Below are 55,994 nucleotides of genomic sequence, written 5' to 3'. Positions count from 1 at the left end.
CACACGACGCGCGAGGTCGGTCTGGAGGCTCTTCGTCGCCGAAGCGATCCACTCGTCGACGTTCCGTACGCCGACATCGCGGTACTCGACGGCCTGAAGCAGCATTTCGAGCTTGTCCGCGTCGCGTGCGTACAGCGCTTCGGGGCTTTCTGCGGCTTCGTACTCGTCGACGGCGTCGCGTACCGAGTCACGCGCGGAGCCGGGGAGCGCCGACGTCTGCGCGGCGGTGATCGCCCGCGGATCCGGCTTCTCGACGAAACCCTTGATCGTGTGCGGAAGATCGCCGGTCCGCGTCTCCTGTGTGTCGTGCCAGAGCGCGAGATACGCCGCCCGGGCCGGGTCGGCGCCGCCCTCGGCCGCCAGGAGTCCGGCCAGCTGCGCGACCCGGGTGGTGTGCTCGGCCACCGATTCGGGATCGCGGACCCCGGCCTGCCACCACCCGGCCCGCCGGATCCGCTTGAGCACACCCAGTTCGAACCCGAATCTGGCCAGGGCTTCCACAGTTCTCCTACACGTTGACGACGGTGAGATATCCGGCCAGTGTCCCGCGCCGCTGCCGGAGCGTGTCGATGCGGTCGTCCATTTCGGCCAGTTCGCGCCGGATCTCCGCCACGACCGTGGGGCACAGGTCGAGTTCCGGCAGTTCGCCGTTCGCGCACGGCAGCACCTTCGCGATGACCTGCGTGCTCAGCCCCGCCGAGAGCAACGCGCGGATCTGCCGCACCGTGGTGACCGCGTCGTCGTCGAAGGTGCGGTAGCCGTTGAAGTCGCGTCGCGAGACCAGCAGCCCCTGCTCCTCGTAGTAGCGCAGCAGCCGGTGACTGACGCCGGTCCGCCGGGACAGCTCGCCGATCAGCATGTGACCCCCGTCATCCGTGGTTGACCTTCACATCGATGTCAGTACCTAACGTCGCCGGCATGACGAATCATTTCGCGCATATCGTCCGCGGTTCCGGCCCCGGTCTCCTGCTCGCCCACGGCGGTGGCGGCAGCGTCGAGGGCAACTTCGGCGGCATCATCGACGACCTCGCCCGCACCCACACCGTCGTCGGCCCCGACTACCCCGGCTCCGGGCTCACTCCACGCAGCACCGAACCTCTGGACCTCGACACCGTCGCGGACGAACTGGTCTCCATCGCCGTCGACGCCGGGCTCGACCGCTTCACGATCCTCGGCTACTCCCTCGGCACCGGAGTCGCCGTCCGTGCCGCGACCCGGCACCCCGATCGGGTCACCGGTCTGATCCTGACCGCCGGGTTCACGAAACCGGACAACCGGCTCCTGCTGGCCCTCGACATCTGGCGCGAACTGCTGGACGGCGACCGGAAGCTGCTGGCGAAGTTCCTCACCTTCGCCGCCACCGGCGAGAAGCACTTGAACGCGCTGTCGCCGTCGGAGCTCGAAGCCACCATCGAGGGACTCGCCGGCTTCATCCCGGAAGGCAGCCCCGAGCACGTCGGCCTGGTCGCCGGCGTCGACACCCGGGCCGAACTCGCCGGGATCTCGGTCCCCACCCTCGTCATCGCCACGACACTGGATGGCCTGGCCCCGCCGGCCCATTCCCGCGAACTCGCGGCCGGGATCCCCGGCGCCGAACTGGTCGAGATCGAGGCCGGGCACGTGATCGGCGTGGAAGCCCGCGACGAATGGCTCGGCGTGATCCAGAAGTTCCTCTCCGCGGGTTTCAGCGAGGGTACGAGCTGATTACCCTGCGAAATCTTCTAAGGTGACGCGGGTGAAGATCCGGGAAATCCGACTGACCCTTGGCGTGTTCTTCGCGGCGCTCGGGGTGCTGCTCGTCCGTTTCCTGGTTCCTCGTCCGATCGGCATGGCGGACAACGGCGACGGCTGGCGCATCCTGTGCCAGCTCGGCGCCCGCGAGCTCGACAGGCCTTCGGAATACTTCGTCCGCTTCTCCTACGGCACCGCCCCGGCCTGCAAAAGCGAGTACATCTCCAGCCAGAGCTGGATCGACAAGATCGCCAGCGAGATCGGGCAGCTGCTCGGCTCGTCCGCGATCCTGAACCTGCTGGTACTGGGCGTGCTGGGCTGTCTGCTGGTCGCGGGCGGGATCGCCGCGATCGTCGTCGGCCTGCGCCTCTCGGTCCGGAACAGCGTCATCGCCACGGCCGCGCTGCTGCTGGTCGCGGCGGACTCGGCCTTCTTCGGGTACTTCGCCTCGGTGCTGAGCGAGGGCGCCGCCTTCGTCGGGATGCTCCTGCTCGCCGGCGGGCTGCTGCTCATGCACCGCACCGGACCGTGGCGCTACACCGGCGCCGCGGTCACCGTGCTCGGCGCGATGATCGGCATCAACGCGAAGTCGCAGACGCTGCTGCTGATCCCGCTGTTCGCGCTCGCGCTGCTGTTCGTCCGCCCGGCGGGCAGCCGCGGCCTCGCCCGGTGGGCGCTGCCGCTGGCCGTGCTCGCCGTCGTCGGCACGGGGACCGCGCTGGTGCAGGGCGCGGGCGACACGGCCAACGCGGAGTACCGCGAAGCCAACATGTACCACGTCGTGTTCAACGGGATCGTGGACGGAAAGCACGACACCACCGCAGACCTCGCCGCACTGGGCCTCCCGCCCGAGTTCGCGAAGTACATCGGCACGGGCTGGTGGAGCGCGAACGCGGCCTGGCGCGACCCCGAGTACGCCCAGTACCGCGACAAGATCAGCCGCCGCAACGTCGCCCAGTACTACCTCGATCACCCGGGGCGCGTGGTCCAGATGCTGCACCGGTCCGCTCAGGAGACGCTCACCGCGCGAGTGCCGAACCTCGGCAGCTTCGGCGAACACGCCGGGCAGCCGCCGCTCGCCAAGGAGTACCGCGTCCCGGTGCTGTCCGGGATCACCGGCTGGCTCGCCCCGCTGGGGCTGTTCGCTCTCCTGCCGATCTGGCTGCTCATCGGCTGGGCGGGGCTCCGCGCCTTCCGCAACCGCACCGGACGCCGCGACGTCGGCATCGTCGTGCTCATGTTCCTGCTCTTCGCGATGGGCCAGATCCTGGTCTCCGGCTTGGCGGAAGGCATCGAGAACGTCAAGCATCAGCAGCTGACGATCTACCCGACCCTGCTCGCCGCCGCCTTCGCCGCGCTTTCGTTCCTGCCGCGGCGCAAGGAAGAGACGCCGGTCGTCGAAGAACGCGAACCGGAGAAGGCGTCCATCTCCGGCTGATCTTCAGCCGCAGGTTTGTGCCTTCTCGGGGTTCCGGTTGTAGCGCAGTCCACTTGATGGAGCACGACGCCTATGAGGCGAGGCTCAAACAACTGCGCGGAGGGAGCTGCCCCGGAGTCCGTTGACACCCGAACAGACACGATCTGCTTCGGAGGCGTTGGATCACCTATTCCAAGCCTTTGTTGAAGAGATCGGCGAAGAACCGACGCTCGGAGAATCCCTCGAAATACTGGGACTGTCGTTCCAGCCGGACGAGGACCTTCTGCCGGGCGCCCCGTTCCCACTTCTCTTCAAAGCCAAGAAGAAAGGGAATCGCTGGCACAAGGCCGAGTCGTCCGAGAGGGTCGCCTCGTTCAATGACAACACCTTCAACGAGGCCGGCGACTTCCTGGATCTTCTCGTCGCCGGAAGCGGTGCCGATCCGACCCACCCGTCGTCAGTCGCGGATCTCGCGGACCATGTCCTCGATGTCCTTCAGTTCGGTGATCGCGCTTTCAGCGACATCGCCGCGCAGGACCTACAGGCCCTGGTCGCCCCGTCGGCCACGAAAACCGCCCGGGTGACGGTCGGCGATGTGGTGGCGATTCCGGCGGCGCCCCGTGGCCACCACCTGGCCATCGTGCTCTGCGAAGACCAAATGGGCACAGCAGTCGGGTTGCTGGAAGGCGCCTTCTCTCCGCCTCGAGTCGGTGACATCGGAAGTCATCGAGCCCGGCACGTCCCGGTCTACACGGGCCCCAGATTGATCAAGAACAGGACGTGGCGGATCGTGGGGCACTATCCCGAACTGCTGGAGCTGTTCCCTGATCCGCCCGAAGTCTACTGGCAGGCGAAAACGTCCTGGGAGAACAATACGGCGAGTACTGCGGCGCGGGCGAACCCGATGGCGAAGTTCGACTGCTCGATAAAGCGGAGGCTGAGGCGGTCGGCCTCTTGGACCGCACCTATCGGCAGACATACCTGGAGGAACACTTCCAAGAAATGCTCAACGAAGGCCGGTTCGACAATGGACCGGCTCCGCGTTCCTGGCTCTGATCGGCTCGGTTCCCCTCCGCGAGGACATGCGGCGCCCGCCCCGCGTAGGCTGAGCGCCACCTGTACGCGCCGAAGGGCTCACGAAATAGTCATGGATCTCCGGGAAACGGAAGTCGTCACGCGGATATCCGCGAATATCGAGACCGACGATTTCGCCGCTGCCGCCGCGCTGGGCGAGCGTCTCATCAGCGAGTTCGAGGCCACCGAGCTGGAGATCTGCCGTGCGGACCCCGAAGGCGACTGGAAGGGCTACTCGGTCTCCGTCGGTTATCGCACGCCTCCGGCGGACGGCGAGGAACTCGCCGAGACGCTGCACCGGGCCGCGGTACCGGCGCTTTTCCACTTCGGCCTGAACGCGGAATTCTTCGAAATTCACGGCACGCCGGAGACCGGCCAATACGGAAGCTACGACGCCTACGACGCCCAAGCCGACGGATACACGCTTTATTCACTGATGGCGGCCGTCGGCGGCACTGATCCGCGTGAGCCCGCGTACGTCCCCCGGCACGATTTCTCCCCGCGCGCGGAAACCGATGTCATTTCGCGGGTGCATCTCTACGTCCCTACCGGTGACCTGCGCATAGCCGTGGATCTGTGCGGCCGTCCCGCGACCGACCTGTCGGCCTCGCTGGTCCGGATCAGCACGGACGCGGGCCCTTGCGAGGCGGTGCTGCTGTCGGCTTTCCCGGCTCAAGCCGGAGAAAGCGGCGAAGAGGCGCTCAGCCGGGTCGAGAGCGAGGTGGCCGACAGGCTCTCGCGGGTGAGCATGTCCGTCCGGGCCATCCATACCGGGCTTGAGGACGACCCGTTCTACACCGAACCCGGCTAGCGGTTCTCCAGAAGGACAGCTCGGCCGGAGCGTGCCCGTCGGATCAGCCGGCGTGTTCGGCCAGTCGCTCTTCGCGGTCCGCGGTGATGAGCGCGTCGAGCACGCCGTCGAGGTCGCCGTCGAGGACCTGGTCCAGGTTGTACGCCTTGTAGTTCACCCGGTGGTCGGCGATACGGTTCTCGGCGAAGTTGTAGGTGCGGACCCGCTCGGAGCGGTCGACGGTGCGGATCTGCGAGCGGCGCGCGTCCGACGCCTTCGCGGCGGCCTCCTCCTCGGCGATCGCCTGGAGGCGGGCCTGCAGCACCTGCAGGGCGCGGGCGCGGTTCTGGATCTGCGACTTCTCGTTCTGGCACGAGACGACCACGCCGGTCGGGAGGTGCGTGATGCGCACGGCCGAGTCGGTCGTGTTCACGCTCTGGCCGCCGGGGCCGGACGAGCGGTAGACGTCGATGCGCAGGTCGTTCGGGTCGATCTCGACCTCGACGTCCTCGGGTTCGGGGTAGATGAGCACGCCGGACGCGGAGGTGTGGATACGGCCCTGCGATTCGGTGGCGGGCACGCGCTGCACGCGGTGCACCCCGCCTTCGAACTTCAGCCGCGCCCAGACACCGTCGACGGTGGCCGAGCGGCTCTTGATGGACACGGTGACGTCCTTGAAGCCGCCGAGATCCGAGTCGACCGAGTCGAGCACCTCGGCCTTCCAGCCGTGACGCTCGGCGTAGCGCAGGTACATGCGCAGCAGGTCGCCGGCGAACAGCGCCGACTCCTCGCCGCCTTCACCCGATTTGATCTCCATGACCACGTCGGAGCCGTCGTACGGGTCGCGCGGCAGGAGCAGTTCGGTGAGTTTGGCCTCGAGCACGGGGATCTTCGCGGAGATCTCCTCGGCCTCGGCCGCGAAGGTCGAGTCTTCCGACACCAGTTCCTTCGCCGTCTCGAGATCATCACGGGCGGAGTCGAGCTCGCGGACCGTCTTGACGACGGGGCTCAGCTCGGCGTACCGGCGGCCGAGTTTGCGGGCGCGCGCCTGGTCGGCGTGCACGGACGGATCGGCCAGCTGCTCTTCCAGCTGGGCGTGCTCTTCGAGCAGACCCCTCAGCGAACTCGAATCCACCACTCCACCTCTCAACGACCTGGACAGAACCATGAAAAACGGCGCCTACCCGGACATGCGGGTAGGCGCCGTCGTTCAAGCTACTTGGCGTCTTCGGCCTTCTTGCGCTTGCCGTAGCGAGCCTCGAAGCGCGCGACGCGGCCGCCGGTGTCCATGAGCTTCTGCTTGCCGGTGTAGAACGGGTGGCAGTTCGAGCAGATCTCGACGTGGAGGTTGCCGGAGGTCTTGGTGCTGCGGGTGGTGAATTCGTTGCCGCAGTCACAGTTGACGTGCGTGACAACGTACTCGGGGTGAATACCGCTCTTCATGGTGTCCTCTCTCGTTGGCCCCGGGTCCCCGTGGCGGGGTGAACCGGTGCCGGACTTCAGCGGATGATTTTGCCAGATGCGCTGGCAGTGGACTCAACGCACCCCTCCTCCGGACTATTCCAACACGTTGAGTTATCAACTATCACGCCCGGTTGTACGAAATTTGTACTTGATCACGAGATTCTCCTCACTGTTGGTAATTCCTCAACAGGAGGTACTGATCATGCGCAGCATCCTCGCCAAGGTGGCGAAGCCGGCGTCCGTCGCCGCCCTGGCCATCGCGGCCCTCGCCCTGGCTCCGGTCGCCGGGGCCGCTCCGGCCGCCCCCGAAGCGGGCGCCACCATCACCGCCGCCGACATCAACCCGGCCGCGGGAACGTTCACCACGGTGTCCGACGGTGACCTCGCCATCCAGGGCGCCGGCGACGGCACTCCCGCCGGCGCCGTCCAGTGGTTCAAGAACCGCATCGGCTCCACCGCGTACCAGGGCCTCTGCGAGAAGGCCGTCGAGAACGCGTACGGGACCACGGGCGTCTGGGCCTCGGCCAACGCGCACTGGAACGGCGCGAGCCCGAAGCACACGACCGGGACGCCGCCGAAGGGCTCCTTCGTGTACTGGAACATCAGCCAGTGGGGTCACGTCGGCATCGCCGACGGCTCCGGCGGGATCTACGCCTCCAGCATCGGCGGCAAGATCGGCCACGCGTCGAGCGTGCACTACTTCAACAACTACCGCGGCTGGACCCCCGCGGCGGTTCCGCACCGCTGAGCACTCCGGTGGGTCGTGAGTTGACGATTCGGGTCGGAACCCGAATCGCCACTCACGACCACCCCGGCCCAAGTCGCCCCAGCCAGCGCTCCGTCGCGCGTGGCGAGGTCAACCGCACCACCCGCACAGCGGGGTCCGCGACCCAAGCGCGGATCGTGCGCCGTTTGCGGGCGAAAGACCGGAAGTGCCAGACGATGATCGAATCGCCGGAGAGCATGCTCCGCAGCGTTTCGACGTTGCCGTTGCAGATCCGGCGCCGGGTGACGCAGCGCACCACCGTCCGGCGCACCAGACGGCTCAGCGAAACCCGGCGCGGATAGTCCAGCGCCACGATCAATTCGGCGCGGGGCAACGCGATATCACGCCATTTGGCGAACATCCCGTCGATGATCCAGCGGTCCCCCGCGACCAGCGCGCTGATCCGGCGTCGCTGCTCGTCGTCGGGGACGGGGACCCAGCCCGGCTGCCAGGCGAGGTCGTCGTCGACCGAATGGCACGGCAGCCCGGTCCGCTCGGCCAGCTTTCGTGCCAGCGTCGACTTACCCGAACCGGTGACTCCGTAGACGACGATCCGTCCTGGCACCGAACCCACAACGGCCTCCCCCTGGATGCAATGAAGGGGCCTTTCATAGCAAATTTAGCTATGAAAGGCCCCTTCATTGCAGTGCCGAAGGCGACCGAAGGATCAGTCGTCGTCGTTCGAGCCGAGGGCCGTCTTCGAGACCTGCATGAGGAACTCGATGTTGGTCTTCGTCTTGCGCAGTCGCGAGATCAGCAGGTCGATGGCCTGCTGCGAGTCCAGCGCGTGCAGCACCCGGTGCAGCTTGTGGGTGACCGCGAGCTCGTCCGGCGAAAGCAGCAGATCTTCCTTGCGGGTACCGGACGGGTTGATGTCCACCGCGGGGAAGACGCGCCGCTCGGCGATCTTCCGGTCGAGCTTGAGGTCCGCGTTCGCGGTGCCCTTGAACTCTTCGAAGATGACCGTGTCACCGGTGGATCCGGTTTCGACCATCGTCGTGGCGAAGATCGTCAGCGAACCGCCGTTCTCGATGTTGCGCGCCGCGCCGAGGAACCGCTTCGGCGGGAACAGCGCCGTCGAGTCGACACCACCGGAGAGGATCCGGCCGGACGCGGGGGCCGCCAGGTTGTAGGCACGGCCCAGACGCGTGATCGAGTCGAGCAGCACGACGACGTCGTGGCCCATCTCGACCAGCCGCTTCGCCCGCTCGATGGCGAGCTCCGCGACCGAGGTGTGGTCGGACGGCGGGCGGTCGAAGGTGGAGGCGATGACCTCGCCCTTCACCGACCGCTGCATGTCCGTGACCTCTTCCGGACGTTCGTCCACGAGCACGACCATCAGGTGGCACTCGGGGTTGTTCGTCGAGATCGCGTTCGCGATGTCCTGCATGATCGTCGTCTTACCGGCCTTCGGCGGCGAGACGATCAGGGCACGCTGTCCCTTGCCGACCGGCATCACCAGGTCGATGACGCGGGTGGTGAGCTTGTGCGGCTCGGTTTCGAGGCGCAGTCGCTCGTTCGGGTACAGCGGGGTCAGCTTGGTGAACTCGGGACGGCGCTTGGCCTCGTCCGGCTCCAGGCCGTTGATCGAGTCGACGCGCACCAGCGGGTTGAACTTCTGCCGCTGCTGTTCGCCGTCACGCGGCTGGCGCACGACACCGGTGATGGCGTCACCGCGCCGCAGGCCGTACTTGCGGACCAGCGAAAGCGAGACGTACACGTCGTTCGGCCCGGCGAGGTAGCCCGAGGTACGCACGAACGCGTAGTTGTCGAGCACGTCCAGGATGCCCGCGACGGGCAGCAGGACGTCGTCCTCGCGGATCTCGGTGTCGGGCGAACCGCCCTGTTCACGGCCACCGCCGGAACCCCGGCGGCGACGGTCGCGGAAGCGACGGCCGCGACGGCCGCCTTCCTCGTCGTCGTCGCCCTGCGGGCCCTGGCCCTGACGCTGGCTGTTGTCCTGGCCGCCGCTCTGCTGGTTGCGCTGGCGGTCCTGGCCGCGGTTGTCGCGGTCCTGGCCGCGGTTGCCCTGACGGTTGCCGCCCTGCTCACCACGGTCGCCACGCTCGTTGCGGTCACCCCGGTCACCCCGGTCGCCGCGATCGCGCTGCTCACCGCGATCACGCTGCTGGCCACCCTCACGCTGCTCACCGCGGTCACGCTGCTGGCCACCCTGCTCGGGCGATCCCGCGGCGCGGTTGGAGCCGCGACGACGACGGCTGCGGCCGCCCTCTTCCTGCGGCGACTGGCCGTCCTGCTGGCCGTTCTCCTGCTGTGCCGTCCGCTCGGTGGCGGGCACGGAGCCGTTCTCCGCGACCTTTTCGGCACGCGGGGCTTCGGCCGGGGCGGTTTCCGCCTTCGGCGCTTCGGCCTTCGGGGCCTCCTGCTTCGGGGCCTCCGTCTTGGGCGCTTCGGCCTTGGGAGCCTTGCGCGGTGCATCGATCCCCTCGAGCGGAAGCGTTTCGCTCGCCGCGGCGGGGGTCTTGCGCTTGGTCTTGCCCTGGCGCTCGCGGATGGCCGCGATCAGATCGCCCTTGCGCATACCCGTCGTCTCGCCGATGCCGAGGTCCCCAGCGATCGAGCGCAGTTCGGCGACGGTCTTGCCGGTCAATCCGCCGACCGTGCGCTTGGGAGCGACGGCGCCGTTCGACTCGGCGGCGCCACCTTCGACGTCGCTCAAAAGATCGGTGTTGCTCACAAATGTCCTTCCTGACCGATCCACGCCTCCAGGTGGATCAGCGGACCGCCGTTCGCGTCCGATTGCGAAACGGCGTAATTGGCCCCCGATACGGGCGATCAACTCCTCAGCCGTGTCGAACACAGCGGAGCTGCTCCAACAGGACCAAGAAAAGGCCTCCAGCACAGGGATTTGCGTCCTCCAAACGGAGGAAGCGGAATTCGGCACCGCCGAAACCGGGAACCCGCCTGCGTCCATCCGCCACTCCCGCTTGCCAAACGGTGTGCGGTACTGGCGGATCAACGAAGGATGCGGGCCAAGGATGACACTGGTCACCTGGACCGGCACCGGGTGCGGAAACGCACGGTGATCGAACGCCCCCGAGGGTAGACCGCGCCACGGCCCGGTGCAACAACCACCCCCCGCGTGGCGGGGCGAGGCGCCTGCCTGTGACCGAGGCTTTACTGGGCCGCAACCTGGACGCCGCCCGGATCGATCGGCAGCTCGGTGACTTCGAAAGACGTAACGTCGACGCCTGCCGGGAGTATTCCGCCGGTGGTCAGCGCGAGCACGGTCGGACCGGCTCCGGAGATGGCCGCGGCCACCCCTTCGGCTCGCAGGGCGCGCACCAATTCGCTGCTCGCCGGGTACGCCGGCGCCCGGTAATGCTGGTGGAGCCGGTCTTCGGTCGCGGAGAGCAACAGGTCGGGCCGCGCGGTGAGCGCGTGGACCGCGAGCGCCGCACGGCCCGCCGTGAACGCCGCGTCGGCGTGCGGGACCTGCGCGGGAAGCAGTCCTCGCGTCGCGTCCGTCGAGGAGCGCAGCGCCGGGATGGCGACCACGGGCCGGATGTCGTGATGCGGCTGGAGCCGCTCGGCACGGAACCGCTCGCCCTCGTTCCAGGCGACCACGAAGCCGCCCAGCAAGCTCGCGGCGGCGTTGTCCGCGTGTCCCTCGAACCCGGCTGCCAGTTGCAGCGCGTCGTCGTCCAAAGCCTTCTCCGCCAGCGCGTACGCCGCTGCGACGCCGGTCACCACGGCGGCGGCGGACGAGCCGAGGCCCCTGGCGTGCGGAATGGCGTTGAAACACCGCAGTGCCACGCCAGGGGGCTTGAGACCCAGGTGCTCGCAAGCACGCCGGAAAGCGCGGACGACCAGGTGAGACTCGTCGGTCGGGACGTCCTCCACGCCGCCCGCGCCGACGTCGGTCACCTCGATCTTGAGCCCCGCGTCGGTGATCCGGAGCTCGACCCGGTCGTACAACGCCAACGCCAGGCCGAGGGTGTCGAAGCCAGGGCCCAGGTTCGCGGAAGACGCCGGGACCTTGACCTCGATCAACGTCATCGCAGGTCCAGCGCGGCGGCGACGGCGGTCGGGTCGACGGCGAGCGGCTCGACCTCGACGTTGCCCTCCAACGCGGTGGCGGGGTCCTTCAAACCGTGTCCGGTGACGGTGCACACAACCGTCGAACCCTTCGGCAGGCGCCCGTCCGCGGCCGTGGCGAGCAGGCCCGCGACGCTGGTCGCCGAAGCGGGCTCGACGAACACGCCTTCCTTGCGGGCCAGCAGCCGGTACGCCTCGAGGATCTTCTCGTCGGTGATCGCCTCGAACAGCCCGGCGGAAGCGTTCTTCGCCTTCATCGCGCCGTCCCAGGACGCGGGGCTGCCGATGCGGATCGCGGTCGCGATGGTGTCCGGATCGGCCACCGGCTCACCGTGCACCAGCGGCGCGGCACCGGCCGCCTGGAAACCGAACATCCGCGGGGTGTTCTTCACCACACCGTCGCCCGCGTACTCGGAATATCCGGCCCAGTACGCGGTGATGTTGCCCGCGTTCCCGACCGGGAGGCAGTGGATGTCCGGCGCCCGGCCGAGCACGTCGCAGATCTCGAACGCGGCCGACTTCTGGCCGGCGATGCGCACCGGGTTGACCGAGTTGACCAAGGTCACCGGGTAGTCGATCGCGGTCTTCTGCGCGAGTTCGAGGCAGTCGTCGAAGTTGCCGTCCACCTGCAGGATCCGCGCGCCGTGCTGCACGGCCTGCGCCAGTTTGCCCATCGCGATCTTGCCCTGCGGGACGAGGACCGCGCAGGTGAGCCCGGCGCGGGCCGCGTACGCCGCGGCCGACGCCGAGGTGTTGCCGGTGGAGGCGCAGATGACCGCCTGGAGCCCGCTGGCGAGCGCGTGCGTGATGGCCACGGTCATCCCGCGGTCCTTGAACGAACCGGTCGGGTTCACGCCCTCGACCTTGAGGTAGACCTCGCATCCGGTGAGTCCGGAAAGGTGCGGGGCGGGCAGCAACGGGGTGTTGCCCTCGCCGAGCGTGATCACCTTCGCGCCGGAGGGGACCGGGATCCGGTCGGGATAAGCCTGGATGATTCCTGGCCATGGTTGGGGAATCACTGGTCTTCGCCTTCCACACGCATCACACTGACGACCTGGTTCACCACATCGAGCTCGGCAATGTCGTCCACAGTGGACCGCAGTGCCGCGTCCGGCGCCAGGTGGGTGACCACGACCAGGCTGGCCGTGTCGTTGGCGTCGCGCTGCCGCACCGCGGCGATGCTGACGCCGTGCCCGGCGAACGCCTGGGCCACCTGGGCGAGGACGCCCGCTCGATCGGCCACGTCGAGACTGACGTGGTACCGCGTCGGCGTCTGGCCCATCGGCCTGACCGGGAGCGCGGCGTGCGCGGATTCGCGCGGGCCACGGCCGCCGACGACCCGGTTTCGAGCCACCGCGACGAGGTCGCCGAGCACGGCACTCGCGGTCGGCGCGCCACCGGCGCCCTGACCGTAGAACATGAGCTCACCGGCGGCGTCGGCCTCGACGTAGACGGCGTTGTACGCGCCGCCGACCCCGGCGAGCTGGTGGTTGCGCGGAATCATCACCGGATGCACGCGCGCCGAAACGGATTCGGTGCCGTCGTCGGCGGTGACGCGCTCGCAGATGGCGAGCAGTTTCACCGTGCGGCCGAGCACGTTCGCCGCGGCGAGGTCGGACGCGGTGACGTCTGCGATGCCCTCACGATGCACGTCGGACGCCGTCACCCGGGTGTGGAACGCGAGCGAGGCGAGGATCGCGGCCTTGGACGCCGCGTCGTAGCCGTCGACGTCGGCCGTCGGATCCGCCTCGGCGTATCCGAGCCTGCTGGCCTCTTCCAGCGTTTCCGCGTAACCGGCGCCGGTGGAGTCCATCGCGGACAGGATGTAGTTGGTGGTGCCGTTGACGATGCCCATCACCCGGGTGATGCGGTCGCCCGCCATCGATTCGCGCAGCGGGCGCAGCAGCGGGATCGCCCCGGCCACGGCCGCCTCGAAGTACAGGTCCACGCCTGCCGCGTCGGCGGCCTCGAACAGCTCCGCGGAATGCTCGGCCATCAGCGCTTTGTTCGCCGTGACAACGGATTTCCCGGCTTTGAGCGCGTCGAGCAGCCACTCGCGCACCGGCTCGATCCCGCCGACCAGTTCGACGACCACGTCGACGTCGTCGGAGGTGACGAGCTTCGTCACGTCGGAGGTCACCAGTTCCGGCGGCAGCTCGGGGTGCTTGTCGGGGCGCCGCACCGCGATCCCGGCCAGCTCCACCCGGGCGCCCGCCCTGGCGGCGAGCTCCTCTGCCTGCTCGGTGAGCAGCCGGACCACCTCACCACCGACCGTGCCGCAGCCGAGCAGGGCGACCCTGATCACGCGTCCGTCCACAGTAGACACTTGCTAGACCTCCAGGCGCAGCATGTCGTCCGTCGTCTCCCGCCGCAGCAGCACGCGGGCGCTGCCGTTGCGCACGGCCACCACCGCGGGCCGCGGCTGCCGGTTGTAGCCGCTGGCCATCGAGTAGCAATACGCCCCGGTGGCCGCCACGGCGAGCAGGTCGCCGGGAGCAAGAGTGTCGGGGAGCCAGCAGTCCCGGACGACGATGTCGCCGGACTCACAGTGTTTTCCCACGACCCGGGACAACGCGGCGGCGGCCTGGCCGTCGCCGTCGTCGTCCGCGGAGCGGGAAACGAGACGGCAGTCGTACACCGCGTCGTAGAGCGCGGTACGGATGTTGTCGCTCATCCCGCCGTCGACGCTGACGTACCGCCGGGCGGCCTTGTCGCCGAGCGAGACGTCCTTGATGGTGCCGACCTCGTACAGCGTGATCGTGCCGGGACCGGCGATGGCGCGGCCAGGCTCGCCGGCGATCTTCGGCACCGGAAGGCCCGCGTACTCGCATTCCTTGCGGACGATCTCGCGGATCTGCGTGATCATCTGCGCGGGCGGGGGCGGGTTGTCCTTGTCGGTGTAGGCGATACCGAAACCGCCGCCGAGGTCGACGATCGCCAGCTGGTCGAGCAAATCGGTGCCGTGCTCCTTGGCGAGTTCGGCCAGCAGGCCGACCACGCGGCGGGCGGCGACCTCGAAACCGTCGGCGTCGAAGATCTGCGAACCGATGTGGCTGTGCAGGCCGATCAGCTTGAGCGACGGCGCGTTGAGCACCCGGCGCACGGCCTCGGCCGCGTCACCGGAGGCCAGCGAGAAACCGAACTTCTGGTCCTCGTGCGCGGTCGCGATGAATTCGTGGGTGTGCGCCTCGACGCCGACGGTGACCCGGATCAGCACGTTCTGCACGACGTCGTTCCGCGCGGCGACATCGGCCAGCCGCGCGATCTCGTAGTAGGAGTCCACCACGACCGTGCCGACGCCTGCTTCGACAGCGGCTTCCAGTTCGGGCAGCGACTTGTTGTTGCCGTGGAAGGTGATCCGCTCCGCCGGGAAGTTCGCGCGCTGCGCGACGGCGAGTTCGCCGCCGCTGCAGACGTCCAGGCTCAGCCCTTGCTCCGCCACCCAGCGGGCGATCTCGATGGAGAGGAACGCCTTGGACGCGTAGTGCACGAGCGCCGGGTCGTCGAACGCCTCCGCGTAGTCGGCGCAGCGGGATTTGAAGTCGGCCTCGTCGACCACGAACAGCGGCGTGCCGTACTTCTCGGCGAGTTCGCGGACGTCGACGCCCGCGATGCGCACGACGCCGTCTCCACCCCGGAAGGTGTTACGGGGCCAGACTTTCGGGTACAGCCTGTCGAGTTCTTCCGGGCTCGACGGCGGGAAACCGGAGGCGTCTGCGTGGGGGTAGACGTCGGCGTGGCGGGGGCCGGCGGGGTGAGCCATTCTGGGTTACATCCGTTCCGGAGCAGAGACACCGAGCACAGTGAGGCCGTTCGCCAGCACCTGGCGGGTCGCTTCACAGAGCGCGAGCCGGGAAAACGTGAGGGGGGTGGTCTCCTCGTCGCCCTTCGGGAGAACCCGGCCGACGGCGTTCCACTTGTGATAGGCGCCGGCGAGTTCTTCGAGGTACCGGGCGACGCGGTGCGGTTCGCGCAGCAGTGCGGCCCGGCGGAGGACGGTCGGGAATTCGCCGATCGTGCGGATCAGATCGCCCTCGGCCGGCAGCGTAAGCAGGCCGAAGTCGACGTCGCCATCGGTTTTCAGGCCCAGGTCGGCGGCGTTGCGCTGCAACGAGGCCAGCCGCGCGTGGGCGTACTGGACGTAGTAGACCGGGTTGTCGTTGGAGTGCTTGCGCAGCAGATCGAGGTCGATGTCCAAAGTGGAATCGACCGAGTAGCGGATCAGCTCGTAGCGGGCCGCGTCGACGCCGACGGTGCCGACCAGGTCCTCCATCGTGATCACGGTGCCGGCCCGCTTGCTCATCCGCACCGGCTTGCCATCGGAGACCAGGTTGACCATCTGGCCGATCAGCACCTCGACCACGGCCGGGTCGTCACCGAAGGCGGCCGCGGCGGCCTTGAGGCGGGCGATGTAGCCGTGGTGGTCCGCGCCGAGCATGTAGATGCAGAGGTCGAAACCGCGTTTGCGCTTGTCCTGGAAGTAGGCGAGGTCACCGGCGATGTAGGCCGGGTTGCCGTCCTTCTTGATGACGACGCGATCCTTGTCGTCGCCGTGTTCCTTGGACTTGAGCCACCAGGCGCCGTCCTCGAAGTACAGGTTGCCGGAGTCCTTCAGCTGCTGGACCGACGAGGAGACCGCGCCGGATTCGTGCAGCGAGTTCTCGTGGAAGTAGACGTCGAAATCGGTGCCGAAATCGTGCAGGCTCTGCTTGATCTCGGTGAACATCAGCTCGATGCCGACCCGGCGGAAGGTCTCGGCCCGCTCGTCGTCCGGCAGCGAAAGCGCGCTCGGCTCCTGGCGGATGACCTCGGCGGCGATGTCGTTGATGTAGCCGCCCGCGTAGCCGTCCTCGGGGGCGGGCTCGCCCTTGGCCGCGGCGACCAGTGACCGGACGAAGCGGTCGATCTGCGCGCCGTGGTCGTTGAAGTAGTACTCCCGGGTGACCAGGCCGCCCTGCGCGGACAGCACGCGGCCCAGCGCGTCGCCGACCGCGGCCCAGCGCGTGCCGCCGAGGTGGATCGGGCCGGTCGGGTTCGCCGACACGAACTCGAGGTTGATCTTGAGGCCCGCCAGCGTGTCGCCGAGGCCGTACTTCTCACCGGCGTCGAGCACCTGCTGGACGATCTGGCCCTGCGCGTCCGCGGCGAGCCGCAGGTTGAGGAAGCCCGGCCCGGCGACCTCGGCCGAGTCGATCCCGTCGGTCGCGGCGAGGGCTTCGGCCAGCGCCTCGGCGAAGTCACGGGGCTTCATCCCCGCCTTCTTGGCCACCTGCAGCGCCAGGTTGGTCGCGTAATCGCCGTGCTCGGGGTTGCGGGGACGTTCGATCGTCACCTTCTCCGGCAGCACGGAATCGTCGAGGCCGCGTGCGGTGAGAACCTGCACGGCGGAGTTGCGGACCAGGTCGGCGAGAGCTGCGGGAGTCACTCGCGGAATTCTAGGTGTGACCTGGTCCGGGGTTCGCAGCGACCGCCGGAAGGTGTGAGCCAAGCCGGTGATCTTCGCACTGTTCACGGTGATCAGACGCGGGGTCTCTACACTGGCCCGCGCAGGGACCACCCCCTTTGGAGAACGCAGGAGCCATGGCTAACGGGACAACCAGAAAAAAGGGCGCGTCGTCGAAGAACGCCATGAAGGCCGCCCGTAGTTCCGTCGTGTCCAAGAAGGGCACGCCTTGGGGCACGATCATCGCCGTCGTCGCGATCGTCGCCCTGGCTGCCTCGGTGGTCACCTATTACATGGTCGCCTCGGCCCCGAAGCGCGAGCAGAAGACCCGCGAAGAGACCGCTGCCGCCTTCGCGCCCTCGCAGCAGGACCCGGACCCCTCCAAGCGGATCGCCGGCGTGACCACGGCGACCTACGAGGGATCCGTGCACGTCACGGCCGCCGAGCGCGTCGCCTACGACAAGACCCCGCCCTTCGGCGGCCCGCACGACCAGGCCTGGGCCGCGTGCAACGGCGTCGTCTACGAGAAGGCCGTCCGCAACGAGAACATGGTCCACGGTCTCGAGCACGGCGCGGTCTGGATCGCCTACAACCCGGCCCAGATCTCCGGCGACGCGCTGGAGCTGCTGCGGGTCCGCGTCGAGGGCAAGCCGTACACGGTGATGTCGCCGTACCCGAACCTGGACAAGCCGATCTCGTTGCAGTCCTGGGGCCACCAGCTGAAGCTCGACTCCGCCTCCGACGAGCGGATCGACCAGTTCATCGCCGCGCTGCGCACCAACCCGTACGGCGCGTACCCCGAGCGTGACGCCACCTGCGACGCGCAGATCGAGCCGGGCGACTTCGACCCGGCCCCGCCGGGGCCGGACGCGAAGCCGATGGACTACAAGGGCACCGCCGGAACGCAGCAGGACCAGCCCGGCGCCGGTCAGCCGTCCGCGCCCGCCACCCAGCCCTCGGCGCCCGCGAGCAAGTAGTGAGCCAAGTGGACCCCGATCTCCAGTACGTCGACGAACCGGACGACACCTCGCGGTCGACCAAGAGCCGATGGCTGGTGATCGGGGCCGCCCTGGTCGTCATGCTGATCCTCGGCTTCGGCCTCGGCGCCCTCACGACCAGGCTGATCGACTCCGACGCGGAGCCCGCGACCCCCGCCGCGGGCTCGGTCGAGGTCGGCTTCGCACAGGACATGTCAGTGCACCACCTCCAGGCCGTCACCATGGCGGGCTGGGCGCGGGACCACACGACCGATCCGGCGATCAAAACCCTCGCGTTCGACATCGAGCGCACGCAGACCGGCCAGGTCGGCCGGATGAAGGGCTGGCTCGGCCTGTGGGGCCAGCCCGAACAGGCGACCGGCGCCTACATGACCTGGATGACCGAACCGATGGCAGGCCACGGCGCGCACGGCGACGCCGGCATGAAGCCGTCGAACGGCGCCCCGATGCCCGGCATGGCGACGACGGCCGAACTGACCAAACTGCGGTCGCTGACCGGCAAGGAGATGGACGTCTTCTTCCTCCAGCTGATGCTGCGGCACCACGAGGGCGGGACGGCGATGGCGCAGTACGGCCACGACCACACGGCGATCGCGGACGTGAAGTCGCTGACGCAGAGCATGCTGGTGTCGCAGGGTGCGGAGATCACCCTGATGAAGGGGCTGTTGCAGGAGCGCGGTGCCGCTCCGCTTCCTGCTTGAGGCGTTTCTGTTGTTCCGTGAAGGCCCCCTTCCCTCGGCTGAGCTGAGGGAAGGGGGGCCTTCACGCGCATCGGGGGCTGACGATGGAGGATTTGGGACGTTGAGCGTCCCGAATCTTCCCCACTCACCTGCTGAAAACCACCGCAGGCGGCGCTACCAGGAAAGCTCCCGGCAGCGCTGCGCGCATTGGGGCACTTCTATCTGCAACGTCGCGTGCTCGATCGAGTAGCGGTCCGCCAGGAGGTTCTGCGCTTCGGTCAGCACCGCCGCCTGCTCGACGGTCGGCGCGATGGTGAGGTGCGCCGAAGCGACCTCCATCCCCGAAGTCAGCGTCCAGACGTGCAGGTCGTGGACGTCTTCGACGCCCTTCAGCTCGCCGAGTTCGGCCTGGATCCCGGCGACGTCGACCCCCTTCGGCGCGTGCTGGAACAGGATCCGCAGCGCGCGCCGGGCGAGGGCGTAGGTCCGGGGCAGGACGAACAGGCCGATCGCGACACCGATGATCGGGTCGGCGTAGCGCCAGCCGAACACCAGCGTGATCGCGCCGCTCAGCAGCACGCCGACGGAGCCGATCAGGTCGGCGAGGACTTCGAGGTACGCGCCACGGACGTTGATGCTCTCCTCCGCGCCCTTGCGCAGGACCAGGAAGGAGACGATGTTCGCGACGAGACCCGCCGCGGCGGCCAGCAGGACGGGCAGGCCGGGTACGACGGGAGGGTTGCTGATGCGGCCGATGGCCTCGATCAGGACGTAGCCCGCGACGCCGAACAGCAGGATGGCGTTGCCCAGCGCCGCGAGCACCTCGGCCCGGTAGAACCCGAAGGTCCGGGTGAGGGTCGGGCCGCTTCGCCGGGCGAGCATGATGGCCGCCAGCGCCATACCGACCCCGAGGACGTCGGTGAACATGTGCGCGGCGTCGGAGATCAGCGCGAGCGAGCCCGTGGCGAACCCGACGATGAACTCCATGACCATGAAGCCGGCGCCGATGACCAGGGCGATCGTCAAGCTCTTGAGGTAGCGGCCTGACGCGCTCGACGGCGAGGCCGTCCCATGCCCGTGCCCGTGACCCATTGCTCCGCCTCTCGTGAAGTCGACAGGCTGAATATATTGTCACATGCGCATATGTGCAATACAGGTGAGCCTAAGTTCACCATGTCCTAAGCCACACAGGGAAACCATCCCCCATGAGGGCCTTCCCGAAACCTGGAACCGACACGCACCGCTACCGAAGCGACCGGAAGAACCCCCGCAGCTGGCCGACGAAGACCTCGGGCTGCTCGAACGCGGCGAAGTGCCCGCCCTTGGACAGCACCTCGTACCAGCGAAGATCGGTGTAGCGCAGCTCCGCCCAGCGCCGGGACGGCCGGATGATCTCCCTCGGGAAGATCGAGATACCCGAAGGAACCTCAACAGCGGAGAGGTCCCGCTCCTTGCTCTCCCAGTAGATCCGCGCCGACGAGGCCGCCGTCCCGGTGAACCAGTAGACGGAGATCGCGTCGAGCATCTGCCGCCAGGACAGCGCGGTCTCCGGTGAGCCGTCGTTGTCGGTCCACTCCCAGAACTTTTCGGCGATCCACGCCGCCTGCGCCGCCGGCGAGTCGGTGAGGCCGTAGCCGACCGTCTGCGGGCGCGTGGCCTGTTGTTGCGAGTACGCGGACCCGACCGCGCGGAACCGGGCGAGATCGGTGATCGCCGCCTTCTCCTCCGCCGTCGGCTCGCCGAGCCGGGTCTCGTCGTACGGGACACCCGCCATGTTCACGTGCACACCGATCAGCCGCTCCGGCGCGACCTTGGCGAGCATGTTCGTCACCCCGGCACCCCAGTCGCCACCCTGCGCGGCATAACGCCCGTAGCCGAGCCGCCCCATCAGCTCGTCCCAGGCCCGGGCGATCCGCTCGACGTTCCACCCCGCCGACGACGGCTTGTCGCTCCAGCCGAACCCCGGCAGCGACGGCGCCACGACATGGAAGGCGTCCGCCGGATCGCCTCCGTGCGCGGCGGGATCGGTCAGCGGGCCGAGCACGTCGAGGAACTCGACCACCGAACCCGGCCAGCCGTGCGTGAACACGAGCGGCGTCGCGTCCGGCTCCGGCGAGCGAACGTGGAGGAAATGGATCCCGAGACCGTCCACAGTGGTCTTGAAACCCGGGAAAGCGTTGACACGGCGAGCCAAACCGAAGTCGTAGTCCTCCACCCAGAACCGGCACAGCTCGCGCGCGAACTCCAGCGGAACCCCTTGTTCCCAACCGTCCACAGTGGCCGGTTCGGGCCAGCGCGTGGCGCGCAGCCGGGTCCGCAGATCTGCGATGGCGGATTCGGGGATCGCCACCTCGAACGGTTCGATCATGCGCCCTCCAGTTCGTTGGTGACACCAACGCTACGCTGTTCCGATGACCACCGCACCCGTCCGGCTCCGCACCAAGGCCAGCTGGCTGGTCAACCAGGCCGCCACCGTGGCCCACCGGCTCGCCATGGACGAGTTCGCGAAAAGCGGCTCCCGCCGGTACCACTACGGGATCCTGGCGGCCATCGACGAGAACGGTCCGTCGAGCCAGGCCACCTTGAGCCGCTGCACCGGCATCGACCGCAGCGACGTCGTCGCCGTCATCAACGAACTCGCCGCCGCGGGCCACGTCGACCGCTCCCCCGACCCGGCCGACGCCCGGCGCAACCTGATCAGCCTCACCGACCCCGGCATGCAGCGCCTGGACCAGCTGGAAGACCTGGTCAGAGACACACAGGACACACTCCTCGCACCACTGGACCCCGCCGAACGTGAGCAACTGACCAGGCTGCTCGCCCGCGTCGTCGAGCACCACAACGGTTAACGACCACCACTCGCGAGAGCCCCGGCAGACATGCGCTAAGCTTCCAACGTCGCCCAGGCGGCAACGCCCTCGTAGCTCAGGGGATAGAGCACTGCCCTCCGGAGGCAGGTGTCGCAGGTTCGAATCCTGCCGAGGGCACACTGATGATGGGATCGGGAGAGATGTCAGACATGACGTCCTCCTCGTTCTTATTGTTTCGTTTGCGCTCGCCGAGCCTCTTCTCACGGTTGAACGGCAAGATGACGGCCTCATGAGAAGCTTGCCGTGCCGCCGGGACCGTCGGCCCGAGCAGCGTGACCGTGTACTTGATCCGATTGGCATCCTTGCAGTAGCGCAGCTCAAGCCGTAGCGCTTCAAGGAGCCGCCGCGCGACATCCTCAGGCAGCTCTTCGATCCGAACCTCGCCCACAGGCAGGGCGTCAAGCAGATCGGAATTGGGCGCCTGCCGATCTTCCTCTTCAACCTCGGCAAGCTGAACTTCGAGTTGAGATTCGCGTTCGTGAAGCCCGTTGCGCTCGTCGTTGATCTCGCTGACAAAGTCCTTGGTCGGTTTGTCGACCAACGCGAAGCTGCGGACGAGGTTCTTGATCATGCGAGTGCTGTCGTCGATCTCCAGGCGCAAGGCATCGATGCGCTGTTGTCGTTCCTGCTGAGCAGCGAAGCCGAGTTCGGGCCGTGTCGCCCAGCAAGCTGCGGCGGTAGGTGCCGAAGATGTGGGCGGACAGGAACTCGTTAAGTTCAGTGACGATGGCGTCTTCGCGAATCCAGAAGCTCCCTGCGGCAGGATGTCCTTTGGGGACATACCCCTTTTTCGGTGCACAGACATAGTATGCGTGGCCGCGACGGGTCTTACCGTTCATGCGTCGGCCGCAGGCGTCGCAGAACAGGTAGGTGCGCGGCAAGTAGCTGCGCTTGGTATGCGGGTGGTTGACGTTGGTATTGCTGGTACTTCGGGAGCCGAAGCGGTGTCCGCTGGTGTCCTGAGCTTGCAGCCAATCTTCCAGTTTGACGAGCGGTTCGTGGACAGGCTGCGCTGACCGGATCCATTCTTTGATGGGGTTGGTGAGGACGTCGCGCACATTGGAGTAGGTCCAACGGCCGACGGCACGTTTTGGGTCGACGGGGACGGGCGGCGGGTAGGCGGCTCGGCCACGAGCGGCGCGCAGCATCTACATTGAACCCCTTAACCAATCGGAGACGGGCGTGGCCCACACACTTGGTGTGCCCACCCACTGGCGTTCAAAGCGCCGCGTTGATTTGTCCGGTCGGCTTGACGAGTCCAGTCTGCGCCTTGAGCTTGAGCCAGGTCTCGATACGCACCGGCTGTCGATACGAGCTCGTGCTGGGTTCCGGCCTGCGTGATGGCTCCGCCGTCCATGACGATGATGTGATCAGCGTGCCGGATACTGCTCAGCCGGTGGGAGATGACGATCCTGGCGCAGCGCAGCCGATCAAGATTTTCGTGGACGCGTTGTTCGGTGATGGTGTCCAGGTGGCTCGTGGCCTCGTCCAGGACGAGAAGCCGTGGGGACCGGACAACGGCGCGGGCGATGGCGAGCCTTTGCAGCCGTCCTCCGGACAGGCCTCTGCCGCGCTCCCCGGGCGGGGTGTGATACCCCATCGGCAGCCGCATGATGTCCCCATGTACGCAGGCGATCTTGGCAGCGTCGACTACTTGGTCGATCGAGGCATCGGGGGTGTACATGGTCAAGTTGTCAAGGATGGTTCCGCCGCAGAGCACACTGTCTTGCGCGACGATGCCACAGTTGGATCGCAGGATCCGCAGATCGCGTTCTTCCATCGGCGTCTCGTCCAGCAGGACTTGTCCGGCATCCGCCGGGAAGAGTCCCAACATCAGCCGCGCGAGGGTACTCTTCCCGGAGCCGGTGGCACCGACGATCGCGACCATCGATCCGGGTTCGATGGTGACGTTGATGTCGCGAACGGCTGCTCGCCCTTCTCGCTGGTGCCGGAATTCGACGTCGCGCAACTCAAGTCCGCCCTGAACGGATAACCGTGCCGATTCGAGCGTTCCCCTGTCACCCCTCGATGGTGACATCACAGGAGCTCGATAACTGCTCCACGATCGGGCTTATCCAGTTCCCCTGGAGATCAGGCGAACTCGCCCAGGAGTGCGGGGCGCCCACCCCGAGCGCCGGCACCCCGCACTCGCGTCCTCGCGACGCGATCCGCACCCCTCGAACCGATCGAGCCGCGAAAAACGGACACCGGTCACCACACGTACCTGTCCGCCGTCTCCGCCGGCATGCAGGACTCGTGGTGCCGATGACGAGCATCGTCCGCACCCCTGGAAGCCCACCAGTGCATTACCTCCCGTCGGACGACGAAAATGTCACTTCCGGGGTTCAATGCAGCGACAGTGACGGCGGCAACAAAAAGACCGACTGGTCGCACTTAATGCTAAAGTGCTGGTCATGGTCACTCACGATCGCTCGAACGACGCCGATGGCAGGCGACTGCGCGGTGAGCGGTCACGTGCTGTCGCCCTCGCCGCCGTGGTGGACCTCGCTTCCTCGGACGGTCTGAGCGGGGTCAGCATGGCTCAGCTGGCGGCCAGACTCGGCGTGAGCAAGTCCGGGCTGTTCACGCATTGGAGCGACAAGGAACAACTCCAGCTCGCGGCCATCGACCATGCCCGTGACCAGTGGGCCGAACTGGTCGTTCACCCAGCGCTCACGGCCACCAGCCCACTACTGAAGCTCTGGCGGCTTCACGAGCTACGACTGGACTTCTACGACCGCGGTGTCCTGCGCGGCGGTTGTTTCTTCGTCATGGTCGAACGTGAGTTCCGCGACCATCCCGGCGCGGTGCGGGACCGGATCCGCGAACTCGCCGGTCAATGGGAAGCCTGGCTCTGCTCCCTGATCACCGATGCCGTCGCCGCGGGTGAATTGCGGGAAGGCATCGTGCCCGAACAGCTGGCTTTCGAGATCGACGCCGTCGGCGCGGCCGTGGTGACACGGTCCGGGATACTCGACCGGGACTCGATCTTCGCCCACGGTCGCGCGGCGATCCTCCAGCGGTTGCGGGCGTTGTGCCCGGATCCGCGACTCTTGCCGGATGAATAACCGGGCTTAGGGCAAAGCCACGATCCAGAATGTCGCGAATTCCGTCATGCCCGGAGAACGCGACAAGGGCGAGACCGCCCGGAAAGGACAACCGGTGAGGTTTCACACTGCCCTGAACAGCCTGGTGCAGTCACCGTGGCCGTTGTCGCGAGACCTGCGCCCCGTGACGGGGGAACGCGTCGGGACATCCGATGACTAACACCACGCGGGATGTCCCGCGAAACGTTCGTCCCGCTCTCGGGAGACCGGCTTCAGCCGAGCCGGACTCGCGTCCGACTCGAGCCGGTTCTCACTCGACTGCCAGAGACCACAAGAAGACGGAGCCGGTCGTGCGGACCATAGAACGGGCCACGTTTTTCGTGGTGGCCGTCGAGATCGGGTTTCCGCTGAGCCTGCTGGCGTGGCGATACTCGCTACGCCAGATATCGCCCTCGTTCGCCCGGTATCTGGAGCCGGTGGCACATCTGCTGCCGTTGATGGCCGTTCCGCTGGCGATCCTGATCTGGGCGACATTGACGCGGCTACGCCGAGGCCTCCCCTCCTGGCGATGGGCGATACCAGTCCTGCTACTGCAATTCGCCGCCGTCGCCGCCGGCGAATGTCACGCGACCACCACGATCCCGGCGCTGCTGTTCGGCTGCACGGTGCTGGTCACCCTGCGCGCACCCTGGGCATGGCCGCTGTTCGGTGCTTCCATCGCCATCGGAGTGGTACTGGACTGGACACCTCCATGGCTGGGGATGCTGGGGTTGCTGCTGCACAATCTTTTGGTGGGCGCCGTCATCTACACGGCCGTCCGGATGGCGGAACTGGCGGTCTCCGTGCGCCGGGCCCAGGGCATGCTCGCCGGGTTCGCCGTGGTCCAGGAGCGCGCGCGAGTGTCACGGGACCTGCACGACACGCTCGGCCAGGAACTGACCGCGGTCGGTCTGCGTGCGGAACTCGCGGCGAAGCTGATGGCATCCGACCCGGACAGGGCCGCCAGGGAGATCCGGAGCGTGCAGCAGATGACGGAGCGCACACTCGACGACGTCCGCCGGGTCGCCCATGGCGAGTGGCAGCCGATATTCGACGACGAGCTGGCCACCGGCACAGCGTTACTCGAGTCCGCCGGCGTGCGATGCCACATCAGCGCGAGCACGACCTTGCCTGACCGAATCGGCCGGGTCGCGGGCTGGGTGCTGCGCGAGGGGATCACGAACGTGCTCAAGCACAGCAGCGCTCGGAACTGCCAGGTAACCGTAGATCAGCTGGACGACGTATTCCGGCTGACCATCGACAACGACGGCCTGAGCGGCCGTCCCGGCGAGCCGGGCGGCGGACTGCTGAACATCACCGAGCGGGTCGCCGCGCTCAACGGATGCGTCCGATCCGGAGTGACCGCGGACGCACGATTCCGGCTCGTGGCGGAGATACCGATCGGAGAAGACTGATGACACCGGCACCTATCCGCGTCCTGGTGGCCGAGGACATGCAGGTACTCCGGGAAGCGGTGATCGCGCTACTCGCTCTTGAGAAAGACATCGAGGTCGTCGCTGACACCGAACGCGGTGACCAGGTCATCGGGCTTCTCCGGACCTCTCTGCCGCATGTGGCCGTCCTAGACATAGACCTACCCGGTGTCGACGGACTCACTCTGGCCCGGCAAATCGGCACCATCACACCGAAAACCCGAGTCCTCGTGCTCAGCGCACTGGACCGGCCGGGAGTCGTCCGAGAAGCATTGAACGCCGGAGTCCACGGTTTCCTGCCAAAAGGCGTCTCGATCGACACGCTGATCGACGGAATCCGCAAAGTCCACTCCGGCGAACTGGTGATCTCGCCGTCTCTCCTGGCCGCTGCGATGCGCGGCGGACAAAACCCGCTGACCGAACGCGAACAAGACGTACTGCGCCACGTCGCCACCGGCAGCACCGCCAAAGACATCAGCCAAGAACTTCACATGGCCATCGGCACCACCCGCAACCACATGACCCGCATCCTGCACAAACTCGGCGCCCGCAACCGAGTCGAAGCCATCCGCCTCGCACGCGAATCCGGCTGGCTCTGAACCAGTAGCCCGATCCCATGTGGCGGTCACACCACTGTGTGGTAGATGCGTCCGATCAGTTGCTGGTCGCGCCCGCCGCGTCCGCGCAGGAACCTGTCCGCACGGTCAACGGCAAGCCGACCAGAGGCGTCGACAAGGGCGACCACTTCGACATCTTGGGGCACACCCGGCGATGACGTCATCAAATGTCATGTCACCGACCTGAACGATGGCGAGAAATCAGTCTTCGTCTACGCCGGCGCCGGGAATGACGACGTCTTCTTCGGCGGTGTCTACCCCGCTCAAAAAGACGGGCCGCCCGACACCATCTACCTCGGGCCGGGCAACGATAAGTTCAACTCCATCGTGGACACCCGCGCGGCCAACCTTGGCATCGTCCACGGCGGTCTCGGTGACGACAACATCTCCCTCGGCCGGGAAGGCTACGATTTCGGCGCGCACGGCAACGACGGCGAGATCTACGGCAACGCCGGTAACGACACCATCAAACTCTCACCGTAGTAGAAGTCACCGACGCTGGGCCCATCTTTCGCGTCTTCGCGGGCCTTGCGGAGCTGCCGGTGCACCCGAGCCACATCTACCTGGCCGCGGCCCAGGAGATCAGCTTGCCCATGTTGGCCACATAGGTGCCGGCGCTGATCACCGGCGGCCGCTCCTTCGGCCGGTACGGCGGCTCCTCGGGTGGCGTGAATGGATCGTAGGGCGAGGTGTCGTACAGGTCGCCCACATGCTTGCTCATATACGCCTTTCCGACGTAAGGCGTGGCCGGGGAGGGACCGCGATAGGGGTTGGTGATCGCGTCCGCCGGGGTCAGCCAGTAGTCGTTGCCGCCGAGCCCGTCGGCCAGCGCCGCCGCCTCCGCGTCCGACACGACCGGCAGCTGTGACGGCGCACCGAGGAAGAGGTCGGTGAGCTGAGGCTCGCGCGGGGTGAAGTAGCGAGGGAGCGGGACCGAGACGCCGCTGAGCGGCGAGCGTGCCTTCAGGTCGTCGACCTGCGCGGGGGTGAGGGCACGCAGTTGCTCGTAGGTGGCGCGCAGGGCTGCGGTGCCGATCACGCGGCCGCCGGAATAATGGCTCAGCGTCGCGCGGTGGTCGTTGTCGGTGTAGTAGGCGCCGTTGCGGACGTTCGAGCCGAAGCGGTGGACGAACCGCGCCCGGTTGGTCTCCAGATCCACGAAGGTGGGATGGGTTCGCCCGGCCAGCAACGGGTTCTCGGCGTGCTGCCGCGCGGTGAGCGGGCAACTGTCCAGCCAGGCAATGGCCTCGGGAACACGGTCGAGGAACACTCGATCACCGGTGAGCCGGAAATAGTGGAACAGCTGCTGCACATTGGTCTGGGTGGTGTGCGTGGCCAGGGCGCGGGGTTCGTAGGACCGCGCACCCGCCGGAGCACCCGCGGGCCTGCCGCCCGACTCCCTGGCCAGGTGCTGCAACGCCCAGCCCGCCTGCGGGCCCGGCTGCTGCAGGCGGCGCAGACAGTCCATCGCGCGCCGGATCGGCCCGGCCAGGCCTGGCATGTCCAAAGTGGACATGCACATCAGCAGGAACTTGATGTTCTCGCCGAGGACGTCGTCGTTGAAGGTGACGTGCCCGGTGTAGTCACCGTCCTCCATGCCGTGCCGGATGTCGGCGGGCAGCCACGGCGGCAGCACCTCGGGCCATGGCGTGTCTTTCACGGCCCCCGCGAACCGGGGGTAACGCTGCGGCCAGCCGCCGTCGGCGATCCCTCCGCGGATCTGCGCCTTCACCACGAAGCGCAGGGCACGATCGAGGGCCACGCGGAACCGGTGATCGCCGCGTTCCAGGTAGAGGCGCAGGATGAACTGCGCGGCGGAGGACGTGCCCGCGTCGTCGAAAGTCGCGTTGCCGTAATAGTGCTGGAACTCCTCCAGTCGCCAGCCGTTCGCACCGACGGTGTCGTACCACTTGCGCAGCGCCTTCGTACCCGCGAAGTCGTGCACGTAGTTCCAGCCGCCGACCGGCAACTGGACGGCCGCCAAGGCGAGACCGGTGCGCGAGGCGGCGCGGTAGAAGGATTCGTCACCGGTGGCGTGGTAGGCGTCGAGCAGGCTGTGCCCGATCGACGGCGTTCCCGGTGGCTGTACCCAGCACATGGTGCGGCCGGCCGCCATCTCACCCCAGGTCTGGGACCGGTCGGGCAGGTAGCTCCAGACATAGGCGCCGCGATACGAGAGCTGTTCGTCGAAGAACCCCGCGGCCCGGCGCATGGCCGCCGGAATTCCCGGCACGGCGGCCTGAACGGCCTGGTGTCCACCCGCGAGGACGGCCACCGGCACAGCGGTGGCGAGGAATCCGAAGCTGCGGCGCGTAAGGCTCATGATCACATCTCGATTCACATATCTGAACGACGTCCACACTTGTAAACGCATCGTGATAGCTGGGAGCGCTCCCGTCAAGCCGGATCGACCACCTGGAGCAATATCGGTGAATCGCGGCACGGCTGGCCTCACGATTCATCAGTGTGAACCGGGAATCGGCGATCGAGGGTTGACGTGACGCCGGTTCGTTGGTCTCCTGTTCTCGGCACTTCGCCATCGGATCCGAATCAATCCTTTTAGGACATTCCGTTTTCATCGACCGCAAGGAGGCGGCGTGATGAATTTGCGTCCTTTTCGATTTCTTTCGATTCTGACTTTGACCATGGTCACTTCGACGACCGTGGTGACCACCGGCGTCAATGCGGAAATCTCCGCGCAGGCGGCGCCGATCGGCTGGGCGAGCCAGAACGGCGGCACCCACGGTGGCGGTGCCGCACCACCGATCACGGCGACCTCGGCGTCCGCGTTGAGCTCGGCGATCAGCGGAACCACGGCGGCGGTGGTGCGGGTCTCCGGCACCATTTCCTGCTCCGGCATGCTCAAGGTGGGCTCCAACAAATCCATTCTCGGTAATTCCGGCGCGACGATCGACGGCTGCGGCCTGACCTTGAGCGGATCCAAGAACGTGGTGATCCAGAACCTGTCCTTCCGGGACTGGGACGACGACGCGATCAACATCGAAAAGGCCTCGACCAACGTGGTCGTCGACCACAACACGTTCACCAACGGATACGACGGCGCCGTCGACATCAAACGCGCTTCGGATTACATCACGGTATCCTGGAACCGCGTGCACGGGCACAACAAGTCCATGCTGCTCGGGCACAGTGACGACAACGGGAGCCAGGATATCGGCAAATTACGGGTGACCTATCACCACAATTACTTCGACGGCTCGGGGACACGCCATCCGCGTGTGCGATTCGCCAATCCGGTACACGTGTTCAACAACTACTATCGAGACAACGAATACGGTGTCGCGTCCACCTGCAAGGGCGGCGTACTGGTCGAGAACAACCATTTCGACAACGTCGACGAACCCACGCTGGTCGGCTACGCGGGTTCGCCGGCAGGCACCCTGGTGCAACGCGGGAACCTCTTCACCGGATCCGGTTCACCGCAGGCGAGCGGAACGGTGGCCAGAATTCCGTACTCCTACAGCCTCGAGTCCGCGAGCGCGGTGAAGGGCAGTGTGGCCGCCGGCGCGGGAGCGGGCAAGATCCTGCCCTGACCGGTCACCGCCCCGGAGCAGGCAAGCACCGGGGCGGTGCTCCGGCGGGTCAGCACCGTCCGCCGCAGGTCTGTGCGCTGCCGTTACAGGAGCAGGAACCTCAAGACAAACCCGCCTTCGCGCTCAGTGGAGTGTCCACATAGGACAAGCGACGTTCGTTCGTCTGCCGAAGCAGCGCGAGAGCCTCCTCGGACGGGGATCCGGCGGGGGTCGTGCAGACGATCAGCATCTGTTCCGGCGAGCGGGCGATCGACAGGGTCTGCTGCGTGATGGTCACCGTGCCGACGACGGGATGGTGCAGGTCGTAGGACGCGGCGTCGCAGGGTGCCACGCGGTGGTCACCCCAGAGTGCGACGAACTCCGGGCTCTTCATCGTCAGTTCGCCGATCAGCTCCGCGAGCAGTGGGTCCTGCGGGTGCCTGCCGACGGTGCTCCGCAGGTTGCCGACCACCGCGCGGGCCTTGCGCTTCCAGTCCGTGTACAGCTCCCGGCAGTGCGGGTCCAGGAACAGGATCCGGCTCATGTTCGGCCGCTCCGCCGGGTTGTCCGGGCTGTGGAAGTCCAGGTGGCCTGCCAGCAGGGCGTGCCCGAGGGTGTTCCACGCCAGTACGTCCGTCCTCCGGCCGAGCACCAGCGCCGGGACGCCGTCCACGGCGCGTAGGAGGTCCCGTGTCTCGTCGGCGAGTTTCTCGGGCCGGGGGCGGCGCGGGCGGGGAGTGTGGCGGGCGGCATCGGCGAGCCGGTTGAGATGCTCGCGTTCGTGGTCGTCGAGCAGCAGGGCGCGGGCGATCGCCTCGAGCACCTCGGCCGAGGCCCCGCGGGACAGCCCCTGCTCCAACCTCGTGTAGTACGAGACGCTGACGCCCGCCAGCTGGGCCAGTTCCTCGCGCCGGAGCCCGGCCACCCGCCGTCGCGGCCCGAGGTCGCGCAGGCCGACGTCTGCCGGTCGTAGCAGCGCGCGTCGGGCCTGCAAGAAGTCGCCGAGTGGGCCAGGTCCGTCCATACCTTCAGTATCCGGCGCGCGGCCCGATCCCAGCCACCCCCTGTGAGGGGTAGGACAACGCGGGACTGGTTCGTGCGCGCTCCCGTGTCCAGGCTCGGTTCTATTGAGGCGAAGGTCAAACGTGTCCTGTCGGGCGGAGTGTCCAAGGACCGGGGGCCGCTGGGTGGTCGTGTCGCGAAAGCCACTTTCGGGACATCTGGCGTCGCGAAAGTGGCTTTCGCGACACGCCTTGGCATCACGCCACCTTGCCTTACCTCTCCATATTCACCGAACCGAGGACGGACCACATGGATCAGATCACTCTGGGCGACGTCACCGTCACCCGCGTCAAGGAGTTCTACGGCTCGGTCGAGATGAGTCCGGGCCAGTTCTTCCCGGACAGCCCCGACGGCTCGTGGGACGAGCACCGCGGCTGGCTGGCGCCCGATTTCTGGAACCCGGAGACCGGCGAATGCCACTCGGCGATCCAGTCATGGCTGCTGCGCAGCGAAGGGCGCACGATCCTCGTCGACACCGGCGTCGGCAATCACAAGGACCGGCCTTACGCGCAGGTGTGGAGCCGCCAGGACACCGGCTACCTCGACAACCTCGCCGCCGCCGGGGTGCGGCCCGAGGACGTCGACATCGTGGTCAACACCCACTTGCACATCGACCACGTCGGCTGGAACACCCGGCTCGACGGCCGTACCTGGGTGCCGACCTTCCCGAACGCGACGTACCTGATGACGCGGCGGGACTTCGAGTTCTGGGACCCGGCCAACGAGCACGAGACGGTGCTCGGCCGCGGTAACCAGAACGTCTTCGAGGACAGCGTCACGCCGGTCCACGAGGCGGGGCTGACGCACCTGTGGGAGGGGTCGTACCGGATCGACAAGAACCTGCGGCTCGATCTCGCTCCCGGGCACACCCCCGGTTCGTCGGTGCTCGCCCTGGAGTCCGGCGCCGACCGGGCCCTGTTCGTCGGGGACTTGGTGCACACCGCGCTGCAGATCGTGGAGCCGGAGACCAATTCCTGCTTCTGCGAGGACCCGGCCGAGTCCCGGGCCACCCGGCACAAGCTGCTCGGCCACGCCGCCGAGACCAACGCACTCGTCTTCCCCGCGCACTTCGCAGGCCAGGGCGCCGCGGAGGTCGAGCGCGACGGGTCGAAGTTCGCGATCAAGGAGTGGGCGGGCTTTTCCCGCATCTCCTGATAGTCCAGGAAAGGAAGCGTTTCCCATGACCCAGTACGCAGACCTCGTCGTCGAAACCCCGGCGGGCGCCGTGCGCGGCGCCCGCGACGACTCCGGCGAGTTCTACCGTGCCATCCCCTACGCGGCGGCACCGATCGGTGCCCGCCGTTTCACCCCGCCCGCACCGCATCCGGGCTGGTCCGGCGTCCGCGACGGCACCCGGCCTTCGCCGACGGCTCCCCAACCGGTCCGCGACTTCGGCAAGCTCGACATGACCCCCTACTTCGGGCCGGGCTGGGTCCGGGGCGAGGAGTACCTGACCGTCGACGTCCGCACGCCTGCCGCCGACAGCGGCGGGCGGCCCGTCCTGGTCTTCGTGCACGGCGGCGGATTCGTCACCGGCTCGAACCGCGCCGCGCTCTACGACGGCAGTGCGTTCGCCCGCGACGGCATCGTCCTCGTGACGGTGAACTACCGCCTCGGCATCCCCGGTTTCCTCGACCTGGACGGCGCTCCGCCCAACCGCGGACTGCTCGACGTGCTCGCCGCGCTCGGCTGGGTGCGCGCCACGATCGCGGCGTTCGGCGGCGACCCGGACAACGTCACGATCTCCGGCCAGTCCGCGGGCGCCACCCTCGTCGGAGTGCTACTCGCGACGCCGGAAGCCAAAGGACTGTTCCGGCGGGCGATCATCCAGAGCGGCAGCGGCACCGGCGCCTTCACCCCGGAACAGGCGCGACGGGTCACCGCCACGGCGGCCGCCACGCTGGGCGTCGAACCGGCCGCCGACGCCTTCGCCGCGATCCCGGACGAGCGCTTCCTCGAAGTCCTGCCCGCGCTGGCCGGACTCGACCTGCGCACCAGCACCGCGACAGACCCGTTGGCAGGCCTCAGCCCGTTCAGCCTGGTCCTGCCGGTTCAGCCCGCCGACGGTCTCGCGGACGGCCCGGCCCGCGACGTGGATCTGTTGATCGGCACCAACACCGAAGAGGGAAACCTTTACCTTGCGCCGCAAGGCAATCGGGAGTCTTCCACGGAGGCCGATGTGCTCGGGGAGGCTCTGTTCGGAGCCGGTACGGCCCGCATGGCGCAAGCCCACGCACAGATCTCGGGCGGCCGCACCCACGTCTACTCGTTCGGATATCGCTCGACGGCCCTGAACGGACGACTCGGCGCCGCCCACACCGTCGAGCTGCCCTTCGTCTTCGACATCGCCGACAAGCCCTGGCTGCACGGCGACACTGGCCTGCTCGGTCCCGACCCCGCCCCGGACGGCCTCGCGGCCCGGATGCACGGCGCCTGGGTCGCGTTCGCCGGTACCGGGGACCCGGGCTGGGCGGCGTACGACCCGCAGCGGCGGTTCAGCCAGTACCTCACGTAAACCTGGATGACCTTGTCCGGCCTGGTCGGTAATCTCCAGCGGACAACGAAACAGGGGGAATGCGCGTGTCGAGCCACTTCGAGGCGATCGGGATCGGCTTCACCGACCAGGACGAGTTCGGGGAGAAGGTCATTTCCCTGGTCGGTATGGGCGAAACCCGGCAGGTCGCCGCAAAGCTCAGTGAACATGTTTGGACTGATGCTTCGGGTGCCCGGCTGGTCGCACAGGTCCGCAACCGCGGGATCGAGTACCTCCTGCCGTGTCTGGCAGGCACGACTCCCGCGGTACCGGTGCGCGACGTTCGCCTCGTCGACGACGAGACCGCGACGCTAGACCTCCTCGACGGCGTCGAGGGGGAAATGGTCTGTCCCATCGCGGTGGAACTGGAGGACCGAGCGGTTCTCGCCGACGCCGGCGGGCAGCTCGAGACCGGATCCCTGGTGCTGGCAGCTCTGGCAGAAGACGTCACCGTGCACGCCGACGCCGAGGCCTACTACGCCTCGCAGGGCGACGACGGGCCGAAATTCGCCGCCGACCACTTCATCCCTTCCGGCACCTTCGCGCTCGCAGAGCCCGCGTCCGACTGGACGCCCTCCGCGCACGCGCTGTTCGCCGGCGAAGTCATCGAGGCCGAAACTCCCGTGAACACCGTTACCGGTGCGGCATTCCATCGGATCCGGGTCCGCACCATCGCCGCGATCGAAGTCGACGTCGCCATCGCGACCACCGCCCTCAAGGAACCACCCGCGCGCGGCAACATCGTGACAGGGACCTTCTTCCTGACCGGAAGGCTGGGGCTACAGCCGTCCGGCACCACGGAAAAGCGGCGGCGCTGGTTCCGGCGATAGGCTCGCTACTCAAGTCCCGGAGATGGCCCGGATTCCGGTGATCAACCGGTCGATGTGTTCGGACGTCGTGCCGATGCCGATACTCGCGCGCACCGCGGTCGGCGTGGTCGCGCCCGCCTGGTCCAACAGCCGCCGGGTGAAGGGGTGGGCGCAGAAGAGGCCGTCGCGTACGCCGATGCCGAATTCGGCGGCCAGGCGGGTGGACACCGTGCGCGTCTCGACGCCGTCGACGGTGAAGGAGACGATGCCCAGCCTGTCCGGCCAGCTGCCGCCTGCTCCCAGTATCCGCACCGCGGGGATCGCCGCCAGGCCGTCGTGCAGCCGGGTCATGAGGGCGTCCTCCTCGGCTCGGACCGTGTCCAGGTCCGCCGCCGCGAGGGCATCGCACGCGGCGGCGAGGGCCACGGCGCCGATGACGTTCGGGGAGCCCGCCTCGTGGCGTGCGGCACCGGACGCCCACCGGACGTCGCCGGGGGCGTCACCGACGTGCGCGGTGGCGCCGCCGCCCGAGAGGTACGGCCGTGCGCGGTCGAGCCAGTCGGCGCGGCCCGCGAGTATGCCGGTGCCGAAGGGGGCGTACAGCTTGTGGCCGGAGAAAGCCACATAGTCGAGGTCAAGCGCGGCGATGTCGATGCGCCGGTGTGGTGCGAGTTGCGCGGCGTCCACCGCGATGCGGGCGCCGAAGCGGTGCGCGGTGGCGGCGAGTTCGGCCAGCGGCCAGACCTCACCGGTCACATTGGACGCTCCGGTGACGGCCAGCAGCACCGGGCCCTTGTCCTGCTTTAAAAGCGCGTTCGTAGCGGCGGAGACCGCTTCACCTGGCGACGAAGGCGCGGGGAGCCGGACGACTTCGTTCCAGGGTAAGAGGTTCGCGTGGTGTTCCCCTTCGAACGTGATGACGACGGTGTTCGCCGGAACGGCGTGCGCGAGCAGGTTCAGTGCGTCGGTGGTGTTGCGGGTGAACACCAACGCGTCGTCGGGGCGGCAGCCGAGGAACGTGGTGACGGATTCGCGGGCGGCTTCGTATTTTTCCGTGCACAGCTGGGAAAGCGCACCGGCACCGCGGTGCACGCTCGCGTAGAGCGGAAGCAGCTCCCCCACCACGTCGGCCACTTCGCGCAGGCATGGCGCACTCGCCGCGTAGTCCAGGTTGGCGTAGGCGATCTTCGTCCCGTCGGCCAACCCCACTTTGACGTCGGAGCCCAGCACGCCCAGTGTGTTCCCACTCATCCCGAAGCTCCTCCGCCGACCGGACCACTGTTCGCACCTGATGGTCGCAGCGTTCTCACTGGGTGGACATCTCCTGCGCTGCCACGGCTCAAGAAAAGGCCCACGGTGAAGTGGCGATCGCGCATCCGTTCCGCTCGAACCGCCCGGGATGGCGTGCCACGAGCGTGCCGAGGTCGCGCCGGACGGGCACCGCGATCGGGCCCAGCCTCCGTTCCCAGTCCGCCACCGGCCTTGTGCCCAGCGCCTTGGTGATCGCGTCCGGCAGTTCTTCGCTTAAGGGCAAGGAAAGGTCGAGAAGCGAACACAGCGTGTCGATGTCGTCGGTCACGATCGCGAGCAGCCCGTCGGCCGCGGGGAAGACGCCGTCGACGGTGGCGGGCGACGACGGCTCGTGCAGCAGGGCGTCGGCCGCGGCCAGCAGCGACGTCGTGACCGCGCCACCGCGGCCGGTACGCTGACGCGCCACCAGCGCGGCCAGGATCCCTTCCGCCGAAACGAATCCGCCCGCGACGTCCACCATGATCATCAACGTCGGACGCGGCGGTGCCCCGGCGGGCGTCAGCGCGTCGGCCACCCCGGAGTAGGCCTGGACCATGTAGTCCGTGCCGGCGGGCGGGTTCTTCCCCAGCGCGTCACCCCAGCCGCACGCTGCCGCATAGACCAGCCCGGGGTTCACCGCGTGCATGGTGGCCGCGTCCAGGCCGAGCTCGATGTCCTTGCCGGGCGCCCAATTGTGCAGGAAGACGTCGGCGTCGCGGATCAGGTCCAGGACTTCGGCACGGCCCTCCGCCTGCTTGAAGTCGATCTCGGCGACCCGCTTGCCGTCGTTGAGGACGCGGAACTTCGCCGAGCAGTCGCCGGCCATCGGCGGCATGCCCCGCAAGGGGTCGCCGCCCGGCGGTTCGATCCGGGTGACGGTCGCGCCGAGCATCGACAGCAGCCGGGTCGCCAGCGGGCCCTGCACCCGGCGCGTCGACTCGACGACGTGGATTCCGGCGAGCGGCAGACCGGCGGTGGCCCCGGATCCGGGCGGCGCCGCACGTCCGGCACGGAAGGACCACGGCGGCAGGCCCGCATCAGGATCGGCACGCCGGTCGGTCACCGTCCGCAGCGGGCAGACGTGCATCCCGGTCGACGCGGCGATCGAGCGGATTTCCTCGAACGACGTGGACTCGGCCGCCTCGTGCAGCTCGCGCGGGAGCGACACCGACGCACGTTCGTAGCGGAGGAGGAACGGTCGCCAGCCCCGGCCGATCGCTCGCTCCGGTGTGCCCAACGAGGTCCAGAACCGTTGCCACGCCTCACCGCTGAAGGCTTCGACCTCGAACGCGATCCCGTCGCTGGAGACGAACGGCGGCCGCGCTGCCGATGGCGTTCCTTCCGGTCCCTCGGGATCCTCGTCCGCGGTGGCGGCGGCGATGTACTGCCCGACCGCGAGCAAGGCGACGGCGTCCGCGCCCAGATCGACCCGGGCCACCGGATTTCCGCGCAGCTGAGCCAAAGTCGTGGCCAGCATGCCCTGGACGGCGGCGATTCCCGTGAGCACCGAAACATAGTCGATGCCCAGCGGGCGCGGCTGCGCCTCGGACCGTCCGTGCAGTGCCATGATCCCGCAGTCGGCCTGCACGAGGTTCTCCGGGAACGGCCCGCGCAAACCCGCCTCGACGGAGACACCCGGCCCGCTCAGGCTGAGTCCCCTGGGCCGCTCTCGATCGACTTCGGCCTCCAGCATCCGCAGCCGATCGAGAGCGGTCTCGACGGCCGGGCCTGACCCTCCACAGTGGACCTGGAAACCTTTCAAGGGGGCGGAAAAGGACACGACGAACCTCCGGAAAGCGAATGCGGGAACGGCCTGGCGTCCGCTGCGGCGGACGCCAGGCCGGAAGGGTCCGATGGCGAAAGGACTACACCGAAACCGATTCCCCACGCGGTGGCGGCACCGCGGCAGCCTTGCGGGCGGCCCGGCGCTTGATGACCCGCTCGCCCCAGTTCATCAGGGGGCGTTCCAACAGGTAGTACGAGATCGTCGACAGGATGATCGTGCCGACCAGTGTCACCAGTTGCAGCTCCCAGAACCCGGTACCGGCGCGGATCATCATCAACGGCATCGGCTCGCCGTTGAAATAGGCGTCCGGCTTCTGCAGATAGAAATGCATCACCGCGAACTGCCACAGGTAGACGCCATAGGAGATCTTGCCGATGAACAGGATCACCCGGTTGGTGAACACCGCACGGATGAGGCGCGACTCGGGTCCCGGCGCGACCATCGAAAGCAACAGGCTCGCCGAGAGAATGGCCAAGAGGCCGTAGAAGATCCCGAGCGCGGTGAGACTGTAGTAGTCGTCCATGCCGATTTCACTGCCGGGACGGGCGCAGTTGATGAGCAGGCAGGTCAGCGCGATACCCAGGAACAGGACGCGGTGGCGGCCGGCGAAAGCGAGCAGCTTGGGCGTATCCCGGGGCGACGCCTTCTGCAGCTCCAGCCAGATCGCGATGATCATACCGATCGCGACCTCGGGCATCAGGCCCATCGGGTACCAGAACAGCGCGCGGGTGCCGAGACCGTTCATCTGCGAGTACAGCAGCCAGGCGATACCGGCCGCGAACAGGAGCGGCACGGGGAGCATCATCCGGTACGCCCGCGCCCGCGCGGTCTTGCCGCGGGAGGCGAACTTGAAGGTGGCCCAGGCGAGCAGCGGGAGCAGGAGGTAGAACTGCGCCATGTCCGGCACGGTCCACGTGATCTCCATGCCGTTGCTCCAGCCGTCCCAGTCGTAGATGTGCAGCAGCAGCATCGGACGGAGGACGTCCCACAGGTTCTCGACCTGCTGGAGGTTCAGTGCGACCAGCACCACGAGGTACATCGCGTAGTACGCGGGGAGCAGGCGCAGCACCCGCCGGATCACCGTGCCTTCGCGTTTGCGCGGAGTGCCGTTGATGATCGACTTCGCGAAGCCCTGGTAGACGAACATGCCCGTGAGCACGAAGAAGACGCCGGCGAAGATCTGCAACCCGCCGGTGAAGAAGCCACCGACCGCGCTGGTCGAAGCGATCGTGCCGCCGAGTTCCTTGGTGCCGAGCACTCCCGCGATCATCGCGACGTGCGTGAAGAGCAGCGCCAGCGCGCAGACCCCGCGCAGGCCGTCGACGGCGAGATAGCGTTGTTTGGCTGGCTTTTCCGCGGCTGCGGGCGGCCCGCCAGTCCGCGTTGCGGTAACGCTCATTTGTGCGTCCTTTCTCCCAAAAGCGATGGGGGTGAACCGCGTTCGAGCATTTCCACGTCACGCGGCGGAACCCAGACCAGTAACCGGCTGCCTCGCAAGCTTCGCACCGCTGTATGGGCTACGTCTTATCCCATTCTGCGAGGAAAACCTCGTGAGTGGTAAGGACGTTTTTGAGGGGTAAGGCAAAGGTGGCGTGGTGGTGCCCTCACGCTTGAAGTATCCCTTGTGGACGCTCAACGCCCCGATCCTCCGTTGATCAAGCACGGCCGGTCGAGAGGGGAGGATTTGGGACGTTGAACGTCCCAAATCCTCCCCTCTCGCCCTCATCACCGTTCCGGTGCGAGACCACCAGAACCGTCCTTACCACTCACGAGACCGGCTCAGGCGGCTTCTTCTTCGAGGCGTCGCGCGATGTCCGCGCGCAGGACCTTCTTGTCGATCTTCCCGATCGGCGTGCGCGGCATCGCGTCGACGACGACGAGCCGCTCCGGCAGTTTGAACCGGGCCACCCCCGCCGTCTCCATGACGTCGATGACGTCTTGCAGTGCGACGGAATTGCCGGGTGTCGGCACGACGTAGAGGCAGCCGCGCTCCCCCAGCACCGGATCCGGCATCGCGACCGAGGCCGCCATCTCCACCGAGTCGAGCTGGTAGGCGAAGGATTCGACCTCCTCGGCCGCGATCTTCTCGCCACCGCGGTTGATCACGTCCTTGGTGCGCCCTTCGACGACGACGTAGCCGTCCGGGCGCAGCCGCACGACGTCGCCCGTGCGGTACCAGCCGTCCGGGGTGAAGGCGCGCTCGTTGTGTTCGGGCGCGCGGTAGTAGCCGCGGATCGTGTACGGGCCGCGGGTGATCAGTTCGCCCTGCTCGTCCGGCGGGACCGGATTCCCGTCGGGGTCGACGACGCGCAGTTCGTCGGCCTGGTTGATCGGGCGGCCCTGGGTGTCGCAGGTGATGTCGAACGGGTCATCCAGCCGGGTGAGGTTGGTCAGCCCCTCCGCCATTCCGTAGCCCTGCTGCAACGTGCAGCCGAACACCGAGCTGATCTGCCGGACCAGCTGGTCCTGCAGCCGCGCGGCGCCGAGCGTCAGCACCTGGAACGACGACAGGTCGTGGTGCTGGTCGGCCTCGCGGTACTCCAGCCAGCGCACCACGATCGCCGGCACCACCGACGTCACCGTGGCACGTTCGGTCTCGATCGCGCCGAGCGAGTCACGCGCGGACGGCGACGGCGAGACGACTACGCGGCCGCCCGCCCACAGCACGCCGAGGATCGCGCTCAGCGGGTAGTTGTGCCCGAACGGCAGCACGGCGAGATACACCGAAGACGCGTCGAAACCGAAAGCGTCGGCGGATCCGTCGACGTAGCAGGCGTAGTCGTCGTGGGTGCGCGCGATCAGCTTCGGCAGACCCGTGGTGCCACCGGAAAGGATCAGCAGCGCGACCGAACGCGGGTCGGGGGCCACCGCGTCGAGCTCGGCGCGTGCCGCCGCCGCATCCGGCGCCGGGGCACAGAGGGCACGCAGGTCGACGTGGCCGTCGCGGACGTCACCGGCGACGATGACGTGCTCGATCGTCTCGGCCCCGGCGGCGATCCCGGCCGCGAGTTCCTGGTGGTCGAAGTCCTTCACGCGGTCCGGCACGGCGATCGCGCGCGCCTCGGACAGTTCGGCCAGGTAGGACAGTTCGTGCCTGCGGTGCTGGATCAGCGCCATCACCGGGATCACGCCGAGCCGGAAGCACGCCAGCGTCAGCACGACGAACTCCCAGCCGTTGGGCAGCTGCATCAGGAGCCGGTCGTCGGGCCGGAGGCCCAGCGCGCGCAGCCGCTGCGCGGCACCGTCCACACGGGACAGCAGTTCGGCGTAGGTCAGCCGGAAGTCACCGTCGGTCAGCGCTTCGACGTCCGGGGTCGCGTCGGCGGCGGTCACGAAGCGCGAAGCGAGTGCCTGGCCCTTCCAGTGGCCTTCGGCGACATAGCGCTCGACGAGGTCGGCGGGCCAGGGGACCGTTCCCGCACGGCTCGGCTGGACAGGTTTCGAGGGCACGACGGCCTCCCTTTCTCGTGGAATCATCCGAAGGGCCTGTTGGCGGAGCTGAGGTTCTTCCGGAAAGTCACCATGCGCGTGGACCCGCTGCGCCGATTCACCCGCCGGGTTCACCTGCAGACACGAAGCGCGCGGGCATGGACTTGGCGCCGTTGACGAAGTTCGATTCGAGCCGGGTCACCGGCCCGGTCAGGCGCAGGCGGGACAGATGCGGCAGCAGTTCGGTCAGCAGCGTCGACATCTCCAGCCGGGCCAGATGCGCGCCGAGGCAGAAATGCGGACCGATCCCGAACGACAGGTGGGGGTTGGGATCGCGGCCGAGGTCGAGCCGGTCCGGGTCGGTGAACACCGCCGGGTCGCGGTTGGCCGAGGTGTAGTAGACGACGACCTTGTCGCCCTCGGCGATGGGCTGCCCGGCGATCTCCGTGTCCCGGACGGCGGTGCGGCGGAACTGCATGATCGGCGTGACCCAGCGGATCAGCTCGTCGACCGCGGTGGCCACCGGCACTTCGCCGGACACCAGTCGGTCCCGTTCCGCGGGGTTGTTCACCAGCGCCTCCAGCGAACCGGAGATCAGGTGACGGGTGGTTTCGTTGCCCGCCACCACCAGCAGCAGCCAGAAGCTGCAGAACTCGCGGTCGCTCAGGTGCTTCCCGTCGACTTCGGCGTTCACCAGCCTGCTGATCAGGTCGTCGGTCGGGGTCTCGCGCCGGGACATGCCGAGCTTCATCGCGTAGGCGAACGCTTCGGCGAAGGTGCGGCGGTACGCCTCGACGTCGCCGCCGCCGAACTCCGGGTCGTCGAAGCCGACCAGCGCGTTGCTCCAGCGGTAGAGCAGGTGCCGGTCGTCCGGCGGGAACCCGAGCAGATCGCACAGGACCAGCAGCGGCAACTCGGCGGCGAAGTCGGCGACGGCGTCGAACTCGGCGCCGCCGGTGACCTTTTCCACCAGCCGCCGCGCGTGCCCGGCGATGCTGTCGCTCAGCCCGCGGACGGATTTGGGCGTGAACACGGTCGCGACCAGACGGCGGATCCGGACGTGCTCAGGGCCGTCCATGCTGACCAGCAGCTGCCGGGTCTGTTTGAGGTCGCCCGGCGTGCGCGGGTCGGGCAGGAAGGCGCCCTTGGCCGCGGACGAGAACTCCTCGGGCCGCCGTGACACCGAGTAGACGTCGTCGTAGCGCGTCACCGCCCAGTAGCCGGAGCCGCGCTGGGTGGTGCGGCCGGCGCTGGAATGCCGCGTGAGTAACGGTTCCGGGGTCCAGGCCACCGGTTCGGTCTCGCGACGACGGGCGAACTCCGCATGCGGCACGCCGTCGGCGAACGTCGCCGGATGCGCGATGTCGGGCCGCTCGATGCCGATCGCGGCGAAGCTCTTGCGCAGCACGTCCTTGCGGAGTTTGCCGGTCGCCTCACGGGGCAGCCGCTCGATGACGTGATACGTCCTCGGGGTTTTGAAACCCGCCAAGGACTCGCGGCAGAACGGGTCCAGCAGAGCGAACAGGTCGGCTGGGGCATCGTCGGTGACCTCGACGACGGCGGCGACCCGTTCACCGAACTCGTCGTCGGGGACGCCGATGACGGCGACGTCCCGGACCACCGGATGGTTGAGCAGCACGGCCTCGATCTCGGCCGGGTACACGTTGACCCCGCCGGAGACGATCATGTCCTGCGCGCGTCCGGTGAGATAGAGGAAGCCGTCCTCGTCGAGGTGGCCGACGTCGCCGAAGGTGAAGGTGCCCGGTTCCAGATGCGCGGACCGCGTCTTCTCCGGGGCGTTGTGATACGAGAAACTCTTGCCTTTGACACGCCGGACGAACACCTGCCCGGAAGCGCCGGTCGGTTGCGGGGTGCCGTCCTCGCCGAGGATCACGATCTCGTTCGGGGGAATGGCCTTGCCGACGCTGCCGGGATGCGCGAGCCAGTCGCGTGAGCCGGCGATCGTGACCGCACCGCCCTCGGTGGCGCCGTAGTACTCCGTCAGCACGGGGCCCCACCAGTCGATCATCCGGCGCTTGACGTCCGGCGGGCACGGCCCGCCGCCGTGCCACACGCGGCCGAGGCTCGCCCCCGAGAACCGCGCGCGGACCTCCGGGGGCAGCCGCAGCAGACGGATGAACTGGGTGGGCACCAGATGCGCGGCGGTGATCCGCTCGCGGTCGATGATGTCCAATGTGGACTCGGGGTCGAACGACCGGCGGATCACCAGCGTCGAGCCGAGCAGCAGCCCGAGCAGGGAGAAGAACAGCTGGGACGAGTGGTACCAAGGACCGTCGAGCAGACATCGTTCGCGCGACGGGACGTCCAGGACGACGTGCGCGTACCGGGTCAGTTTCACCACCCGGGAGAACGGCGCGCCGACGACGAAAAGGCCGTTCACCACGCCTTTGGGTGCGCCCGTCGTGCCCGAGGTGTACAACATCGTGGCGCCGCAGGTCTGTGCCTCGGGTTCGGCCGACGACATCCGCGCCAGCAACGGTTCCGCCGCTTCGAAACCGGCCTCGTCCGCGGAGCCGGTGACGATCAGCGTCGCGCATTCCCCCGTGGACCGTGCCACCGCACGGCCGGCCGTCTCGGCGTACGAGGGCTCGACGACCAGCGCCTTGCTCCCGGAATCCGAGACGATGTAAGCGATTTCGGGATCGGTGAGATGCCAGTTGATCGGTACCACGGTGATCCCGGAGTGCAGGCACGCCAGGAGGACCTCGAAGGTCTCCCGGCGGTTGCCGAGGACGCAGGCCAGCCGGTCACCCTCGCCGATCCCGCGGTCACGCAGCAGCGCGATCCAGCGGTTCACCCGCTCCCCCAGCAGCCGCCACCCGACCGCGCCCGCCTCGTCGACGATCGCGATCCCGGCCCCGTCCTCGGCGATGTAGTCGTTCAGTAGCGTCGGCATGACCTTCCCCTCAATCCAGCAAGTCCGGTTGCGTGCGCACGAGATCGGCGTACAGCGGCCGGAAGTTGAGCCGCCCCATCCCCGGCGTGCCGATCATCGACGCGGTGTGCCGCGCGACCCGGGGCTCGATCGGCACCGGCTTCCCGGCCGCCTCCGCGAGCAGCTGCACGTGACAAGAGCCGTCCATGGTGGTGAACCACCAGGCCGCCTCCTGCACCGTGCCGCCGACCGTGAGCAGCCCGTGGTTGCGCAGGATCACCGCCTTGCCCGTGCCGAGGCGGACCGCGATCCGCTTGCCCTCGTCGGAATCCAGCACCACGCCGCCGAATTCGTCGAAGACCTCGTGGTCCTCGTAGAACGCGCAGGCGTCCTGGGTGATCGGGTCGAGCTTGCGGCCCAGCGTGGCCCACGCGCGCCCGTAGGTGGAGTGCGCGTGCGCGACCGCGACGACGTCGGGACGTGCCGCGTGGACGTGCGAGTGGATGACGAACCCGGCCGGGTTGATCCTCCCGTCGCCTTCGACGACTTCACCCCGGCTGTCGACCAGCAGCAGGTCGCTGACCCGGACGTGACCGAAGTGGACACCGAACGGGTTGATCCAGAACCGGTCCTGGTCGCCGGGGTCGCGGGCGGTCACGTGCCCGCCCGCGCCCTCGTCGAAACCGCGTACCGCGAACAGCCGCATGGTCGCCGCCAGGCGTTGCTTGCGGTAGAGCCGTTCCTCTTCGACGGTCCTCATCCGCAGCCGCCCGGGCTGTCCCAGTCGTAGGCGGCGCCCTCGTCCAGCAGTTCGGCGGGTACGCCGTACCACTGGTCGGTGGGCAGCTCGGTGACCGTGGCCTCCTGGTCGTCGCTCATGCCGCTCGCTCCTCTCGGACCGTGGGCTGCCAGACGCCGAGGAAGCCGTCCAGCCGGTCGAATCCCCAGAAGCGGTGGCGACCCCATTTGAAGTACGGGATGCCGAAGATGTCGTCGAGATAGGCCTGGTAGAGGCATTCGACGCCCTCGGCGCGGATCTCCGGGTCGTCGACGGCGCCCACGGCCAGCTCCGGGTCGAGTCCGGCCCGCTCGGCCGCCGCACGCACGATGCCGGGCTCGCAGATGTTTTCGCCGCGGCCCCAGCGCGCCTCGTTCAGCGCGTCGTAGAACGGCCACTCGACACCCTCGCGGCGGGCACGCAGCCAGGCCAGATGCGGCAGCTCCCACCACGGTTCGATGTCGATCGGCCAGGCCATCTTGCGGCCCTGCTGCTCGGCGATCCGTTTGGTGTCCATCAGCATGTACAGATGCTTCGCGCGGCTCATCTGCACGTAGTGGAACTCGCCGCCGCGTTCGTCGAGGCCGGCGCCGGTCACCGTGTCCGGATCCCAGTACGGGAAGCATTGCAGCTGTTCGAGAGCGCCGGGCACCTCGGCGCGCAGCTTGTTGATCGCGAGCCAGCTGTACGGGCTGCGCAGCGAGAAGTACAGCTTGGCGGGCCGGGTCACGCCCGGTCCCCGATCAACGCGTGCACGACACCCTCGTCCAGCTGGGCCATCCCGCCCGCGCCAGGGCCTGCCGCGATGGCGTAGCCGTGCAGGATCTGGGCGGTGGCGACCGGGACCAGCTCCTGGCCACGCTGGACGTAGCAGTCCATGCGGCCGTCGAACATGACCCCGCGCAGGATGTCGGTGACGGTGAACACGGTGTGCACCGTCTCCTCCATACGCGCGTCCTCCAGCAGCCGGACGCGGGCGCGGGAGACGACCGGGATCCACGCGCGTTCGGACAGCATGCGGCCGACGGAGATGCCGCGTTCGGCGAGGTAGCGGTCGACGACCTCTTCCAGCGTCCGGACGAAACCGGAGTGCTGGACGCGGTCGGAGTAGTGGCAGTAGAAGTACGGCGCCCGCCAGGACCACAGGAACGCGCCCGGCACCGCGGTCAGCACCGACTCGGCGGTCTCGCCCGCCGGGATCGCGACCCGCTCCACTGTGGACGTCAGCGCCGGGACCTCCAGATGCGCCAACGCCTCGGGCGCGGCCGCCGTGTTGTCGGCCGCCCGCTCGCGGACCAGCGCGACGGTGACCTTGCCGCGCAGCACGGTGACCTTCTCGCCGTCGCGGACCACCGAGAGCTGGACGTTCAGCTTGTCGCCGCGGCCGGGGGTGACCTCGACTTCGACCTCGTCGTCGAGTTCCAGCACCGCGGGCAGCTGCACCGAGCAGTCCACGATCTCCGCGCCGAGGCCGTGCTCGAGGAACAGGTCGCGCGCACTCGTGCCCTGGTCGCGCAGCCACTGCAGGACACCCTGCTCGACCAGGTACATGAAGTGCTTGAAACCGATCCAGGTGCGGATGTTGGCGCCCTCGAACGCGGGGCGGCCGTGCGTGACGGTCCGGCTTGGCCGCAGGACTGCGGTCATCGGAGCTCACCTACCTTCGGAATGGTCCGGACGTCTTCGACGAGGCCGGTCACCTCGGCCGCGGCGTACCGGGCGTAGCGAACGTGGAAGAAGTGGTCGCCGCGGTCGAGCGTGTGCAGCGTCGCCCCCGGCATGCCGTCGGCGAGAGCGCGCGCCGATTCGGCGGGCAGCGTCGGGTCCATACCGCCGACCAGCACCTTCGTCGGGATCTCGACGTTGCCGAGCTGGAGGTCGGCGCTCGCGGCGTAGCGGTCGAACACTGCCGCGAAGCCGAGCGGCCCGGCGCGGTTCAACGCGATCTTGACCATGCCGTCGACGACCTCGGGGTCCAAAGTGGCCGCTCGTTTGCCAAGCCGGGCGCGGACCCCTTCACCGACGTGCGCGGTGAACGTCTCGCGCGAGCGCTCGAACATCCGCCACGTCACCTCGAACCGGGGCAGCCGGTAGAACGGGCAGAACAACGCCACCGACGAACCGACGCGCGGGTCGAGCCGGCACATCAGGTCCAGCGCGGCGTTGGCGCCGAACGAATGCGCGACGAGGACGTCCGGGGTGGCGCCGACCATGTCCAGGCCGTCGCCGAGCCATTTGCCGAAGGAGCGGTTGCGCCAGCGGAAGTCGTTGCCCGCCTTCCACGGCAGCTCCAGCGAAACGACCCGATAGCCCTGGTCGAGATGCGCGGCCAGCGGCGTCCAGCTCTTCCAGTGGCCTTCCATCCCGTGTGCGAACAGCACCAGCGGCGCACCGGGCCTGCCGGGCGAGATCGTGTGCGCCTTCACCGCCGAACCGTTCACCGGTACCCCATCTCATCGCTGTGCTCTGTGACGGCGACCGAAACCGAAGGCCCGCCGTCCGGCCGGTGCGGGCCGATGCCCACGCGGCCTTCGCCTTCCGCCACGGCGAGGTGGGCGGCGAGCGCGAGCTCCACGACCCCGTGCGCGCCGTAGAAGTCGCCCCACCGTTCCTTGACGTCGAAACCGCCGGATCCGACCGTGCGCCGGGGCAGCGGCGCGGCCTCCCCCGGGTCGACGTCGACGACCAGGTGGCCAGCTTTCTCGCGCCAGGGCTCGAGGATCACGCAGGCGCTCCCGGAGCGCAGCGGTCCGTCGTGCAGGATCGAGGCGATCTCGTCCTCCGGTTCGGCGCCGACGAGCACCACCCGGGTGGCCCGGCCGGAGCGCAGCAGCAGACTCGCCATCCGCAGCCCGGCGTGCCCGGCCGTACTGCCGGAACACAGCATCAGGTTGGGGCCGCCGAAGCCGAACCACAGCGCGACCGTGCTGGCCACGACGTTCGGCGACACGTTGGGCGCGTCGAGCACGCTCACCCCGCGGCCGCCTTCCGCCTCGACCGCGCGCGTGACCTTCGCGACCGTCTCGACGTTGCCGAGGTTGCTGCACGCGACCACGGCGGTGCCGGTCTCGATCGGCCCGGTGACCCGGTGCCCTGGTTCGAAGCCGAGCGCGCGATGCACCGCGCACAACGCCAGCCGGGTCGAGGGTTCCTTGTACAGCAGGCCTTTCCGCCCGAGTACGGTGGCGGCCTTCTCCGGCGGCGCGCCGTCGAACTCCGCGATCCCCGGCAGGTGCAGGCTCCAGCCGGTGAGCAGCAACCGGGTTTTCATACGCGCTCCAACAGGGTGACGGCGTTGACCCCGCCGAAGCCGAACGAGTTGACCTGCACGAGATCCGGCCGTGCGGTGACGGTGTCCCCGATGACCAGCCGTAATCCGATGCCCTCGTCGAGCGGGTCGGTCAGGCCGGCGACCGCGGGAACCTCGCCGGAGGCGAAGATCCGCAGTGCGACGTCCACGTTGACCAGTGCGGCGCTGCCCGAGGTGTGGCCGGTCGAACCCTTGACCGCGGTGACGAGCGGATTCCCGCCGCCACCGAGGACGACCTTCCGCATCGCCTCGCATTCGACCGGGTCGTTGAGCGCGGTGCCGGTCGCGTGTGCGACCACGAGGTCCACATCGGACGGTGCGCGGTCCGCACGCGTGTAGGCGTCGGACATCGCGCGGGCGATGCCCTCGATGTCCGGCGCCGTGGCGTGGTGGGCGTCGCAGGAGAGGCCGGTCGCGGCGACCCGGCCGAGCGCCGGGCCGTCCCAGCTCTCGGGCACGACGACGAGCGCCGCCGCGCCCTCGCCGAGGAGTACGCCGGTGCGCTCGCGGTCGAACGGGCGGACACGTTCGGTCGGCGTCTCGGCGACGCGGCCGACCATGGCGAGCATCGACCGCGTCATCGCGTCGGCGGCGGCGACCACGACGGCGTCGCATTCGCCGAGTTCGAGCATGTCCTGGGCGAGCGCGAGGACATGGCCGCCCGCACTGCACGCGTTGACGACCGTGGTCACGTATGCGGCGCCGGGTAGCGTTTCCGCCACGACGTCGGCGAAGTCCAGCCGTCCGGCGGACACCGGCTCACCGGTGAGCGCCAGCCGTTCCACCGCGGACAACTCGCGCAGTCCCGTGCCGACGAGGACGGCGACCCGTTGCGTCGCGGTATCCACATCGGACTGTTCGACCGCTTCCTTCAGGCATTCGGCCAGGAGCCGTCCCGCGCGGAACGGCTCACCGTCCAGCTCGGCGTGGTAGCCATAGGCCACGTTCAGCTGTCCGGAGTCGCCGTATCGCAGCGGTGAGACGCCGCAAGCGCCGCGGAGCAGACCGTCGAACGTCTCCGCTCCCGAACCGAGGCAGGTGCGCACCGCGCTACCCGCGATCAAGACCGCCATCGGCGTACCTCCTCACGATGGCGGCGCCGACGGCACCGTCCGCGCCCCGCGCGGTGAGCAGGCTCAGCCCGCCGGGGCGGGCATCGCGGTCTTCGGCAAGCAGGACACCCAGCGCCACCGCGCCGGAGGCCGCGTCGCATTCGCCGAACAGCCGCTTGACCATGACCCGCTCCGGGCGGTGGCCCAGCGCTCGGACGATCGGGCCGTACTCGCGCTCGTCGCCGTCTTCGACCTCACCGGTGTACACAGTGGACACTTCGGCTGCGTCGACGCCCGCCTTCGCCAGCACGCGGTGCACACATCCGGCGAGTGCGGTCTCGGCCGCCTCACCGCCGCCCGGCCCGTAGGCCGTCGCGACCGCGAGGACACCGGCGCGTTGCCGCGTGCCCGCCCACTCCGGGGTGTTCTCCTTGGCCAGCACGAACATCCCGGCCGCCTCACCGGCGGCGACGACGTCGGTCGCCCCGGTCAGATGGGTCGCCCACGCGCGGTGCGGGGTGAACTCCTCCACCGCGCCCGCGACGACGACGTCGACGTGACCGCGCTCGATGGCGTTGCCGGCGTACCGCAGCACGTTGAGGAAACCGAGGGTGCCGCCCGCGATGGTGGTGTTCGCCCCGCGGAGGCCGAACCGGATGGCGACCTGCCCGGCGGCGCAGTTCATCACCGTGTTCGGGAACAGCATCGGATTGACCAGGTACGGCTTGTCCTGCACCAGGGTCTCGCGGGTGTAGTCGCTGGTGGACTTGAAGCTGCCCAGCGAGGTCCCGAGCACCACCCCGATCCGCGGCCGGACCTCGTCGTCGAGGGAGACCCCGGCCTCGCGCAACGCCTCCTGACAGCACACCACGGCCAGCCCGGTGGCCCGGTCGTAGGTGCTGGTCCCCTTGCGCCCCAGGTGTTCGCGTGGGCTGAAGCTGTTGAGGAAGTGCCCGCTCGTCGCGGGCAGCGGCTCTTCGTAGAGGTCGCCGATCTCGTGGCCTTTTTCGACTTGGCCCGCCTCGGCCAGAGCGAGCCGCTTCGCCAGCGCGTCCACGCCCACGCCCGCGGAGGTCAGCGCGCTCCAGCCGGTCACCACCACACCGCTCATTCTGGCGCTCCCAACATCACGATGGCGTTGTTGCCACCGAAGGCGAAACCGTCGTTCTGGACCACCCGCACGTTCGCCGCGCGGGCCGCGTTCGGCACCGGGTCGACGCCCAGTTCCGGATCCGCGGTGGTCCAGTTGACCGTGGGCGGCAGGAAACCGCGGTCGATCGCGATGGTCGAGGCGATCGCCCCGAAGCCGCAGGCCGCGCCCATGGTGTGGCCGAGCATCGACTTGATCGAGCTGATCGGCGGCGGGCGCTCGCCGAAGACCTCGATCACGGCCTTGCTCTCGACCAGGTCGTTCACCTGCGTGCCGGTGCCGTGCGCGCAGATGTAGTCCACATCGGACGGTGAGATGCCGGAGTTGCGGTGTGCGATGCGCATGCATTCCGCGACCGTCGGCGCGTCCGGCGTGACCGGGTGGATGGCGTCGCAGTTGACGCCGTACCCGAGCAGTTCCGCGTAGACCGTGGCGCCCCTTTTCCGGGCGTGGTCGTAGGTTTCCAAGGTGAGCACGGCGCCACCCTCGCCGGTGAGGATGCCCGCGCGGTCCTTGTCGAACGGGGTGCAGGCGTCCTTCGCCAGCGCGCCGAGCCGGTAGAACCCGGCGTGCGCCCAGCGGCACACCGAATCGGCGCCGCCGGCGAAGACGACGTCGGCCTCGCCGCCTGCCAGCAGGTCGTAGGCGTAGCCGATCGCGTAGTTGCTGGCCGAGCAGGCGGTCGCGATGGTCAGCGACTCGCCGGACAAGCCCAGCTCCTCGCTGACCGCGTTCGCCAGCCGGTTGGCGGGCAGCTGGGTCAGCAGGGCCGGGTCCTGCGCGGCGAAACCGCCCTCGATGATCTGCGCGGTGAGTGCCTCCGCGACCGCGGACTCACCACTGGTGGTGCCCATGATCGCGTGGGCACGCCCGGGCGCCACCGACGTCAGGTCGAGCCGGGCGTCGGCGAGCGCCAGCCGCGCGGCGACGGCCGCGAACTGGCTGGACCGGCCCCACCCCGCCGGGTCGACCCGGCGGAGATGGGCACCCGGATCGAAGGTCTGGACCTCGCCCGCGTTCCGGTGCGGGAACCCGGCCGGGTCGAAGCTGGTGATGGGCGAGATCCCGGATCGGCCGGTGCGCAGCGCCTCGGCGAACGCGGCTATCCCGATCCCGATGCTCGACACCGGGCCGACCCCGGTCACGACAACGCGGGCCACGGTTCATCCCTTCTTGACGGAGTGCCGGATCAGGGCGTCGTTGACCGCCTTGAGCGTGCGCAGCTCCGGCAGTTCGGCCTGCGGGATCTCGATCTTGTACTGCTTGTCGATCCTGGCGAGGATCTCGATGGCACGCAGGGAATCGGCCTCGTAGTCGTCGATGAAGTCCCCGTTGTCCTCAAGTTCCTCGGGCTCGAGCTCGAGCACCTCGGCGACCAGCTCGCGGAGCTCCTCGAGCTGGGTGTCGGTCTGCGTCATGACGATCCTCCGGTTTCGTTGTCCGCGTGCGGTTCTCACGCCGCGGGCCGCACAGGGCGCCGCGTCGCGGTCAAGGTGGTGACGGTGGCGATCAGGCGATCACCGGCCCAGGTCCGGCCGGTGGCGAAGGCCGTGTCGGCCAGTACCGATTCCAGGCGGACCTCGTGGCGCAGCACGTCACCAGGGCGGGCGGCGGCCGTGAAGTGGTAGTCACGGGCACCGATGAACATCAACGTCGAGTCGTCGTCCTCGACCGGCGCGCGGCCGTCGAGCCAGAGGAGCGCGGCGCTCTGCCCGAAGGACTCGATCATCAGCGACTTCGGGTAGTCGTACCGGCTCGCCGGTGCTCCGTCGGGAATCCCCGCGTAGCACGGCTCGGTGCCGGTGACCGCCTTGATCGTGACGATCGACTCGCCGGGGACCAGGTCCAGCACCCGGTCCACCAGCAGCAGCGGATACCGCTGCGGGAGCAGGATCCGGATGTCGTGGTGCTCGGTCATTCCGCGTCCTCCTCGAAGGTGGCGCGGACCTTGGCCGTCGTGGTTTCGCCGAGCACGGCCCTGCCGGTGACGTCCCAGCCGTCCGGGGTGCGCTTCGCGGTGGCCGTGAGCACCATGAGGTCGCCGTCGAGCAGCGGCGCCAGGAACCGGACCGAGCGGACGGTGCGCAACCGGGCGTTCGCGGCCTCCCGCATCGCCTGCTCCAGCGTCTCGATGACGAAGACGCCGGGGTACACGGCCTGGCCCGGGAAATGCCCGCGCAGGTTGGGTTCCTTGCCGTCCACGGTGATCCGGGCGACCAGCTCCAGATCGTCCCCGTGCTGCCGGACGTCCAGCGTGTCGACCGCCCGCAACGGTGCGGCGTAGGCGGGAATCCCGGTCACAGCGTGATCCCCCCGTCGATCTGCAGTACCTGTCCGGTGATGTAGGAGGCGCGGTCGGAGACCAGGAACGCGACCAGTTCGGCGACGTCTTCGCCGGTGCCGAAGCGTTTGGCCGGAATCTGCGTGAGCGCCTTGGCACGCTGCTTTTCGCCGAGGGAACCGGTCATGTCGGTCTCGATGAAACCGGGGGCGACGACGTTGACCCGGACACCGTGCCCGGCGACCTCCTTGGCCAGCGACTTGCTGAAGCCGATGATCCCGGCCTTGCTGGCGGAGTAGGCGGTCTGGCCCGCGTGACCGTAGACGCCGGCGACCGACGACATGTTGACCACGACGCCGCCGCGGTTCTTCATGAACCGGAAGGCCATGGTGCGGCAGAAGTTCCAGGTGCCGGTGAGGTTCGTGGCCAGTACCGCGTGCCAGTCCTCGGCGCTGGCGAGTACCAGCGGGCTGTCCTTGGTGATCCCGGCGTTGTTGATCAGCAGATCGATCGGGCCGAGCTTCTCCTCGGCGTCCTTGACGAATCGCTCGACCGCTTCGGAATCGGCGACGTCGCATTCCGCGAAATACGAGGGCACCCCGACGGCGGCGATGTCCTCTTCGGTTTCCTCCGACGCGGCGCTCGCTTTCGAAAAACAACCCGCGACGGCGTAGCCCTCCTGGGCCAGCCGCAGCGCCACGGCCCGGCCGATCCCTCGTGAAGCCCCGGTGATCAGGGCCCGGTGGTGCTCCGCCACGACGCCTCCTCGTTTTCCAGCACAATTTGTTTCCATTTTAAGAAGCGCGGCGCAAACTATTCTTCTCATCGTTTGCCGCGAGCTCCGCGAGTACTTCGGCGGTGTCCGCGCCCGGCCGCGGCGCACCGTGGCGGACCTTCGTCGGAGTACGGGAGAATTTCACCGCCGGCCCGACGATCGGCGCGCTGGTGCCATTGCTCAGCACCGTTTCCTGGAGCATCGCCCGCGCTTGGACGTGCTCGTCGGCGACGGCTTCGGTGAGCGTGCGCACCGGCGCGGCGACGAGCCCGCGGCCGTTCAGCACGTCGAGTGCTTCGGCGAGCGGACGTCCCGCGCACCAGCCGGAGATCATCGTGTTGATCGCGTCGCGGTTGGTCATCCGTTCGGCGGCCGTGCGGAATCCGTCCGCGAGGCCGAGTTCCGGTCTGCCGATGATCTCGGCGAGCGCGCGCCAATGCCGGTTGATCGCGACGGCGAGATACAAATGGCCGTCCGCGCATGCGTAGACATTGGCGGGAACGACGAAATCGGTCTCGTTGCCCACCCTCGGCGGCGGAGCGCCCGTCGCGGCGAGGGTCGGCAGGCCGCTGCTGCTGGCGAGCAGACAGTCCACCATGGACACATCGACGTGCTGTCCTTCGCCGGTCCGGTTCCGGTGTGCCAGCGCGGCGAGCGCGCCGATCGCCGCGTGGAGGCCGGCCAGCTCGTCGGCGAGGAACGTCGGAGCACGCACCGGCGGCCCCTCGGGCAGGCCATTGAGTGACATCCACCCCGCCGCGGCCTGGATCGCGGGGTCGTAGGCGGGCAGATGCGACTTCGGGCCGTACTGCCCGAAGCCGGAAACCGACACGAACACGACGTCCTCGCGTGCCGCCCGGCAGGCCTCGTACCCGGCGCCCCAGCCGTCCAGCGTGCCGGGTTTGTAGTTCTCGACCACGATGTCCGCGTGCGCCACCAGTTCCAGGAAGCGCGTGCGGTCGGTGTCGACCCGCAGGTCCAGCCCGGCACTGCGTTTGTTGCGGTGCACGGTTTCCCGGAACCACGACAGCCCGGTGCCAGGGATGTTCGGCGGCACCTCGCCGTCGTGGCCGTCGGCGAGCTCGATCCGGACCACGTCGGCCCCCATGTCCGCCATCACGCAGGTGGCGAGCGGACCGGACCAGACCTTGGTCACGTCCAGGACGCGCACACCCTCCAGCGGGCCGGCCGAACCTGCCCGCGCCCGGCGGAAGAACTCCTCTTCGCGCATGGTCAAAGCCTTTCCAGCAGTGAGGCCGTGCCGAGCGAACCGCCACAGCACATGGTGATCAGCGCGGTCGAGGTGTCGGTGCGCTCGAGTTCGTGCAGTGCCGTCACGAGCAGCCGGGTCCCGGTCGCGCCCAGCGGGTGGCCGAGCGCGATGGCACCGCCGTTGACGTTGACGCGGTCGATGTCCGCGCCGTGCGCCTTGGCCCAGTTCAGCACCACCCCGGCGAAGGCCTCGTTCACCTCACAGATGTCCACATCGGACAGCCGACGGCCGGTGCGGCGCAGCACCCGTTCGGTGGCGACCACGGGACCGTCGAGCAGGTAGTAGGGATCGGCGCCGGTGACGACCTGGCCGACCAGCCGCGCACGCGGTTTCAGGCCGAGCGCGCGGGCCTTCCCGTACGACATCCAGAGAATGGCGGCGGCCCCGTCGGAGATCTGCGACGTCGAACCGGCGGTGTGCACCGCGCCCTCGATGTTCGGCCGCAACGCGGCGAGCCCCTCGCGGGTGGTTTCGCGGATGCCCTCGTCGCGGGTGACCGTGCCGACCGGGGAGACTTCACGGTCGAACCGGCCCTCCTGCCACGCACGCGCCGCGCGCTGCTGGGAGAGAAGACCGTAGTCGTCGGCGTCCGCGCGCCCGATGCCTTCGCGCGCGGCGATCCGCTCAGCGCCGCCGAACTGGGCCTTCGGCGGGTCGTCCCACGGATAATCCCGCGTCTTGTAGTGCCCGGGCCCCTGGTAGAGATTCGTGCCGATCGGCACCCTGCTCATCGACTCGACGCCGCAGGCGATCCCGGTGTCGATCGCGTCCGCGGCGATCAACGCGGAGATCAGGTGATTCGCCTGCTGCGCCGATCCACAAGAGACGTCCACTGTGGAGCATCCGACGGCCGGGTCGTGACCGGAGTTGAGCCAGGCGTTGCGGGTGACATTGAGGCTCTGCTCGCCGGACTGGGTCACGCAGCCGCCGATGATCTGGTCGACGTCGCCGGGTTCGATACCGGCGCGGGCGATGACCTCCAGCTGGACGTGCCGCATCAGCTCGACGGCCTTCAGCTCGGCGAGCACCCCACCGCGTTTGCCGAGCGGGGTGCGGACGGCGGAGACGATGACCGGGGTCCGGTCGTTCAGCGCGGCCACGGGCGGGTACCTGCCTCTCCACCGGACGGGGTGCCCGGCTTCCCCATCGTGGTGCGGCCATCGGCGGGCGAACGTCTCACGGATTGCGGAGCCGACCAGCGGTTCTCCGTAGTTGCGGGAATCGTTCGCGTGGCCCCTCACGATCATCGACGCTGGTTATGGTGCGTACATGCGGCTGGACGACAGCGAAGATCAGGCGGCGTTCCGGGCTGGCCTCAAAGCCTGGCTGGCCGAGCAGTTACCCGAAAGCACGCCGAGCGCGCCTCGTACTTGGTCCGCCGACGAAGTGCGCGCCTGGAGCAAGGCGCTGCACGCGGCCGGATACGCGGGGCTGACCTGGCCTGCCGAACACGGTGGGCGAGGGCTTTCCCCCGCGTACCAAGCGATCTACGCCGAAGAGAGCGCGCTGGCCGAGGCACCGGACCACGCCGGGGTGATCGGGCTCGGCATGGTCGGCCCCGCGATCGTCCACTATGGAACGGACGCGCAGAAGGCCGCCCATCTTCCCC

53 protein-coding genes and 1 tRNA gene (2 of these 54 only partly in view) are annotated in these 55,994 nt (G+C 68.4%); 17 read left to right on the top strand and 37 right to left on the bottom strand.

The features are described from left to right. On the bottom strand, window positions 1-501 hold the 5' portion of the coding sequence (locus ACLJO0_RS05495; protein WP_410576820.1) for an HD domain-containing protein. Its footprint begins 48 nt before the window's first position; only the first 501 of its 549 coding nucleotides appear in the window; it begins with the start codon at window positions 499-501; its stop codon lies beyond the left edge, outside the window. A gap of 7 nt (window positions 502-508) precedes the next feature. After that, entirely contained in the window at window positions 509-859 is a 351-nt protein-coding gene (locus ACLJO0_RS05490; RefSeq protein ID WP_410576819.1) for a MerR family transcriptional regulator, read from the bottom strand. A gap of 59 nt (window positions 860-918) precedes the next feature. Here ACLJO0_RS05490 and ACLJO0_RS05485 point away from each other — a divergent pair, with 59 nt between their 5' ends. From ACLJO0_RS05485 to ACLJO0_RS05475, 3 genes are all read left to right on the top strand, one after another. Next, on the top strand, window positions 919-1,704 hold the full coding sequence (locus tag ACLJO0_RS05485; protein WP_410576818.1) for an alpha/beta fold hydrolase: 786 nt from the start codon (window positions 919-921) through the stop codon (window positions 1,702-1,704). Window positions 1,705-1,735: 31 nt separating this feature from the next. Continuing rightward, complete coding sequence (locus tag ACLJO0_RS05480) at window positions 1,736-3,169, top strand: hypothetical protein (protein ID WP_410576817.1); 1,434 nt, start codon at window positions 1,736-1,738, stop codon at window positions 3,167-3,169. Window positions 3,170-3,290: 121 nt separating this feature from the next. Then, window positions 3,291-5,033: a hypothetical protein gene (locus tag ACLJO0_RS05475; protein WP_410576816.1), complete on the top strand. Its 1,743-nt coding sequence runs from the start codon at window positions 3,291-3,293 to the stop codon at window positions 5,031-5,033. A gap of 43 nt (window positions 5,034-5,076) precedes the next feature. Here ACLJO0_RS05475 and prfA read toward each other — a convergent pair whose 3' ends face one another. Together prfA and rpmE are read right to left on the bottom strand one after the other, a co-directional pair. Then, complete coding sequence (prfA, locus tag ACLJO0_RS05470) at window positions 5,077-6,147, bottom strand: peptide chain release factor 1 (protein ID WP_125792158.1); 1,071 nt, start codon at window positions 6,145-6,147, stop codon at window positions 5,077-5,079. Window positions 6,148-6,227: 80 nt separating this feature from the next. Next, window positions 6,228-6,455 (bottom strand): 50S ribosomal protein L31, encoded by a 228-nt coding sequence (gene rpmE / locus ACLJO0_RS05465; RefSeq protein ID WP_007028345.1) that lies wholly within the window; start codon window positions 6,453-6,455, stop codon window positions 6,228-6,230. A gap of 223 nt (window positions 6,456-6,678) precedes the next feature. On the opposite strand from rpmE, the gene ACLJO0_RS05460 reads away from it, so the two are divergent. After that, window positions 6,679-7,224, top strand: a complete 546-nt coding sequence (locus ACLJO0_RS05460; RefSeq protein WP_125792157.1) for a CHAP domain-containing protein — start codon at window positions 6,679-6,681, stop codon at window positions 7,222-7,224. A gap of 52 nt (window positions 7,225-7,276) precedes the next feature. Here the strand turns inward: ACLJO0_RS05460 and ACLJO0_RS05455 are convergent, their stop codons facing one another. The 7 genes from ACLJO0_RS05455 to argS form a co-directional block, all read right to left on the bottom strand. Then, a complete protein-coding gene (locus ACLJO0_RS05455; protein WP_410576815.1) occupies window positions 7,277-7,816 on the bottom strand; it encodes an AAA family ATPase in 540 nt (179 codons plus the stop codon). A gap of 93 nt (window positions 7,817-7,909) precedes the next feature. Next, on the bottom strand, window positions 7,910-9,940 hold the full coding sequence (gene rho / locus ACLJO0_RS05450) for a transcription termination factor Rho (protein ID WP_410576814.1): 2,031 nt from the start codon (window positions 9,938-9,940) through the stop codon (window positions 7,910-7,912). 440 nt (window positions 9,941-10,380) lie between these two features. Continuing rightward, entirely contained in the window at window positions 10,381-11,262 is an 882-nt protein-coding gene (gene thrB / locus ACLJO0_RS05445; RefSeq protein WP_410576813.1) for a homoserine kinase, read from the bottom strand. Then, window positions 11,259-12,320 (bottom strand): threonine synthase, encoded by a 1,062-nt coding sequence (gene thrC, locus ACLJO0_RS05440; protein ID WP_125785152.1) that lies wholly within the window; start codon window positions 12,318-12,320, stop codon window positions 11,259-11,261. Before thrC ends, thrB begins: the two co-directional genes overlap by 4 nt. Next, window positions 12,317-13,627 (bottom strand): homoserine dehydrogenase, encoded by a 1,311-nt coding sequence (locus ACLJO0_RS05435; protein WP_410576812.1) that lies wholly within the window; start codon window positions 13,625-13,627, stop codon window positions 12,317-12,319. The genes thrC and ACLJO0_RS05435 overlap by 4 nt, the downstream gene beginning before the upstream one ends. 3 nt (window positions 13,628-13,630) lie before the next feature. Beyond that, window positions 13,631-15,064: a diaminopimelate decarboxylase gene (gene lysA, locus ACLJO0_RS05430; RefSeq protein ID WP_125792151.1), complete on the bottom strand. Its 1,434-nt coding sequence runs from the start codon at window positions 15,062-15,064 to the stop codon at window positions 13,631-13,633. Between the two features lie 6 nt (window positions 15,065-15,070). After that, a complete protein-coding gene (gene argS / locus ACLJO0_RS05425) occupies window positions 15,071-16,726 on the bottom strand; it encodes an arginine--tRNA ligase (protein WP_410576811.1) in 1,656 nt (551 codons plus the stop codon). A gap of 203 nt (window positions 16,727-16,929) precedes the next feature. Here argS and ACLJO0_RS05420 point away from each other — a divergent pair, with 203 nt between their 5' ends. Both ACLJO0_RS05420 and ACLJO0_RS05415 read left to right on the top strand, forming a co-directional pair. Further along, on the top strand, window positions 16,930-17,721 hold the full coding sequence (locus ACLJO0_RS05420) for a DUF3105 domain-containing protein (RefSeq protein WP_410576978.1): 792 nt from the start codon (window positions 16,930-16,932) through the stop codon (window positions 17,719-17,721). Window positions 17,722-17,729: 8 nt separating this feature from the next. Further along, complete coding sequence (locus tag ACLJO0_RS05415) at window positions 17,730-18,443, top strand: DUF305 domain-containing protein (protein WP_410576810.1); 714 nt, start codon at window positions 17,730-17,732, stop codon at window positions 18,441-18,443. Window positions 18,444-18,596: 153 nt separating this feature from the next. Here ACLJO0_RS05415 and ACLJO0_RS05410 read toward each other — a convergent pair whose 3' ends face one another. Both ACLJO0_RS05410 and ACLJO0_RS05405 read right to left on the bottom strand, forming a co-directional pair. Further along, window positions 18,597-19,514 (bottom strand): cation diffusion facilitator family transporter, encoded by a 918-nt coding sequence (locus ACLJO0_RS05410; RefSeq protein WP_410576809.1) that lies wholly within the window; start codon window positions 19,512-19,514, stop codon window positions 18,597-18,599. 151 nt (window positions 19,515-19,665) lie between these two features. Beyond that, window positions 19,666-20,790: an epoxide hydrolase family protein gene (locus ACLJO0_RS05405; protein WP_410576808.1), complete on the bottom strand. Its 1,125-nt coding sequence runs from the start codon at window positions 20,788-20,790 to the stop codon at window positions 19,666-19,668. A 43-nt stretch (window positions 20,791-20,833) separates the two neighbouring features. Between ACLJO0_RS05405 and ACLJO0_RS05400 the strand changes: the two genes are divergently transcribed. After that, on the top strand, window positions 20,834-21,271 hold the full coding sequence (locus tag ACLJO0_RS05400) for a MarR family winged helix-turn-helix transcriptional regulator (protein ID WP_410576807.1): 438 nt from the start codon (window positions 20,834-20,836) through the stop codon (window positions 21,269-21,271). 65 nt (window positions 21,272-21,336) lie between these two features. Next, window positions 21,337-21,409: transfer RNA gene (locus tag ACLJO0_RS05395), tRNA-Arg, on the top strand. A 1,045-nt stretch (window positions 21,410-22,454) separates the two neighbouring features. Here ACLJO0_RS05395 and ACLJO0_RS05390 read toward each other — a convergent pair. Then, window positions 22,455-23,180, bottom strand: a complete 726-nt coding sequence (locus ACLJO0_RS05390; RefSeq protein WP_410576977.1) for an ATP-binding cassette domain-containing protein — start codon at window positions 23,178-23,180, stop codon at window positions 22,455-22,457. 526 nt (window positions 23,181-23,706) lie between these two features. Between ACLJO0_RS05390 and ACLJO0_RS05385 the strand changes: the two genes are divergently transcribed. The 4 genes from ACLJO0_RS05385 (at window position 23,707) to ACLJO0_RS05370 (ending at window position 26,911) form a co-directional block, all read left to right on the top strand. After that, window positions 23,707-24,360, top strand: a complete 654-nt coding sequence (locus ACLJO0_RS05385) for a TetR/AcrR family transcriptional regulator (RefSeq protein WP_410576806.1) — start codon at window positions 23,707-23,709, stop codon at window positions 24,358-24,360. A gap of 329 nt (window positions 24,361-24,689) precedes the next feature. After that, window positions 24,690-25,793 (top strand): sensor histidine kinase, encoded by a 1,104-nt coding sequence (locus ACLJO0_RS05380; RefSeq protein ID WP_410576805.1) that lies wholly within the window; start codon window positions 24,690-24,692, stop codon window positions 25,791-25,793. 26 nt (window positions 25,794-25,819) lie between these two features. After that, window positions 25,820-26,410 (top strand): response regulator, encoded by a 591-nt coding sequence (locus tag ACLJO0_RS05375; RefSeq protein ID WP_410576804.1) that lies wholly within the window; start codon window positions 25,820-25,822, stop codon window positions 26,408-26,410. 45 nt (window positions 26,411-26,455) lie between these two features. Beyond that, window positions 26,456-26,911, top strand: a complete 456-nt coding sequence (locus tag ACLJO0_RS05370; protein WP_410576803.1) for a hypothetical protein — start codon at window positions 26,456-26,458, stop codon at window positions 26,909-26,911. Window positions 26,912-26,987: 76 nt separating this feature from the next. On the opposite strand, the gene ACLJO0_RS05365 is transcribed toward ACLJO0_RS05370, so the two are convergent. Both ACLJO0_RS05365 and ACLJO0_RS05360 read right to left on the bottom strand, forming a co-directional pair. After that, window positions 26,988-28,751, bottom strand: coding sequence for a pectate lyase (locus ACLJO0_RS05365; RefSeq protein WP_410576802.1), 1,764 nt, complete (start codon window positions 28,749-28,751; stop codon window positions 26,988-26,990). A gap of 252 nt (window positions 28,752-29,003) precedes the next feature. Next, the gene (locus ACLJO0_RS05360; protein ID WP_410576801.1) at window positions 29,004-29,288 is read right to left on the bottom strand and encodes a hypothetical protein; all 285 of its coding nucleotides are present in this window, start codon (window positions 29,286-29,288) and stop codon (window positions 29,004-29,006) included. On the opposite strand from ACLJO0_RS05360, the gene ACLJO0_RS05355 reads away from it, so the two are divergent. Next, on the top strand, window positions 29,287-29,982 hold the full coding sequence (locus ACLJO0_RS05355; RefSeq protein WP_410576800.1) for a polysaccharide lyase family 1 protein: 696 nt from the start codon (window positions 29,287-29,289) through the stop codon (window positions 29,980-29,982). The genes ACLJO0_RS05360 and ACLJO0_RS05355 overlap by 2 nt on opposite strands. A gap of 100 nt (window positions 29,983-30,082) precedes the next feature. On the opposite strand, the gene ACLJO0_RS05350 is transcribed toward ACLJO0_RS05355, so the two are convergent. Continuing rightward, window positions 30,083-30,985, bottom strand: a complete 903-nt coding sequence (locus tag ACLJO0_RS05350; RefSeq protein WP_410576799.1) for a helix-turn-helix domain-containing protein — start codon at window positions 30,983-30,985, stop codon at window positions 30,083-30,085. 287 nt (window positions 30,986-31,272) lie between these two features. On the opposite strand from ACLJO0_RS05350, the gene ACLJO0_RS05345 reads away from it, so the two are divergent. Genes ACLJO0_RS05345 through ACLJO0_RS05335 form a run of 3 tightly spaced genes read left to right on the top strand, consistent with a single transcriptional unit; the run spans window position 31,273 to window position 34,386 of the window. Next, window positions 31,273-32,178 (top strand): MBL fold metallo-hydrolase, encoded by a 906-nt coding sequence (locus ACLJO0_RS05345; protein ID WP_410576798.1) that lies wholly within the window; start codon window positions 31,273-31,275, stop codon window positions 32,176-32,178. A gap of 25 nt (window positions 32,179-32,203) precedes the next feature. Next, the gene (locus ACLJO0_RS05340; RefSeq protein WP_410576797.1) at window positions 32,204-33,538 is read left to right on the top strand and encodes a carboxylesterase/lipase family protein; all 1,335 of its coding nucleotides are present in this window, start codon (window positions 32,204-32,206) and stop codon (window positions 33,536-33,538) included. 59 nt (window positions 33,539-33,597) lie between these two features. Continuing rightward, window positions 33,598-34,386: a hypothetical protein gene (locus ACLJO0_RS05335; protein ID WP_410576796.1), complete on the top strand. Its 789-nt coding sequence runs from the start codon at window positions 33,598-33,600 to the stop codon at window positions 34,384-34,386. Window positions 34,387-34,395: 9 nt separating this feature from the next. Here ACLJO0_RS05335 and ACLJO0_RS05330 read toward each other — a convergent pair whose 3' ends face one another. The 20 genes from ACLJO0_RS05330 to ACLJO0_RS05235 all read right to left on the bottom strand — a co-directional run bounded on the left by ACLJO0_RS05330 (window position 34,396) and on the right by ACLJO0_RS05235 (window position 55,485). Next, entirely contained in the window at window positions 34,396-35,616 is a 1,221-nt protein-coding gene (locus ACLJO0_RS05330) for an aminotransferase class V-fold PLP-dependent enzyme (RefSeq protein ID WP_410576795.1), read from the bottom strand. Between the two features lie 88 nt (window positions 35,617-35,704). Continuing rightward, entirely contained in the window at window positions 35,705-37,435 is a 1,731-nt protein-coding gene (locus ACLJO0_RS05325; RefSeq protein WP_410576794.1) for a CoA transferase, read from the bottom strand. A gap of 85 nt (window positions 37,436-37,520) precedes the next feature. Continuing rightward, window positions 37,521-38,840 (bottom strand): acyltransferase family protein, encoded by a 1,320-nt coding sequence (locus ACLJO0_RS05320; RefSeq protein ID WP_410576793.1) that lies wholly within the window; start codon window positions 38,838-38,840, stop codon window positions 37,521-37,523. Between the two features lie 380 nt (window positions 38,841-39,220). After that, entirely contained in the window at window positions 39,221-40,891 is a 1,671-nt protein-coding gene (locus ACLJO0_RS05315; protein ID WP_410576792.1) for a (2,3-dihydroxybenzoyl)adenylate synthase, read from the bottom strand. 97 nt (window positions 40,892-40,988) lie between these two features. Beyond that, window positions 40,989-43,787 carry a cytochrome P450 gene (locus ACLJO0_RS05310; RefSeq protein ID WP_410576791.1) on the bottom strand — a complete coding sequence of 933 codons (2,799 nt, stop codon included), beginning with the start codon at window positions 43,785-43,787 and terminating at the stop codon, window positions 40,989-40,991. 10 nt (window positions 43,788-43,797) lie between these two features. Then, entirely contained in the window at window positions 43,798-44,526 is a 729-nt protein-coding gene (locus ACLJO0_RS05305; RefSeq protein ID WP_410576790.1) for a class II aldolase/adducin family protein, read from the bottom strand. After that, complete coding sequence (locus tag ACLJO0_RS05300) at window positions 44,523-44,645, bottom strand: hypothetical protein (RefSeq protein ID WP_255431239.1); 123 nt, start codon at window positions 44,643-44,645, stop codon at window positions 44,523-44,525. Before ACLJO0_RS05300 ends, ACLJO0_RS05305 begins: the two co-directional genes overlap by 4 nt. After that, window positions 44,642-45,274: a 2-hydroxychromene-2-carboxylate isomerase gene (locus ACLJO0_RS05295; RefSeq protein WP_125792132.1), complete on the bottom strand. Its 633-nt coding sequence runs from the start codon at window positions 45,272-45,274 to the stop codon at window positions 44,642-44,644. The genes ACLJO0_RS05300 and ACLJO0_RS05295 overlap by 4 nt, the downstream gene beginning before the upstream one ends. Then, window positions 45,271-46,191: a thioesterase gene (locus ACLJO0_RS05290; RefSeq protein ID WP_410576789.1), complete on the bottom strand. Its 921-nt coding sequence runs from the start codon at window positions 46,189-46,191 to the stop codon at window positions 45,271-45,273. The genes ACLJO0_RS05295 and ACLJO0_RS05290 overlap by 4 nt, the downstream gene beginning before the upstream one ends. After that, window positions 46,188-46,985 (bottom strand): alpha/beta fold hydrolase, encoded by a 798-nt coding sequence (locus ACLJO0_RS05285; RefSeq protein WP_125792130.1) that lies wholly within the window; start codon window positions 46,983-46,985, stop codon window positions 46,188-46,190. Before ACLJO0_RS05285 ends, ACLJO0_RS05290 begins: the two co-directional genes overlap by 4 nt. After that, entirely contained in the window at window positions 46,982-47,815 is an 834-nt protein-coding gene (locus tag ACLJO0_RS05280) for a beta-ketoacyl synthase N-terminal-like domain-containing protein (RefSeq protein ID WP_410576788.1), read from the bottom strand. The genes ACLJO0_RS05285 and ACLJO0_RS05280 overlap by 4 nt, the downstream gene beginning before the upstream one ends. Beyond that, the gene (locus tag ACLJO0_RS05275) at window positions 47,812-48,927 is read right to left on the bottom strand and encodes a beta-ketoacyl synthase N-terminal-like domain-containing protein (RefSeq protein ID WP_410576787.1); all 1,116 of its coding nucleotides are present in this window, start codon (window positions 48,925-48,927) and stop codon (window positions 47,812-47,814) included. Before ACLJO0_RS05275 ends, ACLJO0_RS05280 begins: the two co-directional genes overlap by 4 nt. Further along, window positions 48,905-50,017, bottom strand: coding sequence for a beta-ketoacyl synthase N-terminal-like domain-containing protein (locus ACLJO0_RS05270; protein WP_410576786.1), 1,113 nt, complete (start codon window positions 50,015-50,017; stop codon window positions 48,905-48,907). Before ACLJO0_RS05270 ends, ACLJO0_RS05275 begins: the two co-directional genes overlap by 23 nt. Continuing rightward, window positions 50,014-51,216, bottom strand: coding sequence for a beta-ketoacyl-[acyl-carrier-protein] synthase family protein (locus ACLJO0_RS05265; RefSeq protein WP_410576785.1), 1,203 nt, complete (start codon window positions 51,214-51,216; stop codon window positions 50,014-50,016). The genes ACLJO0_RS05270 and ACLJO0_RS05265 overlap by 4 nt, the downstream gene beginning before the upstream one ends. Before the next feature lie 3 nt (window positions 51,217-51,219). Next, window positions 51,220-51,474, bottom strand: coding sequence for an acyl carrier protein (locus tag ACLJO0_RS05260; protein ID WP_005155526.1), 255 nt, complete (start codon window positions 51,472-51,474; stop codon window positions 51,220-51,222). Window positions 51,475-51,509: 35 nt separating this feature from the next. Further along, on the bottom strand, window positions 51,510-51,974 hold the full coding sequence (locus ACLJO0_RS05255) for a 3-hydroxyacyl-ACP dehydratase FabZ family protein (RefSeq protein WP_125792125.1): 465 nt from the start codon (window positions 51,972-51,974) through the stop codon (window positions 51,510-51,512). Continuing rightward, on the bottom strand, window positions 51,971-52,357 hold the full coding sequence (locus ACLJO0_RS05250; protein WP_410576784.1) for a 3-hydroxyacyl-ACP dehydratase: 387 nt from the start codon (window positions 52,355-52,357) through the stop codon (window positions 51,971-51,973). The genes ACLJO0_RS05255 and ACLJO0_RS05250 overlap by 4 nt, the downstream gene beginning before the upstream one ends. Beyond that, window positions 52,354-53,094, bottom strand: a complete 741-nt coding sequence (gene fabG, locus ACLJO0_RS05245; RefSeq protein WP_410576783.1) for a 3-oxoacyl-[acyl-carrier-protein] reductase — start codon at window positions 53,092-53,094, stop codon at window positions 52,354-52,356. The genes ACLJO0_RS05250 and fabG overlap by 4 nt, the downstream gene beginning before the upstream one ends. A gap of 37 nt (window positions 53,095-53,131) precedes the next feature. Continuing rightward, entirely contained in the window at window positions 53,132-54,343 is a 1,212-nt protein-coding gene (locus tag ACLJO0_RS05240; protein ID WP_410576782.1) for a CaiB/BaiF CoA transferase family protein, read from the bottom strand. Between the two features lie 2 nt (window positions 54,344-54,345). Further along, window positions 54,346-55,485, bottom strand: a complete 1,140-nt coding sequence (locus ACLJO0_RS05235) for a steroid 3-ketoacyl-CoA thiolase (RefSeq protein WP_410576976.1) — start codon at window positions 55,483-55,485, stop codon at window positions 54,346-54,348. A 169-nt stretch (window positions 55,486-55,654) separates the two neighbouring features. On the opposite strand from ACLJO0_RS05235, the gene ACLJO0_RS05230 reads away from it, so the two are divergent. Continuing rightward, window positions 55,655-55,994, top strand: the 5' portion of a protein-coding gene (locus ACLJO0_RS05230; protein WP_410576781.1) for an acyl-CoA dehydrogenase family protein. It continues 818 nt past the right edge of the window; the window shows 340 of its 1,158 coding nt (coding positions 1-340); the start codon lies at window positions 55,655-55,657; the stop codon falls past the right edge of the window.

It is taken from the genome of Amycolatopsis sp. lyj-108, from assembly GCF_046549005.1.
In the GTDB taxonomy this organism is placed as follows: Bacteria; Actinomycetota; Actinomycetes; order Mycobacteriales; family Pseudonocardiaceae; genus Amycolatopsis.
The sequence above is the reverse complement of the archived record's forward strand: the minus strand, read 5'-3'. Positions and strand labels throughout refer to the sequence as shown.

What these genes read in the sequence shown, in the direction of transcription:
- ACLJO0_RS05490 (WP_410576819.1), bottom strand. Translation starts at nt 859, where the DNA reads ATGCTGATCGGCGAGCTGTCCCGGCGGACCGGCGTCAGTCACCGGCTG.
- ACLJO0_RS05485 (WP_410576818.1), top strand. Translation starts at nt 919, where the DNA reads ATGACGAATCATTTCGCGCATATCGTCCGCGGTTCCGGCCCCGGTCTC.
- rpmE (WP_007028345.1), bottom strand. Translation starts at nt 6,455, where the DNA reads ATGAAGAGCGGTATTCACCCCGAGTACGTTGTCACGCACGTCAACTGT.
- ACLJO0_RS05460 (WP_125792157.1), top strand. Translation starts at nt 6,679, where the DNA reads ATGCGCAGCATCCTCGCCAAGGTGGCGAAGCCGGCGTCCGTCGCCGCC.
- thrB (WP_410576813.1), bottom strand. Translation starts at nt 11,262, where the DNA reads ATGACGTTGATCGAGGTCAAGGTCCCGGCGTCTTCCGCGAACCTGGGC.
- lysA (WP_125792151.1), bottom strand. Translation starts at nt 15,064, where the DNA reads ATGGCTCACCCCGCCGGCCCCCGCCACGCCGACGTCTACCCCCACGCA.
- ACLJO0_RS05420 (WP_410576978.1), top strand. Translation starts at nt 16,930, where the DNA reads ATGAAGGCCGCCCGTAGTTCCGTCGTGTCCAAGAAGGGCACGCCTTGG.
- ACLJO0_RS05410 (WP_410576809.1), bottom strand. Translation starts at nt 19,514, where the DNA reads ATGGGTCACGGGCACGGGCATGGGACGGCCTCGCCGTCGAGCGCGTCA.
- ACLJO0_RS05405 (WP_410576808.1), bottom strand. Translation starts at nt 20,790, where the DNA reads ATGATCGAACCGTTCGAGGTGGCGATCCCCGAATCCGCCATCGCAGAT.
- ACLJO0_RS05400 (WP_410576807.1), top strand. Translation starts at nt 20,834, where the DNA reads ATGACCACCGCACCCGTCCGGCTCCGCACCAAGGCCAGCTGGCTGGTC.
- ACLJO0_RS05390 (WP_410576977.1), bottom strand. Translation starts at nt 23,180, where the DNA reads ATGGTCGCGATCGTCGGTGCCACCGGCTCCGGGAAGAGTACCCTCGCG.
- ACLJO0_RS05385 (WP_410576806.1), top strand. Translation starts at nt 23,707, where the DNA reads ATGGTCACTCACGATCGCTCGAACGACGCCGATGGCAGGCGACTGCGC.
- ACLJO0_RS05370 (WP_410576803.1), top strand. Translation starts at nt 26,456, where the DNA reads ATGCGTCCGATCAGTTGCTGGTCGCGCCCGCCGCGTCCGCGCAGGAAC.
- ACLJO0_RS05365 (WP_410576802.1), bottom strand. Translation starts at nt 28,751, where the DNA reads ATGAGCCTTACGCGCCGCAGCTTCGGATTCCTCGCCACCGCTGTGCCG.
- ACLJO0_RS05355 (WP_410576800.1), top strand. Translation starts at nt 29,287, where the DNA reads ATGCTCAAGGTGGGCTCCAACAAATCCATTCTCGGTAATTCCGGCGCG.
- ACLJO0_RS05360 (WP_410576801.1), bottom strand. Translation starts at nt 29,288, where the DNA reads ATGCCGGAGCAGGAAATGGTGCCGGAGACCCGCACCACCGCCGCCGTG.
- ACLJO0_RS05350 (WP_410576799.1), bottom strand. Translation starts at nt 30,985, where the DNA reads ATGGACGGACCTGGCCCACTCGGCGACTTCTTGCAGGCCCGACGCGCG.
- ACLJO0_RS05345 (WP_410576798.1), top strand. Translation starts at nt 31,273, where the DNA reads ATGGATCAGATCACTCTGGGCGACGTCACCGTCACCCGCGTCAAGGAG.
- ACLJO0_RS05340 (WP_410576797.1), top strand. Translation starts at nt 32,204, where the DNA reads ATGACCCAGTACGCAGACCTCGTCGTCGAAACCCCGGCGGGCGCCGTG.
- ACLJO0_RS05335 (WP_410576796.1), top strand. Translation starts at nt 33,598, where the DNA reads ATGCGCGTGTCGAGCCACTTCGAGGCGATCGGGATCGGCTTCACCGAC.
- ACLJO0_RS05330 (WP_410576795.1), bottom strand. Translation starts at nt 35,616, where the DNA reads ATGAGTGGGAACACACTGGGCGTGCTGGGCTCCGACGTCAAAGTGGGG.
- ACLJO0_RS05320 (WP_410576793.1), bottom strand. Translation starts at nt 38,840, where the DNA reads ATGAGCGTTACCGCAACGCGGACTGGCGGGCCGCCCGCAGCCGCGGAA.
- ACLJO0_RS05310 (WP_410576791.1), bottom strand. Translation starts at nt 43,787, where the DNA reads ATGCCGACGCTACTGAACGACTACATCGCCGAGGACGGGGCCGGGATC.
- ACLJO0_RS05305 (WP_410576790.1), bottom strand. Translation starts at nt 44,526, where the DNA reads ATGAGGACCGTCGAAGAGGAACGGCTCTACCGCAAGCAACGCCTGGCG.
- ACLJO0_RS05300 (WP_255431239.1), bottom strand. Translation starts at nt 44,645, where the DNA reads ATGAGCGACGACCAGGAGGCCACGGTCACCGAGCTGCCCACCGACCAG.
- ACLJO0_RS05290 (WP_410576789.1), bottom strand. Translation starts at nt 46,191, where the DNA reads ATGACCGCAGTCCTGCGGCCAAGCCGGACCGTCACGCACGGCCGCCCC.
- ACLJO0_RS05280 (WP_410576788.1), bottom strand. Translation starts at nt 47,815, where the DNA reads ATGAAAACCCGGTTGCTGCTCACCGGCTGGAGCCTGCACCTGCCGGGG.
- ACLJO0_RS05275 (WP_410576787.1), bottom strand. Translation starts at nt 48,927, where the DNA reads ATGGCGGTCTTGATCGCGGGTAGCGCGGTGCGCACCTGCCTCGGTTCG.
- ACLJO0_RS05270 (WP_410576786.1), bottom strand. Translation starts at nt 50,017, where the DNA reads ATGAGCGGTGTGGTGGTGACCGGCTGGAGCGCGCTGACCTCCGCGGGC.
- ACLJO0_RS05260 (WP_005155526.1), bottom strand. Translation starts at nt 51,474, where the DNA reads ATGACGCAGACCGACACCCAGCTCGAGGAGCTCCGCGAGCTGGTCGCC.
- ACLJO0_RS05255 (WP_125792125.1), bottom strand. Translation starts at nt 51,974, where the DNA reads ATGACCGAGCACCACGACATCCGGATCCTGCTCCCGCAGCGGTATCCG.
- ACLJO0_RS05240 (WP_410576782.1), bottom strand. Translation starts at nt 54,343, where the DNA reads ATGCGCGAAGAGGAGTTCTTCCGCCGGGCGCGGGCAGGTTCGGCCGGC.